Origin of the sequence: Photobacterium satsumensis (assembly GCF_050336935.1) — a bacterium.
In the GTDB taxonomy this organism is placed as follows: domain Bacteria; phylum Pseudomonadota; class Gammaproteobacteria; order Enterobacterales; family Vibrionaceae; genus Photobacterium; species Photobacterium satsumensis.
This window is the reverse complement of sequence record NZ_JAKJSK010000008.1, coordinates 115,343-173,013: the sequence shown is the minus strand read 5'-3', so window position 1 is coordinate 173,013 and position 57,671 is coordinate 115,343. Positions and strand designations below refer to the sequence as shown.

Below are 57,671 nucleotides of genomic sequence, written 5' to 3'. Positions count from 1 at the left end.
GCTTCCGGCCCTTTCACTATCCATAACTTGATACCGGAAGGCTCCATTTCACGGATAGAGACACTCTTGTTTTGCGCTGCAAGAGCATGCTCTGGTGTGTCGAAGTACCAATCGGTTTCAGTGTTATCCAGCACCATAACTTCATGGGTAAGGGCGCTTAGTTCCTGCAAGAATTCAGGTTTGGAGTGTATTCGATACTTGAGTTCAACCTCATATTTACCTTTGAAATGCTCACTACTCATTTCGTATTACCTGCTGCTTGTTGTCCGTCCTGCTCATTTTCATGAATGTGGCGGATCAGTTTAGCTGGGGTGCCACCGTATAGGCTATCTGGCGGTACGTCTGAGTTGATCACCGAGTTGGCTGCAATCACTGAACGGGCACCGATAGTCACACCTTGGTTGATCACTACGTTACCACCGATCCAGACATCATCTTCAATGGTGATAGACTTGCAGGTGGTCGCCCATTTACGGCGTTCAAGGTAGTTGAGTGAGTGGCTGGCACAGTAGAGTTGGGTATTCGGGCCGATAAGCACATTGTTACCAATGGTGATTTTAGCGCCGTCCAGCATGGTGACATTCATGTTGATGAAGGTCTTTTCGCCGATAAAGATGGTTTTACCGAATTCGCAGTGGAAAGGGGAGCGGATGATACTTGAGGCAGGCATGTCGCCCATCAGTTGGCTCAGTAGTTCACTACGCTGGTTGTCATCAATGGTTTGGTTGAGGGCCATCAAGAGATGCGCTGCGTTGTCACGAACCTGATTGATGCTCTGATCACCACCATCAAAGTCTTCGCCTGCCAGCATTTTTTCAAATTCGGTCATTGTCTTTCCAATCTGTTCTTAATTGGGCCTGTTAAGCGGCCATGCATTTATTCTAACAAGAACTATAACGACCTCATGATATGATTAGAAGTGACATTTACGCATTAAACACTTGAATCAAAGGAATATCATGATTGATCTATCGCGCTTACTAAAAAATGATATGAATCTGTTGATTTGCCTTTATGTGTTATTGAAGGAGCGCAGTGTAAGCCGGGCGGCGGACAAGCTTTATTTATCGCAGTCTGCGGTGAGTAAACAACTGACAAAGCTTCGCCAAGTGTTTGATGATCCTTTGTTTGAGCGGGAGTCAAAAGGCTTATTGCCGACGCCAAAAGCGCTGGCTTTAGAGGTTAGGTTGCAAAAGATTTTGCTACAGGTCGATCAACTTAGCGATCCGGATCTTTTTGAGCCGCAAAGTAGTACCCGGTCATTTAATATCGACTTGATTGAAACAGCGTACTCGACCATTTATCCCCGCTTTGTACCAGCAGCGTTAGCCGAAGCCCCGAATATCAGTATTAACAGCCGGGATTGGAATGAAAATAGCATCCAGCGTTTGCAAAAAAGGGAAGTTGACTTTGGCATTGGTATATTCGAATGGGACAACCGGGCGAAAACGCATGTCCAGACCATTCCAGATTCACTCAGTTATGTCGAGTTGGTGCGGGATGCTTCCGCTTGCGTGATGCGTAGAGGACACCCTGCGCTTCAGGAGGAATGGAGTCTGGAGACGTTTCTGAATTACCGCCATATCCAAGTTGTCACCGGAGGGGTGACGAGTTGGCTGCTGCATGAAGTGCTGGATTCAAAGCGTTTGAAGATCAATAACGCGGTGAATATGTCGGACATTGCCAGCGCGGTAAGGTTGTGTGAGAAGAGTGACCTATTAACGACTTACCCTTATGAATGTGTGCGAGAGTTTGTCGATAGCGCCGATATAGTGATCAAGCGCTTACCATTAGATCTGGAGCCCGGTGGCCAGTTTTTGCTGTGGAATAAACAGTTCGACAATGATCCCAGCCACAAATGGCTGAGGGAGCTCATTATCAATCAATTTGCAGTAGACGAATAAAATACAAGGCTATTTCTGATGTAGCCCCATTTTGCACAGTTGCCTGAAGTCTTTGGGACTGACATCGGTATGGCGTTTGAAGAATTTGGTCATATTGGTTGCTTCATTGAAACCAAGTCGGTTGGCAACATCGGAAATAGAATGCTGGCTGAAGGCCAAGAGTCGCTTGGCTTCAACCAGCACCCTCTCATCGACTAACTCTTTGACACTGAGACAGGCATGATCTTTGGCAAGTTTGTCCAATTGCTTGATACTTTTCCCCAGTGCTAATGAAATATCTCCTGCTGTTGGCCTGTCCTGAAAATGTTCATCGATATATTTTTTCAACCGGTAATAGTCGTTGTGGCCGATCCGCTGGGTTGATTGTAGTTGCTGCTGATAGCTTGGCACTACAGCCTTGAGAATGATAGAGCGAATGAGATTACGGATGATCTCATCTTTAAATTCTGAAGTGGATGTAAATTCATCCACCATGGCATTGAACAGTAACCCGATATCATCATCCACATGGTGTACGCAGTTAATGTGGCCCATGGCGGCTAGCAGAAGGTCGAAGTAGGGGTCATTGTTGCCTGCAGATAAAAAGCTGCAATCAAAAGAGAGCACATAGCCATCAACACTGCGTTCTTTGGCAAAAGCATGGATTTGGTTCTTGCCCAATACCAATAACGAGCCGGCGCGAAGCCGATGTTGCTGGTGCTCCACGTAGTGCAAGCCTTGCCCTTCAGTAATATAGATCAACGCACTGAAATTAAGGCGGTGTGGACGAGAGACAGCTTCTAACCCTCTGATGGTATAGAGATCTGAAATCCGATTGATGAAGGGATTGATCAGGTTTACTTCTCGCTTCAAACGTTCAAGAGGGATGCACTTGCTGTTCATATTATTCTCAAAAAAGGAGCTTAAATCCTGATTTAAACTCCTAACACTCCGGTTGGGCTGAGGCCAGTGGTTAAGCCGCCTCAGTATTTTTCTTGCGTTAAATCTTTTGCCATCTGCTGGAAGTCGATTTTTGGCGCTGTGTTTTGCTCAATACTCTTAGGCTGCGACTCAGTTTGGCGTGACACCGTGTGCAGTACAGAGTGTTGGTTCTCTTCACCGCTCAATGCCATTAGGTTGGATGCAATTTGCAGCACGATGACAACCGATGCCAAGCAATAGAAAATGAAGGATATGCGCTGTCTCATCGCCATTCCTCCTGTGCCTTACGGGCAGGTCGTTTACGCTTGGTCATTTGCTTCAACCAGTTCTTATTGAATACGACAAAGTCAGTTAACGTATTGATCGGACACAAGCTTTGACACCAAGGCCGGCGTACGATTAGTGAGGTTAGGAGGATCATCACAGTTAAGATAAACAGGTACATACCGCCAATCATGCCAAAAGCGATGCCGAAGGGTTCATAGACAAAAGCTGCTGGGTTACGGAAATAGGCACCCAAGCATAATGTTACCAGTAGCAAAAAGCGTGGAAACCAGATGAAGAACGTCTGTCGTATCGGTGATGACTTGGCCTTACCCACTTTAGCCAAGCATTGCTGGACAGCGCCGAATGGGCAAAGACTTTGGCAATACACGTTGCGGTTGTAGTAAAGGATGTAGCCAATACTCAGGATCAGCAAAATAAATGGGGTGTAGTTGGCGACACCGCTTATCCAAGTACCGAAAATCAAGCCTCCCATGGTTGACGCTGAGTAGAGCGATGCCGAGTGGAAACCAAACAGCAGGGTGGAGCCAGTCAGCAGGGCAATATTCATTTTGGCCTTGTGTTCGGAGCGGGTGCGATTGACCCATACCGCAGCGGCGAAGAAAAATAAGGCAGCCGCATCAAGCCATTTCAGGTAATGCCAGGCAGGTTTTGTCTCGGTAAAGTGGTAGCCAAAGAGTTGCATCCGCACCGGATCGGCTGCTTGGTTCAAGGCTTGGGTATAGGCTTCCGAGGTCAGAGTGGCGCCGGATACCGCATCAACCGACAGGGCCGTTTTGATGTTTTGGGCTAGCAAGGTTTCAGGTAGCTTCTGCTCGACCACCTTATCGAAATATGACGTTGTTTCTTTAGCGTTCAGCAAGGCGATGGTTTCCACTTCACCTTGGTTGGTAAAGACCGCGCCAATCGTTAATTCGCCACCATAACCCACGCCAGTCCCAAAGCCGATCCATTTCAAAGGTTCTGGTGTGATGCGACTTTGCGACTCTGTATTGGAACTATGCCCTGAGTTGTCAGCTGCAACAATCTGATAGAGCTGAGGAGTTACTTCGATAAGCCTTTCGTCACCGGAGGTGACCGACTCGAAAAATTGGGCTTGGGAGTCATTGGTGCGTTGCCCGCCCAAGTACCAAGCAAATGCTAATACCAATATCGACAAGACGCTGACGAACTTATCGAAGGTGTTGTTGCGACGGGGTTTGGTCTTTCTTTCCATAGCTCTCTAAAGCCACAAGGCAGTCTATTGAGATCACCTCATGGCTTGTTCCTATCATCATAAAATCAAAACGGATTTAGCTCTCGATGCCATGTTTTGGCTTCAAAGCAATGAGCACCCTAAGCAAAACGGCACCAGCGATGATCAGGCCAGTTCCGACAAAGCCAAGGAAGTACCACCCCGCCAATCCTTCATTTTCGCCCAGCAAGGTAAATGCCCCTGCGATGGTGAGGATCAGTGATGCCCACCACGTGCCGACCAAAGCCCATTTCCAGCCGTTCATGCCGAGCTGGTATTGCTTGGCCCACTGGTTGGCACCGGCAAAAACCAACACTTGTAATGCACCGAATGCCATCCAGAACAACGGATCCAATATTGTTGATTGCGGAAACATTAGAAGCCCTCCCAGTTACCGTCATATTCCCAAGTTTTTTCGACATTGAGGTAATCCTCGCTGCGCAGCCATTCCGGTGGCTGGTGGTAACCGGCAAATCGCCCGCCATTCCAGTCGCCGTGATACGCATCTGCCTCTGGGTAGTAGAAGAAGTTATGCTGCATCGCCAACAAGGTTTTGCGAGTCAGGCCGGTAGGATCTCGCGGATCGGTTTCTTTAACCAGGGCGTGGATCCAGTTGTTCTTGCGGGTATAGGGGCATACCGCGATACATACCCGGCACCCCATGGCCGTTTCGGTTGGGCCTTGACGCCACATGGTCCAGCAACTGTCTTGGTTGAAGTCGAACTTGCGAAATCCCCTGACTACCGCATCGGGTTTGTCTGCTTTGCTGATCGAGCCACTTGGGCAAGAATCAGCACAGATTTTGCACTCTTCACAGAAATGCTTCACCTTGGTATCGATAGGCTTGTCTGGCTCTAAGTCCAAATCGGTGATCACGGCAGCAAGGCGGATATTCGGTCCAAGCTCCGGGGTAAGTAAGATGCCATTGCGAGCGGCTTCGCCCATACCGGCTTGAATCGCAAGCGGAGGGACAACAATTTCATAGTCCGACCCCGGCCACTGGGGACGGGCTGCATAACCGAGTTCGCCCAAGAAGGCAGCCATCAAACCTGAGGCATTCTTGGCGCGGAAATAGCCGTCATAGGAGGTTGAATAGCCGATAGACGCGTACATCGGGTCCCAGTTCATTGGGGTGCCAAACACAATAACGTTTTTCCAGTGTTTAGGAATGCTTTCGTCCCAATCGGGCATACCACGCATGGTATTTTTAAACACAAAGCTTGGGTCTAGCTTGGTGATGCCGACAATGCTCATACCAAACTTAAACGCCATCTTCTTGATGAGCTCTGAAGCGTGTTTTGGCGATTTAAATGGCTTAGGCTCGCGCTTTACCCACTGGAAGTCGACCTCGTCGGGATGGCCCTGCGGCTTAGGAGGAAAGTTACTGCTATTGCCTTTTAAGTAAGCTGCGGAATAGGCCCAAGCGAGGGCAAATCGGTCTCGATGTTGCTCTATATTTTGTTCGTGCTTGGCTTTTTCTTCGAATGATTGATACATATCATCCCAGCGTTCAGGGTGACGGGAATAGTATTCCTTGACCCGCTCGTTAGGAATATCACGCCAGTCCCGGGTCGGTACCCAGCCATTGCTCATATCTTTACCCAAAGCACGGGTACGGTGGAACAGGAAATCACTCCATTCAGGACGTATCGGCTCGCTGACCACTTCCATTGTCGGTGGGACATCGACTCGGAAGGGCTCACGGTTGAAATACATGTCTTTGCCCGCTTCGGTGCGTCCCCAGCCGACATTGGCGTCGGGATCGCGTCCGAGTACAAAGCCAGCCCCCGCTGCAGCCCCGACGGTGGCCGTTGCGGCGGCAACACCACCCAGTTTTAAGAAGTCGCGCCGTGATGTATTGGCAACGCCTTGTTCTGTTTTCTCTCTCACGTTTGCTCCCTGTGTATTAGTTTAATTCGACAACGTCGAGGCTCAGTTTCTTGTTGATGGTATCGATGAGCGCTCGGTGGGTAATTTTGTAGTGGCCGGACAGCTTGTTGAGTTCAACCATGATGTGCTGTGCTTCTGCCCATTGCCCGGTGTGGAAATAGCACAGGAAAAGCTGCTCAAGGCCCCAGTCGTCATGCGGCTCAAATGTCAGTAGTTGCTTGAGATCGGGCTCCAAGTCGTCATAGCGTTTGAGTTCGGCTTTGATGCGGGTACGGATACTGAGCACATCAAAGTTATCAGGGTTGATGCTGAGGTATTGATCCAAAGCCTCTAAGGCTTCTTCGAGGCGACCTTGTTGATGGGCACAAATACCCGCCAGCCGTACCAGCTCTATGGATGAAACGTTGTTATCGAAAGCGCGGGTGATCCAGTTATCAGCTTGATCGTTTTCTCCCAGCGCCAAATAGCTGCTGGTGGCAGTAATGTAGGTAGATACCAGTGATTGGTTTTTTGAATAGGCCTGCTCGGCATAGTGAGCAGCCTGTTCGAATTTGCCTTCTTGGTAATACAGCCCGGCAAGGTTTTGATATCCTCCGATAAATGCGGGATCGGTTGCGATGCTCTGCTTGAAGTTCTCTTCGGCAAGCTCACTGTTACCAAGATATAGATGGGTAAAGCCAAGGTGGCAATGCAGTAGCGGGTTGTCGGCATTGAGGGCGATCGATTCTTCAAACATCGATTTTGCCATTTCGTAATCACCTAACTGCTGGTACACCAAGCCACAGCTAGTTTTGAATTCGTCTTCCATTAGCAGGTGTTTGTGCTTATTGATGGTCACCATCGCGAGCTGACACATTTGTGCAGCCATCAGGGTTTCGAATAGGAATTTAAGCTGGGTAGGGCTGAGTGCGAGTCGGGCCACCACATCACTCATGACAAAGGTAAAGGCTTCATGTTCTAACCAGTCGGCATGGCTCTGCTCTTGTGTCTCGTCCAAACGCCAACTTGCATGCTGGCGATGCTGTTTTTTGGGAAACTGTACCTCTAAGAACAACAAGCGTTCATTTAGCGGTGTTAATACATCGGCAGGATCAGGGAACGGTTCAATTTGCCCCTTGATATACTGGTAAAGCTCTATCCACTTACTGCTAATCATTCGAGTGTCCTTGGTGAAAGATCAGCTCAAGTATTGTGGAATCAGGAAATGGTCAAAAGGTATAAAATAACCCGTTTTAGGTAGAAAATACCCCTTTGTTCGCAATTATGATTTTGATCAATAGATTTGGCAGGGATAAAAGGGCTATAAAGCTTAGCCCTTTGTATTTATTGATTTTGTTTCTAAATATTACAAGTTATTGTGTGTTGAAAGCAGCCCGTTATCACTACCAAAACTATTGGGAATATAATTATCGGCACTAGCATCATTTTCCCATTCTGAACCGTTTATCAAATAGCGGAATTGATACAAACCATCTTTGGGCAGGCGTAGCTTTAAGCTGAAAACTTTCTTCTTGTTGAGCTTCATCGGTGTTGCCTGCCATTGGGTGAAGTCACCCGAGATGGCAACTGTTTCCGTTGTTGCTGCTTGGGGCCATTCGAAGGTTACTTCCACTTCATCTTTGGTTTTAAAAAAGCGCTTTTTAATCATTTTCACTCCTTAGGAAAAATCCATTAAAGGAAAGCAAGCAAACTAAGTGCCAATAATCAAAGGGTTAATTGCTTATGAAGTGCTAGGTGAGCGAGGGGTATTCGCTCTTGCTTGCCCTGAAAAGGGACTGCGTTGCACCAAAGCGGTTCAACTAACGTTTTACGGTTGCGCCGCTTTGAAAATTTGGGATGGCGGGTAACTCATCATGATAAGCGCCTTTTGCCGCCATCAGACCAAAGCTATAGGGCGTGACGGAGAGCCCTTCGCGTAAACGTACATCTTGGCTTTCGCGCAGTAAGTTAAATAGCCAATCATCGAGTTTATGGATCACCTCCTGAAACTCTTCATGGGTCAGTTCTGCTTTCAATGTAATGAGGAAAGCATCGTCATCGTTTGTTGGAATATTAATGACTCGCTCCTGCAGGCGGGTTAACACCTGGCGGGTAAAAAATTCTGGGAATTTTGAGCCCTTTTCGAATGCGGTATGGGTTGGGACACAGAGTTTAATACCATTATTTAACCCCAGCGCGATGAGTCCTACCTTCTCTAACCGCCTTAAATAGAGGTGAACCGATGCTTGGTCTAGCTGGTAATTGCTAGCGATTTGCTCGACGCTTTGATGCTCAGTCAGTTTTGTCCAAAACGTAAAGAGGGCAGGGCAATCCCAAAAAGCCTGATCCTGCTCTGTAGTGAATAGTGGAATTTTAAACAAGTTGTTCTCTGCCTCTTCGAGCAACTTAGAGAGCGGCATTTCAATGATGTTGCAGATGGCGATCAGCCTTTGCATTGAAAGGGGCTGCTGATTGTTCAGCAAGCGTTTGATGCTGACTTCTGAAATGTCTAACTGGGCAGAGAGTGCTCTGTAGTTAATGTTCTTGCCTTTGAGTTCCTTTTTTAGCTGCCGGCATACCTCGTGGGATAATTGATCTTCCATTTCTCCTGCATCTCCCTTGCATCGTTTGGGTGTCTGTATCTGTTATCTGCTTTGTTGCGTAGTTTCGTTAGGTGATACCTAATTGGTCATTATACGGCACTTTAGCGTTATAAATTGCAGTGAAGGGTCATTATGAGAACCTTCCAGTGTTATCACAGGAAGTGGAGAAACAGAGTGACTCGGGAAGCACTAACAAGGCGGTATGCCATTCACCAAGCAATGCACTGGATGATCACCGGGATCACTATCCCCGTGCTGGTACTGTTCTTTCAATCGAGAGGGCTTAATTTACAAGATATTGGCTTGGTGATGGCTGTGTGGGTGGGTAGCACTGCGGTATTAGAAGTGCCATTAGGTGGTATCGCGGATAGGTATGGCCGTAAAACCATCTACCTGCTTTCATTAATTATTAACATACTGGGGTGCTGTGTCTTGCTCTATGCTTCAGGCATCGGCCCGTTATTAGTGGCAGCCTGCTTTCTCGGCGCGTCCCGCGCCATCTACTCCGGTACCCTCGATGCTTGGTTCTACGATAGCTTTCAGCTTTGCCCTGCCCATGACCCTGAAAATTCAAGGGGCATGCTGACATTCCATTCGGCGCAAGCCTATGTGTATGTTTCAGTGACGGTGGGATTGGCTGCAGGCTCTGTTTTTGGTGGCTGGTTACCTGATTATATGGTGACTTCGGGGCTAGAGATGGCAAGTGTCTATGATGCCAATATCGTAGTGGTGATTATGGCAAATATCTTGCTGTTTGCGATCACCACTTGGTTGATTATTGAGCCGGGGGTGTTCAACGAGCAAGTCAATCATGAAACTTCTGCTTTGGCGAATACCATGAATATACGCGCATCCGTTGCGTTAATCAGAAAGGCATTTACTCACGATATTGTCAGAAGACTGTTGCAAACTACCCTCGTATACGGCGCTGTGCTAAGCAGTGTCGAGACGTTCTGGCAGCCTTATTTGCTGGGGCTTATGCAAGATTCTTCAGATAATAACGTGGCTGTGAATAACATAACAGTATTCGGTGTCATCGCGGGGTTGTACTTCTTAATGTCTGCATTGTCATCACTGTGTTCTATCCGCTTGCTGGCTTTGATGGGGGGATCTCATAAAACCCTGTTATTTGCCACTCGGCTTTTATCTGGCATAGCCTTGACTGCATTAGCAAATACCAGTGACATTTTGTTTTTCTCCGTACTGTATTTGCTGTTTTTCTTCTTTTTTACCTTAGGCAATAGTTCTCAAAGTGTGCTGTTCAATGACAACACCGAGACGCGACACCGTTCAACCATGCTATCGGTTAGCTCACTGATGGTAACTTGCGGGGCGGTGTGTGCATCATTACTGTTTGGTGTTGTGTCAGAGCGCTATGGTATTTCACTTAGCTGGATGATCTGTGGAGGAGGGCTGGCGGTCTCTTCGGTACTGTTTGTCTTCATCCCTGAACAACGGGAAGTGGTTACTGGGTAGTTATGTCGTCTGCAGGGGCAAAGAAAAGGGGCGCTGTATTTGCAACAGCGCCCCTCTTGATATGCGATTAGCCTTTTTCTTAACTAGGCAATATTGTGGCTCTGGCCACCGGCATCTTTGAACCAGCTATGGAGGTGCGTTTGCAAATCACTCAGCTGATCGGGGCCGATAATTGCCAGACCAAGATCTTGGGCGCGAACCAAATCGTGGTGACGCAATGGACGGAAGCTAACCAGCATGGCGCGGGCCTGTAGGCCACCAAGGAGATCTCGTAGCGACTCCAGTTTGTATAGGGTATCGTCACCGTCGTCACGCATGCCTTTGGTTTTACATTCGATGATATGGAGTTTGTTGTTCACCACTGTCGCGACATCTAGCTCGTTACGGACTTCTCGGTCGCCAATTTGGCGGTAAACTTGAACACCTAGCGAGTGGTCTTGAATGGTAGGAAGATCATTCTGGATAGCGCGAACAGTACTGTGCACTAGGTTCTCCAGCCATTCACCATTGGCAAAACGGCGAGCTTCTTCATGTTTGAAGGTTAGGATGCCGTCATGGTAGGTCGCAAGGCCGGTTTCTTCCAAGTCGTTGAGTAACATGCCCAGCTCTTTGTAGCCTTGCTGTTTCTCGCTCAAGCCCACATCAAGCTTTTGTTCCTTACGGCACGTTGTCGCCAAATAATTGAGGGTCGCAAGGCCAGGACCCAGCTCAAGGGCAGAGCTTGCCCAACGTTGGCCTAATTCCCATAGTTGCTCGTTGAGCTCTTCAGGAACGAGATTTTCAGGTAATTCACAGCGAGCACCAAAAATAGTCAGGTAATCGGCCAACTGGATACGGTCTTCTACTTGCTGTTGCTCACGATCTGCTGGGTATAGCCAGCACATTTCATCACTAAACGGCTCAATCACATAAATTGGCCAGTGGTAGGTGCGGAAAACTTCATAGGCCGATAGTAAGCGGTGACGTAGACCACAGCTGGCATTGAACCAGACATCGGTTTGTGCTGTTTTTAGTTTTTCGGCGAGCTCTATAATATGTGCGCGAATACTGGTGATATTGATGGAGTCAGGGATGATGAAAAATTCGGCCTCAATATTACGAGGAAGAAGAATAGACGCCAGTCGGTCGTATTGTTCTTGCTGTGACTCTGTACCGATAAAAATCATCTTATCGGCTGGGACGCCATGGTCGAGAAGTGGGGTGATCAGCCTTACGGGGTCCTGATCGATAATGCCAACATGTGTAATCATATTTATCCTTACGCGTTATCTGCGACTGCGCCGGCTCATCGATAATGGAATACAAAGGGTGGCCCGTGCTTACTAGTCTGTCAGTGACGCTTTTTAATCATCATACTTAATATATGCGGACAGTGTTCAATAAAATCAAGTCGCACTGTTGCGTATGCCTATATTATTTCTGTTTAATGCTCAGTACTGGGAGCCGTTTGGCTACCAAGCACCTTGACGTTGCTTGGGTATAAACTAATTGAATAAATTCAAAGAAATGTCTGAGCTATGTAAGTGTTTGTCAGGATAAATGAAGTTTTGTTCCATATTAAAGACTAATTTTGGAAGAAAATGATGTAACAAAGGGTTGCTCTGATGAGTTCCCAAGGGACGGGGTTTGCCGGGTTTCTATGTGGTGTCAGCGATTTCAAGTGATTTTCGCTGCATCAAGCCCCTTGAAGTTACCTGGGTATATGATGATTTGCAGAGGAAAAGCATTGAAATTATTGTGTTCTCAGAGACAATAAGTAGATAACTAATAAACAGAATGATTATGACCCAGAAACTAACCATCCTAGACATTGCCAAATTGGCAGGTGTTGGCAAATCAACCGTTTCCCGTGTACTCACCAACGATCCGAAAGTAAAGCCCGCGACAAGGGAAAAGGTCGAGCAGGTGATCCGTGAGTCCGGTTATGTCCCTTCCAAGTCAGCACAAGCGATGCGGGGTGGCAGTGCCAAGGTGGTTGGGATCATTTTGTCTCGTTTAGATTCTCCTTCTGAAAACAAAGCGGTCAGCGGTATCCTCGACGTTATCTACCAAGCCGGGTATGACGCCGTGATTATGGAAAGTCAGTTCAGCGCCGATAAGACCAACGAGCACCTCGCAGTGCTGCAAAAGCGCAATGTGGATGGGGTCATTGTGTTTGGGTTCTCTGGGTGTGATCTTTCCAGTATCGAACACCTCGGCCACAAAGCGGTCGTTATCGCAACGGACACCAATACCATTTCCTCGGTCGATTACGATCATCAAGGCTTAATCGAACTTGCTATGGATAAGTTGGTTTCAAATGGCAAACAAGTCATCAGCTATATTGGGGTTGATGAGTCTGACCGGACAACGGGTTTACTCCGTCTTAATGCCTACCTGGATAGCTGCCGTAAGCTGGGCATTGAGCCTAATTATCAAACAGGGCAGCTAAGTTACGACAGCGCTTACCACATTACCGACCAAGTCTTAAGCGACAGTACCGAGGCGATTGTCTGTGCCAGTGATACCTTGGCAATGGGCGTTGCCAAGCGTTTGCAGGAACTTGGCCGTACCGACATCCAAGTCTCCGGCGTAGGAGCGACGGATTTGCTGTCGTTTTTGTTCCCGAATACGTTCAGTATTGACCCTGGCTATTTTGAGGCCGGTAAAGTGTCAGCGCAGTTACTGATCAAGCAGTTGTCCGGGCAGCAAGAAATCACCCACCTGATCCAGCAAGCTTCTTATTGAGTTGGAATCCAAGGTCGTTGAATAGGCCATCAAGCAGGATCTAAATCACATTTCCGCTACTAACCTATAGGTACAGGTTGTGAACTGATTCACGAAATGGGAATGTTCCCATTTTCATCGGGTGGGGGATCTGAGATTATTCTTACCATCGAATGGGAACATTCCCACGTAATTGAAACTAACAATGACAGACAACCCAACACATTCCTATTTTTATAACGATGGACAATCGGCATGAGTAAGATTAACCAACAGCAGATAGAGCGTTTGGTCGAGTTAATCGGCGGTAAGGACAACATAGCCAGCGTCAGCCACTGCCTGACCCGTTTGCGCTTTGTATTGGCAGACACCGACAAGGCACAAATTAAAGAGATCGAAAAACTGAGCATGGTGAAAGGCTGTTTCACCAATGCCGGTCAGTTTCAGGTGGTGATTGGCACCGAAGTTGATGAGGTCTATAAAGCGTTGAATGACGTTACCGGCCAATCGGGTGCCAGCAAGGAAGAAGCCAAAGTTGCTGCTCGCCAGAACATGAGCCTGTTGGAGCGTGGGATTTCCCATCTTGCTGAAATCTTTGTCCCATTGCTTCCTGCGATTATTACCGGTGGTTTGATCCTCGGTTTCCGTAACGTTATCGGCGACATCAAGATGTTTGATGGCCAGACCCTGACCGAGATCAGCCAGTTCTGGGCAACAGTGCATTCGTTCTTATGGTTGATTGGCGAAGCAATCTTCTTCTTCCTGCCTGTTGGTGTCTGTTGGTCGACCGTGAAGAAACTAGGAGGTACCCCAATTCTGGGTATCGTCTTGGGGGTAACACTGGTTTCCCCGCAGTTGATGAATGCTTACTTGATAGGGCAACAACTGCCTGAAGTGTGGGACTTTGGCCTCTTCACCATTGAGAAGGTCGGCTATCAAGCCCAGGTGATCCCAGCAATGCTGGCCGGTATTGCGTTGGCTTTCATTGAAACCAATCTCAAGAAAATTATCCCCGCTTACCTATACTTGGTGATTGTGCCGTTTGTCTCGATCATTACTGCCGTTATTCTGGCTCACGCCTTTATCGGTCCGTTTGGCCGTATGCTGGGTGACGGTGTGGGTTACGCGGCACAAGCTGCCATGACCGGTGACTTTGCCATTTTCGGTGCAATGATCTTCGGCTTCCTATACGCCCCATTGGTTATTACCGGTATCCATCACACAACTAACGCCGTTGACTTGCAGTTGATGCAGTCGATGGGTGGTACGCCGATCTGGCCTTTGATTGCACTGTCAAACATAGCTCAGGCTTCTGCGGTAGTGGCCATCATTATCATCAGCAAGAAAACCAATGAACGTGAAATTTCAGTGCCGGCAGCGATTTCTGCTTACCTTGGTGTGACGGAACCTGCGATGTACGGCATCAACTTGAAATACAAATTCCCAATGCTTAGCGCCATGATTGGCTCTGCGATTGCAGCAGCAATCTGTGGCAGTGCGGGTGTGATGGCGAACGGTATCGGTGTCGGTGGCCTACCTGGCATTCTATCGATTCAGCCGCAGTACTGGCTGGTGTATTTCATCGCGATGGTCGTTGCAGTTGTGGTACCGATGGCATTGACCTTGTTCATGTACAAGCGTGCCGAAGCGAAAGGTGAGCTGAGTGAAGCAACAGCCTAGCTGATGGCCAGAATTATGGCCTAGGAATAGGAAAACCCCCTGAGTGATTTTGTAGCTGGTCGGAACGATTTCTAGGGCCAGCTACCTTTTTCTGATTTTTTAAGTGTGCAGGTTATTATGTTGAAAGAGCAACTTGAATGGTGGCGTACTGCTACGATTTACCAGATTTATCCAAAGAGCTTCTGTGATAGTGGCAGCAAGGGAACCGGTGATATTCAAGGGATCATTGCTAAGCTCGACTACCTCCAAACCTTGGGGGTCGATGCGATTTGGCTAACGCCGGTATATAGCTCGCCAATGATTGATAACGGCTACGATATTTCTGACTACTACAATATTAACCCTGATTTCGGCACCATGGCCGACTTTGATCAGCTATTGGCTGAAGCGCATCAACGCAGTATCAAAATTGTCATGGATATTGTGGTTAACCACACTTCAACTGAACATGCTTGGTTCCAGTCAGCGCTCGGTGATATGAACAGCCCGTACCGTGACTACTACATCTGGAAAGATCCGGTCGATGGCGCTGAGCCAACTAACTGGCAGTCGAAGTTTGGCGGTAATGCCTGGGCGCTCGATGAAGCCACAGGCCAATATTACCTGCACTTGTTTGCCAAAGAGCAGGCCGATCTAAACTGGGAAAACCCGAAGGTCAGGGAAGAGGTGAAAGATGTCATTAGCTTCTGGGCCGAGAAGGGCGTCGACGGTTTCCGTCTTGATGTCATTAACTTGATTTCCAAACAACAGGATTTCCCAAACGACGGTATCGGTGATGGCCGCTGTTTTTATACCGATGGTCCCCGTGTGCATGAGTACTTGCAGGAAATCAGCACTGCGGTATTCCAGAAATATGGCTCGGTAACCGTTGGCGAAATGTCTTCGACAACTCTTGAGCACTGCCAGCAATATTCATCACTGGATGGCAAAGAACTCTCTATGGTGTTCAACTTCCATCACTTGAAAGTCGATTACCCTAATGGCGAGAAGTGGACCCAGGCACCGTTTGATTTCCATCAGCTTAAAGCGATTTTTAACCACTGGCAGTTAGGCTTGAATGGCAAGGGGTGGGGGGCATTGTTCTGGTGTAACCATGACCAACCCCGCGTAGTGAGCCGATTGGGCGATGACAAGCAATACCGTGTCGAATCTGCCAAGATGTTGGGGGCATCAGTGCACATGATGCAGGGAACGCCGTATATCTTCCAAGGTGAAGAAATTGGCATGACCAACCCGGCATACACCTCGATCAAGCAGTATCGTGATGTAGAAAGTACCAACATGTACGACATCATGGTAGGCCAACAAGGGGTGAGTCATGATGAGATGATAGCTATCTTGGCGCAGAAATCCCGTGATAACGCCCGTACACCGATGCAGTGGGACGAGAGCGAATTTGCCGGTTTCTCCAAAGCGACACCTTGGTTACAGGTGGCGGATAACTATACGCACATCAATGCAAAAGCCGCGGTGGAAGACGAAAATTCAGTATTCCACTTTTACCGTCAGCTTATTCAATTACGTAAGGAAGTCGCTGTGATTACCGACGGTGATTACACTGATTTAATGCCTGAGCACGATCGTATATTCTGCTACAAGCGAGAATCAGACAGTCAGATCTTACTGTGTGTGAATAACTACTATGGTGAGAACGTGGATTGTCAGTTACCACCTGAGTTGGATGTGGCTAGTGGTGTGTGTTTGTTGTCGAACTATGCCGACTCCATGAAGGTACTTCAGGAAAATAACGTCACATTGAAGCCTTATGAGACACGGATTATTGTCATTGCCAAGTAAGCCGAGATTGACCGGTTACTGCTAGGTTCAATGATAAGAACGTCATGATTAAAATGGTTAATACTAAAAAAGCGCCGGACGGCGCTTTTTTAGTATTTGAAAAGCCCCCATCATGACGCCATCGCCAGATAACCTTGAGTCGGAGCCGTATTGGCTGTCACGGAGTCTTTAAGCTGACAGTATGTTTCAATTCGGGCATTGGCTCTTTCTACTTGACCTGGCAATGGTCGCGCTGAAGCATAGGGGCGAGTTCCCCAATAGAACTGATAGAAGGTCTCGAAGCAGCGAGCGACACGGTTGGGGGTAGATTCTTTTAGGCAACCATCAATGAGCTTCCAGGCTGGGCCTTGAGGGGGAAAATTTGGCTTAACTTTGGTGAGGTATGCCACTATCCACCGGCCACGATCTAGCGGTTTGTTCATACAAACGCCAATCGCAGTATGGGATAAGACAGTCATTAAATCATCCGTATTGGTATTGTATTCTTGGTGGGTTTCTAAAATAAATTTCAAAGGAGTCATAGTTAGTCCACTTCTTAATATTCTCTTTTTAGAGAAGATAATATTATTAGATAGGTTTTTATTTTACTGAACGTTGTATTTGTATTTTTGTTATTTTTTCTTTCGCTTATGTTCGATACTGAGTGCCACCTTAGCGGCAATAATCAGAAAGACAGCAAAGATTAATATATTGTGAAGGACAGCAATGAAGTCATGAGTATTCATACGACAGCATTCGCCATCATATACACTTGCGAAAATTCATTAACATTAATTTCAGATGGCATTTTCTCGGTGTCTTTCTTTAGAAGAGCAATTTTGAAATCTTTGATATCGGGAAAATGTGTTTTCAACGACATTCTGGTTAAGTCGCTAGCCCGGAGTGGGTGACTGGACGAATAGTGATAATGACCATCAGCGATATCTACCTGAAAGATGTATGTGCACGAGTCGCGTACAGCCCGAACATATACTTTGACTGTGTCAGGAAAGTAGTAAGCATAAACAGTTAACTCCGTATGGGATCCTGACTGCTCTAACACTTGGATGTCTCTTATTTCTACCGAGCCCTTTGTCGCAATGTTATTAGAGACTAATAGTTCTTCTACAGCACTCAAACGCGACTTCGAAAAATCGGTTCGTAGTTCGTAATGCTTGGAATTGATGGAGGTAGTGTAGAGCACAGAATCATCTGCCTCGAATATCTTTATGACTGTAGATTCCATTTTCATTCTCAATGTTGGTGAGTGAGCGCATTACTCAAGCCAATTAAGAGGAAGAAGCCGTAGACTTAAGCACGGCTTCTTCGCTGGCATGATGTTGAATGAGCGTGTGATATGCTGGGTATCAAACAGCGCGTGCGAATAGAGGCAGCTTTGTCCCTTCTTTAGTGAGAGCGAGTTGCCAAACACTTAAATTACGGCTGCGGAACGCGCCGGCACATGAAAGGAGGTAGTAACGCCACATCCGATAGAAGGTTTCGCCATAGTTATGCGAAATTTGGCCCCAATTCTCTTCAAAGTTACGGCACCAAGCCATGAGTGTTTTATCGTAATCTGGGCCAATATTGTGCAAATCTTCAATATTGAACGTGTTCTCCATCGCCGTCCCTAGCTGGGAAATAGACGGGATCACGCCGTTAGGGAAGATGTACTTGTTAATCCAAGGGTCGGTTTCTGACTGAGATTTTGGACTACCGATGGTATGGAGTAAAAACATACCGTCGTCTTTTAGGAAACGATTGGCGCAGGTAAAGTAGTCTTTGTAATTCTCTGGCCCGACATGCTCTATCATCCCGATAGAGACCACACGATCGTAGGAAATGGCAGGAACATACTGTCGATAATCCTGAAGGATAAAGCTAACAGGCAGGTTTTTTCGGCGGGCTGTTTCCATACCTAATGCGGTTTGTTCTTTAGACAGTGTCAAACCGTGGCATATCACGCCATAATGCTCGGCGGCATAGTTCATGAAACTGCCCCAGCCACAGCCAATGTCCAGGATGTGCATACCTGGCTTTAAATCCAGTTTGCGGCATATCAAATCGAGTTTTGCTGTTTGGGCACTATTTAAATCAAAAGACTCTTTCCAGTAACCACAGGTGTAGGTCATTCGATCATCTAACATAACCTTGAATAAGTCATTACCAAGGTCATAATGAAAAGGGACATCTTTATTACAACGTTCCACACTTTGTCGATTAAAGAAATTAACGACTTTTTGTCTACCAAGGTGAGCGCCCAGTAATAGCTTCGCTTTGACACCTAGCTTCTCTTCTAGATTGTGTTGTGTGATACGGTTGACTAACTCGTCTATCCTGTCGCAGTCCCATAAGCCTTCCATGTAAGTTTCACCCAACCCCAATGAACCATCGATGAGGATCCTGTCGAGAGCAGCCTCATCATGTAATCTAATATCCCAATCACGTGTACCGTTTATTTTAATATCGGCTGGGCTTAATAGTTCATTGAAAAGTTTTAAATATGACATAACTTACCTGCTGAGTTTTACATAACAGTTTGAGATTGAAAAGTATCATGATATTGATATCCATGATGTTCATTTTTTCCTAACATACTATTTAGTAGAACTAACACAGGGATTATGTAAATTATTATTCACGATAATATTGAAGAAAAACAGCCGAATGGAATAGCTAGCCTTTTCGAGGTTATTGTATATGTGTGTATGTAAAAATATTACATTGTAATTCCGATGATATTATATTGGCTAGTGTATATAGTAATGTCCGCATCCATTGATTGAACTATTTATAAATCTTAAAGATAACGGAATTGTCTTTGTATTCATCAGCTGACCTGGAAATAGGAATAATAGTCAGCATGTATATACGGTAAAACAATGACTGATACCACTACGATTAAATTGGCACTAAAGGCCAGGTATGACATTCAAAAAGCAAATTCGTCAGTATTAAAACTCCTTCCATTTATTGAACTTGAGCACAGTACGGTTGCTTTTCTGCCCAGTGATGTAGATGAGCTGAAACTTGCTCTTAGCAATATTCAGCGTTTTACGTATTACGTCGAAGCCGTTGCTGCCGAGGGGAAGAGGTTATCGAAAAAAGAAGCCTGATTATCTAGGAAAGTAAGGCGGGTAGGATAAGCAAAAGGGCATCTTGATAGATGCCCTTTTTAATGAGTGCTTAAAAACGTAATTTAAACGCCAGGAACCTGAGAAGCCAACAGCCAGATTGCCAAAACAAAGAAGATCAGGCCCATGAATTTGTGCTGGTTGGTACGGAACTTCTCATTTTTTAGCAGTGGCTGGCCTAGGCTACCGATCATGGTGACCAAGAACAGGTTGAACAGTAATCCGAGTACGTTCAGAAGTAGGCCAAGTACCAGCATTTGTTCACCCGAAGTCGCTGTGATTTGGGTGGATACAAACTGCGGCAGGAACAGAACAAAGAAAATCAGTGCCTTTGGGTTGAGTAGGTTACTGATCACCGCTCGGCGATACAGGGTTTTGGCTACGCTAGTGCTTTGTTCAACCGTTGGCGCGTCAGAAGGGTTGGTACGCATACAGTCCCAGCCCATTTTCAACAGGTAAGCACCACCTAGGAGCCGAAGTACTTGTAAGGCAATAGGGTTCATGGCAATCAATGCCGAGACGCCCATGGCGGCTAGCAGAGTAAGGATCAGTCCTGAAGTTGCATTGCCCAAGCTGGCAAATACCCCTACTTTTTTACCGTAGCTCAGGCTGGAGCTGGCGATTAGCAGCATGTCTGGGCCTGGAATCAATAGCAGGGCGATAACAGCAGTCAGATAAACAGGTAAAACGGATAGATCAATCATGGTACGTCGGCATTGGATTTACAAGGTGCTGGATTCTAGTCCTTTTTGTGGTCGATTTAAACGCATTGATTGTATTTTTTAGTTTGTTCATTTGATATGTGGGTATTTTGTATGCTGTTTGTTCTGAAGGTTAGCTTCTTCCCGTGCATATTGATTCAACTTTTGACCGTAGAGTCGGTACTCGGTCAAAAGTTCTTTAGGAGGTATGTCTTGGAATGAATAGATGCGAATGCAGAATAAATACAGTGTTTCAAAAGCTATCTAAATGTTATCAAATGTTTCCGTGTGGCTTTTTTCAATGGCGGGAATTTGAAAATAGATGCCATTAGTTTTATATGTGGGGTTATCTCTTTTTATTGCTATAGAGATGATGGTGATGGCGTTGCTGTTTTCTGCATCTAAATGTGTAAAGAAAGTGATGGGGTTACTCTGGAATCCAGCCTATGAAAATAATTATCATTTCTTTGTTGGTATTAAATTGTTGTTTTTATAGTTTATTTTGATTTGTGTGATGTTTGTTCATAATGTCTTACAAACTTTAATATGGTGCCTAAATGGCATTGATAAAGATCATATTGTGTTACTTCTAAATGGTTAATAGTGCCTGCAAACTAAAAAGAGGCATTATTAATGACGATAACCAATAAAATTCAGTCCTACCTGTTAAGTAGGCGGAAGTTTATGCAGCAGTCGGCCGCTGTTACTGGCGCTGCTGCTGCGGCGAGCTCAATGACCCTGCCATTTAAGGCCCATGCAGTAGATGTTAAGGCTGAGGGTGAAGAAACCATTAAATACAGTGCCTGCTTGGTAAACTGTGGTAGTCGTTGTCCATTCAAAGTCCATGTGCGTGATGGCGTGGCAGTGAAAATTTCTCCTGAAGACGGCGTGGATGAGGCGATTTTTGGCCAGCACCAAATCCGCCCTTGCTTGCGTGGCCGTTCTGCCCGCTTCCGCACTTATAACCCGGATCGCCTGAAATACCCAATGAAGCGGGTTGGTAAGCGTGGTGAAGGTAAATTCAAGCGTATCAGCTGGGACGAAGCAACGACGATGGTTGCATCAGAGCTACGCCGGATTATAGATACCTATGGTAGTGAAGCAATCTATTACCAGTACGGTTCAGGCACAACAGGGGCCAACTTACAGGGCCGAAATACCTGCCGACGTCTATTGAATTTGACGGGAGGGTATTTGAATGCTCATAACACGTACTCTGAAGGCCAGTTAAATACTATTCAGCCCTATGTATTCGGTCAGGCGGGTAATATTTATGGTACTGAGCAGCAAACGCTATTTTCTGAGATCAAGAACTCGGATCTGGTGGTGATGTTCGGTCAAAACTTGGCTGAAACCCGTATGTCGGGTGGCGGTCAGATTGCTGAAATTTACCACGCGCTTGAGCAGAGCAATGCCAAGGTGATTTTGATTGACCCGCGCCGCACCGACAGTGTTACAGCGTTTGCAGGTGAGTGGCTACCGATCCGACCGGGCACTGACGCTGCCCTTGTTGCGGCTATCGGTCATACCCTTATCAAAGAAGAGCTTGTCGATGAGCAAATGCTGAATCGCTATGCGGTGGGATGGGATGAAAATACCTTACCAGCGAGTGCGCCGGCAAATAGTTCATACAAGTCTTATATCTTAGGCTTGGGTGAGGATGAGACTGAGAAAACGCCGGAATGGGCAAGTCAGTTAACCGGTATTCCTGCGGTTCGTATCAAGCAGCTAGCGCGTGAAATTGCTGGCGCGAAAGCGGCTTGGATTTCACAAGGCTGGGGTTTGCAGCGTACTCAGCAGGGCGAGCAAGCATCACGTTCTATTTTGATGCTGCCAATCATGACTGGTCAGTTTGGCCGTCCGGGGACCAACGTTGGTTCATGGGGGGGGAGTGTCCCTTACCCTGTATCAGGCATGTCGACGGGTAACCCGATCAAAGCGTCAATTCCATGTTTCCTATGGACCGATGCTGTGGTTCGAGGCACGGAAATGACCGCTAAAGCGGACTATGTTCGCGGCGCTGACAAGCTGTCTACCAACATCAAGTTCCTGTGGAATTATGCCAGCAATGTATCGGGTAACCAGCATTCGGATCTGAATCGCTTGCACGAGATCCTGACCGATGAATCATTGATTGAGTTCAACTTGGTGTGGGATAACCACATGACGGCTTCTGCCCGCTATGCCGATTTGTTGTTGCCGGATGTTTCGACGTTGGAGTCAGATGACTTGATCAACAACTCCTATCAGTCAGGTGCTTATAACTATATCGTACGCCTGCAGCAGGCAATTGAGCCGATGTGGGAGAACCGCCCGACATACGATGTATTGGCAGATATTGCCGACAAGATGGGCCTCAAAGAAAAGTTCACCGAAGGTCGGACTTACCCGCAGTGGGTTGAGCATGCTTATAACGAAACCCGCAAGAACAATAGTGCTCTGCCACCGTTTGAAGAAACAGATGGCATGGGCATTATCGACCGTCGTGTGGCTGATAGCAGCCAGCATATTGCGCTGAAAGACTTCCGTGATAATCCAGAAGCAAACCCGTTGAAAACCCCATCAGGCAAGATTGAAATCTATTCTGAGGCTCTCGCTCAGCTTGCAGAGGAGCGTCCGGTTCTGGAGGGCGATAAGATCTGTGCCATTCCTGAGTATGTGCCGGCTGTCGAGGGTTTCGAGCAAAGCCTCGATCATAAGTATCCATTGCAGATGACGGGCTTCCATACCAAAGGCCACGTTCACTCAACCTATTCTTCTGTCGCGCAACTGCAAGAAGTGGCACCAGACCTGATCTGGATGAATGATCTGGATGCAATGCAGCGTGGCATCAAGAATGACGACATTGTCGAGATTTTCAATGATCGCGGTCGAGCGCGCATGCAAGCCAAAGTCACGGCTCGCATCATGCCGGGTACTGTCGCTATGCCAGAAGGCGGTTGGGCGAAGACTAACCGTGACGGTGTCGATGTTGGTGGGTGTATCAACCGACTGACGACCCAGCGAGCGACTGCTCTGGCGAAGGGTAACCCGCAGCACACTAACTTAGTTGAAATCAAACGAGTCTAAGGAGAATAAAAAATGAAGCAATACGGTTTTTTCGTAGACTCAGCAAAGTGTACTGGCTGTAAAACCTGTTCGGTAAGCTGCAAGGATGAAAAAGATCAGGATATAGGTCCTAAATTCCGTCGTGTATACGAATATGGCGGCGGTATCTGGAAGAAGGACGGCAATACTTGGACTCAAGATGTGTTCAACTACTACCTGTCTATCTCATGTAACCACTGTGATGAGCCGACATGTGTTGCTGGCTGTCCAACCGGTGCGATGCACAAGCGTAAGGAAGATGGTCTTGTTGTGGTTAACCAAGACGCCTGTGTTGGTTGTCGCTACTGTGAAATGCGCTGTCCTTATGGTGCGCCGCAGTTCGACGCTGAAAAGAAAGTAATGTCTAAGTGTGATGGCTGTTTTGAGCGTGTCGCCGAAGGCAAGAAGCCGGTATGTGTCGATTCATGTCCACAGCGAGCATTGGATTTCGATGAAATTCAGGTGCTGCGTGAGCGTTATGGCCAGCAGAATGCTATCGCACCGCTGCCAAATCCAGAAATGACCAAACCTAACCTAGTTGTTAAGCCGCATGCTGATTCGCGCCCGACCGGGGATTCGACAGGTGCAGTACAGAACCCTGCGGAGGTATAAATCATGCATGAACTACCATTAGTCTTTTTTACGGTGTTCGGTCAGGCGGCTGTCGGTATTTTCCTGTTGTCGCTATTGGCACATACGACGAAGCAGATCGGCGATGCCCAGTTGAAGACGGCAAATATTGTTGCTGCAGCCTTGTTGCTAGTGGGCTCAGCGATCGGTGGCCTGCACATGGGCCAACCGCTGCGTGCATTCAATTTGCTGTTCGGCTTGGGCCGCTCGCCAATGAGCAACGAAATCATCTTGAGTGGGTTGTTCATGGCGTGTGCCGCTGCAACGGTGGCGTTTAGCTTCATGCCGGGCAAAGCGTCGTTGGCGAAACTGGCTAACAAGGCGACGGTTGTGGCTGGCTTGTTGTTTGCTTGGTCTATTCCTCAGGTATACCAATTAACGACTGTAGCAAGTTGGGACACTGCTCATACGTCACTACAAATGTGGCTGACGGTACTGGTCGCGGGTGGTGCGTTTGCCTTGATGCTGGGCGCGCACATGCTGGGTTTTGCGACCTTGGCCGTTGGTGCGCTGGTCTCTCTTGCCGCGAAACCTGACTACATTGGCTTTGTTACCCAAGCAGCGCCAGAGCTAGCTGTTAACCAATATGGATTATGGGGTGCACAAGCTGCTGCATTGTTGGTTGCTGTGCTGATCGGCGGTGCTGCATTCACCCAAAAAGGTGTGGCGAAACCATTGTTGATTGCAGGCGCGGGTGTCATGCTAGTCGGCGAGCTGATTGGTCGTGTTGCCTTCTACAATTTGTGGGCAATACCAATGTAAGCTGATGCCTGTTGTTGCTCAGCGCTGTATTTCAGCGTTGGGTAACGACAGGCTTTTCATTGGCACAATGACATTACGTTCAGGATAAAATAGATGATAACCCTAGTACCTAGAATCTTAGGTTTTCTTTTTTACTACTCTCCTACGCACCCATCTGCTGAAGCTATTCTTCCGGCCCTCTCTGATCTGCCTGGGCATTTTGACCCTCAGTATCAAGAGCAAATCAGTCCGTTAATCAAAGTGCTTAATGACCAGCCAGTAGAGCAACTAGAAAACGAATTTAGCTTGTTATTTGAAGGGCTTGGTGAAATGCCTGCTCCACCATGGGGCTCCGTGTATCTCGACAAAGAGAACATTGTGATGGGGGAGTCTACCGTCGAGTATCGTCGTTTTCTGGCTAATAATGGTATTACCCTCGATACCCAGATGCGTGAGCCGGATGATCAGTTCGGATTGATGCTATTGGCATTTGTTGAGTTGATGGAATCAGAGAAGTTCGATGCTTGTTCAGAGCTCCTTGAACAGCATCTATTGCCATGGGGATTCCGATATCTGGAAACGGTACAGCAGGTCGAGAACATTTCGTGTTTTTATCCCAACCTTGCCAAGGTAGCACAGTGTTATCTGGTTTCTTTGGTTAAAGATCTCGAATTATCGCCAGCCGATAAGCCTTTGTTCAAATAGTCAGGCTCAATGGACAAGGTGAAGCAACCTAAAGCCGGGTGAAAGCTCGGTTTTTTGCTTTTCGCTTTTAGGAAGGATGAACATGTGACCATTATTAGAATCAAACAACATCAACTACCGGCACCCATATCATTATTGGCCAAGGCGTTGCTGAAAAAGGGAAAAGTGCCGCTTCCTCAGCTTTCGGTTGTTATTGGGGACTTCGTGTTTGATAGCCAGAGCGTCAACCGCTATAACGCTATTTGTGGTTTGCCTCATGATGCTTTGCCGTTGCCTTTTTTATTTGTAGCAACCCAGCCTGCTCAGTTGTTGTTGCTTACCCATCCAGATGTGTCGTTGAAGCTAGTGGGAATGATCCAGACCCATGTCAGTTTTCACCAAGAGTTGCCTCTGGAAATCGGTAAGCCGTATGACTTCAACCTTGACGTCGTAGCGTGTAGCCAAACTGATAAGGGGATGGCGTTTGAGCTAGAAGGGCGTTTCACTGTCGATGGGCACTATCAGGCCAGTTATCGCAGCCGTTGTTTAGTACGAGGGCCGAAGAGAGCACCCCAGCCAGTCTCTGGTACGCTCACGAGCGACAAATCTAAGCTGCAAGAAGAGGCTGAAACTAAAGGCATGGAAAATGAAATGCCAGCGTGGATAAATCTCGATACTTGGCAACTGACGCCGAAAATGGCCCGTGAATATGCAGCGGTATCGGGCGATTACAATCCTATCCATCTTCATTGGCTGGCGGCCAAGCCCTTTGGCTTCAAGGCGCCGCTCATCCATGGTATGTACTCGGTCGCGCGAATGTTTGCGGCCATTGACTCCCCTGTTAGTGATGTTGAGTTTACTTTTCGCCGCCCGGCCTTCTTGCCATCACCAGTGCAATTGGAAGCACGGGAAGGTGAATTGAGGTTGTTGAACAAGGAAGGCAAGCCGCTGGTTGAGGCTCAATACCGTTAGGTTACGAACCGCGGTGCGGGTATTCATAAATAGTTACGTTTCAGGTGTATACAGATATTTCACCGCAACGAAATTTCGCTAATATGTTGCCCTATAAACAACCAAATCAATAATAGGAACATAGAATGGATATTCAGCGTATTAACCCGACTAAACGTTGGTCAGATGTGACTGTCTTCAATGGTATTGCCCATTTTGTCGAAGTGGCTGAGCAAGATACCAGTGCCGATATGGCCGGTCAGGTTAACCAGATTTTTGCGCAAGCAGAAGAGATGCTGGCGAGTGTCGGCAGTGATAAGTCTCGACTATTGTCAGTCACAATTTACGTCACTGACTTTGCCAATTTTGATGCGTTGAATACCGCTTGGGAAGCGTGGCTGCCAGAAGGTTGTGCACCTAGCCGCGCTTGCGTCAAAGTCGAATTGGCCGATCCGAGCTTGCTGGTCGAAATGGCGTTTGTTGCGGCGGCGGGTCAGTAATTTATCGATGAGCAGGGGAATGTTTAGCCTTGTTTGAAATAACGCCCCTGCATTTATTTCAGCTTAGAATGTGATCTTCTTGCAATAAATGCATGGGGGATCCATTTAATAACTTATTTATCAGTAACTTAAATTAGACTAATCGGCAGTTTAATCTACCCTCAAAGATATGGTTATCATGTCAGGGGTTGGGAGATGGACTTCTCTAATTTGTCTATTCGCGTTCGTTTGTTATTCAGCAATACCGTCATTTCGTTGATGTTACTTGGTTTGATGGCCGTGGTTTTCAATGCTATCACAACCATGGAAAAAACATCGCACTGGGTAGAACATACCCATGAAGTGATACGGCAGAGTAAAGGCCTGGTCAGTTCAATGGTGGATCAGGAAACGGGGTTAAGGGGCTTTGCCATTGCCGGACAGGATGATTACTTAGAGCCGTACTTCTCCGGAAAAAATGACTTCCTGCAATACCTTTCGTCGGCGAAACAGTTAACCAGTGATAACCCTGCCCAGCAGCAACGTTTTGATGCTGTGGCCGAGCAAGCCATACATTGGCAGGCCTATGCTGACTCTGTGATCGCTTTGCGCGAAGATATCCGGCGTGGTGAGGCTGTTAATGATGCTCAGGAGGAGTTAATTGCCTCAGGTATTGGTAAACAGAAAATGGACGGGATACGTCAAGAGCTAGCGACGATGGCTCTTGGCGATATTGGCAGTGACATTCTCAATGCCATGATCAATATGGAGACAGGTCTTCGTGGCTTTATGCTTAATCGGCAAGAATCATTCTTGGAGCCATACCTGTCAGGCCAATCAGTGATTAATGATTATCGCTCGACAATCGCATCAACCAAGCTTGTTGGAGAAATAGACTCTTGGATACAGAATTACGCAGAAGTGGCTATCGGGCTAGTCAGGGAGGCGAATCAATTTAAGAGTATGTCTGAGTTATATGCCTTGCTGGAAGGCAAGCAAGGTAAAATCTATATGGATGATTTGCGGCAACGGGTCGATGAGATTATTGGTGCTGAACAAGTACTGATGGCATCACGGCAGGAGGCCACTCTTGCGTCGGCGTCGCTGGCAAACAAGATGATAGTGTACGGCGGTATAACGACACTCCTATTGACCTTCCTTTTTTCATTCATAACGTCAAACAGTATTACTAAACCGATGGGTAGCGCGGTAGGTATTGCTAAGCAATTAGCGGCCGGGGATCTCAATGTGCGGTTTGATAAGGCAGGGAAAAATGAAATTGGTGATTTGCTTGAGGCAATGCAAACAATAGCCGATAACCTGAAACAAATGATCGGTAAGGTCGTAGAAACCAGTGAGCAGCTTAGCGAATCGTCTTCACACCTGACCAAAATATTAGATAAAACGGGCAATGGTGCGAAAGAGCAGCTTAACCAGACTGATCAGATTGCTGTAGCGATGAACCAGATGTCGATATCTGTGCAGGAGGTCGCCCACAATGCGATTTCGGCGGCCCATGTTGCCAGCGAGACCGATCAAGAGGCCCAAAAAGGGCTTACGGTTATTGAGACGACGGTGGGCAATATAGATAAGCTGGATAACGAAATTAATCAGACGTCGTCCCAGTTAACAAGCCTGGTTGATGAAACCAATAATATCGGCAAGATCCTCGATGTGATTGGCGGGATCGCTGAACAGACTAACTTACTGGCATTGAATGCCGCAATCGAGGCCGCAAGGGCGGGTGAACAAGGGCGAGGGTTTGCTGTCGTTGCTGATGAAGTCAGGGTGCTTGCCCAAAGAACACAAGAGTCGACCACTGAAATTCAAAGCCTCATTGAGCGCATCCAGGGAGGAACCGAAGAAGTCGTGATAAGTATGTCTCAAAGTACTGAACTGCTTAAATCAACCATTGCTTCTGCTAGTCAGTCTGGAGAGGCGTTTGGCGCAATTACCCAGTCGATATCTAAAATCAATGACATGAATACCCAAAGTGCAAGTGCTTCTGAAGAGCAGAGTGTGACGGCCGAGCAGGTCAACAAAAATATGCTGACCGTGAACACTATCTCCCAGGAAAGTTATGACACCACGATGAGTGCGGTGGAATCATGCCAGGAGCTTGCCCGGTTGTCGGAAAGCCTGCATGAAACAGTGAGGCAGTTCAAAGTGTGATCACTTATGTTGGCATGCGGTTGTTGATGAAAAAAAGAAGCCCATAAGGGCTTCTTTTACGTTTAGCGAAGAAAAAATAGACCAATTTAAGTCGCTTGCTCAGAGTCTGAGTGGGTTGGCGCATTGGTTCTCGCCGCCAGTTTATTGGCTAGCGAATGAAGCTCCGGCAGCATCCGTTGGATCAGGTGTAGCTGCTGTAGCACCATGCGGGCCGATGTAGAATCTTCATCTCGCCATAACGATAAGCGTTGATCTAATTCGCTATCAGAGTCTGGCGCTTGAGCGCAATGGTTACCGGCTAATTGGGCAGCCAAACAATCCAAGTGCTGGTGGATTTGCCTGTGGGCTTGAGACACCAAATGGTGAGTGCTTTCATCTTCCAGCTGGGTACGGTGTGCGCCAAGGGCAGAAATATAGCTCAGCATGGCATGGTTCAAGGTCAGGAAGCGGAAGCTTTCATCGGTTGCCATTCGGTAGCGACCGGGCTCCAGCAGCATGTTACTGATCGCGGTACTGAGTTGTGCATCGGTATTGTGCGCATCGCGGCGGGCAATCCGGTAATTCAGACTGTCTTTCTTGCCGATCCGGTACTGGCCAATGATTTGTGCTAAGTAATCTCGGTTTGTGTTTACTGCCGCCGCCATGACATTGTGCAGCCTTCTGGCTTGCCAATCAGGCAAGATAAAGCTGACTGCCAATACCGCCAGCAAACAACCGAGTAGGGTATCGCCAAGACGAGGTAGGATCACGGCAAAGCCTTCGCCAAGCTGATTGAAACAGAACAATACCAACAAGGTGATAAACATCGTTGCCATACCATAGTTAGCGGTCCGGAAGGCAAAGAACATCACACCGGTAAATACCATCAGTACCAACTGGCCTTCTTGCCCTGGGAACAGGAACAGTAAAGGCATACCGATAAGTAAACCGGCGATGGTGCCGATAACGCGTTGTTTGAGCCGCTGGCGCGTCGCACTGTAGTTAGGCTGGCAGACAAACAGGGTCGTCAGCAAGATCCAATACCCACGCTCTAAATCAAGACCAAGAATAATCCCGTAGCCTGCCGTTAAGGCGATAGCCATCCGTAGAGCATGGCGAAACAGCATCGAGCTAGGGTCGAGCTGGGCTCGGATCCGCTGCCAACGCTCTTTCATACTATGGGCTTCGGTATCCGACAGTTCGTTATCGCGGGCACTGTCCGTCGTCGACACATCCGGGTTGCTAACGTTAGATAACTGGCGCTCAACTGTCGCGAGGTTGTTAAACAGGTATTCCAGCTGGTTGATATACACCCGGCGCTTGGGATCGTTCTGACTTTTGAGGTAGAGCAAGGACTCTTGAAGCTCATCCAAGGCTTTTACGCTATTGATACCGTGGCTGTAAGGTTTTCCCATCGCCAAAGCATGAGATATCTCTCGGCAGGCATTCGCTTGCTGGGTGAGTAGGCGTTGGAACCGGAAGAGCACATCGCTACGCTGGAACTCTGCGGCCAAATCTTGGTAGCGGTAATGGGAGGAACTAGCACGCTCGTGGATATCCTGCACCAAGAAATAAATCTTGAGGAATTTATCACCGGTTTCGTTAGGGTGGCCGCGACGGGCACGGTGTAGCAGTGTTGCTTTGGCTTCGTTGAGCGCACTGACCACTTTGGCGTTCTTGGTCGCCGCTTGCAGGCGAAGCGGTTGCGGCACTAAATCGGCAACAGGGTCAAATAGCTCGCTCTTGCTATCAAGGTAGCAGGCCAGCTCATTAAAGACTTTCGATAGGCTCTGCTGAACCGGTTGGTTTGGCCAAATGATTTGCCAGCTTAGCGACAATAATCCATACCAAGCCGCGCCACCGAGCAGCAACATTGGCTGATACCATAAATTAGGGCTTTGAGCTGCGCCCAGCATGGTATAAACCGCCAATAGCAGCGAAGCAAAAGCGATGCTGGCGTAGCGGGCTCCCATAGACCCCAGCATGATAAAGCCAAACGTTGAGGTAAATAGCCCAATGGCAAACAGGGGTGGATAAGGGAATAAGATTTCGATAGAAAAAGAAGCAATAACGAAGCAAAGCAGGGTCGTTATTAACGCTTTGATCCGTCCTGTCAGGTTATCATCGGTTTCGGCCAAAGCTGAGGCAATGATACCGAGTACCAATGGCGTGACTTCTGACGTTGCTTGTAGGTACCAACAGGGGAGAGCAACCCCAACCAAGGCGATCAGTACACGTATGCTGTAGTTTATTCGGTCGTTCGCCCAGTAACGACGCAAAGTCAATTGTAAGCGGCTATTTGTCATTGTTTTTATGGTCTTCCCAGTGAAGGGCTAAAGATAGCAAACTTCCGTAATCAAGCGGTATAAATCCCTATAAAAAATGCAGTTATCTAAATATTTAGCAGAAAATTTACGCAAAAATTTTTTGGGACGCTAGGGTATATCTATATAACTTGATACTCTAAGTCCAAGTCGTTTTTCCTTTATTAGGCTTAAGAATGTCTAATAATGCGCGCAAAAGCTAGCGTAGTAGAAGAAGTAAGTTGAGTGTTGGTGACAGAATGCGTTTGACAGCAGGGTGGCTGGCCCAATGGCTTGCCCAAGGTGATTATTGCAGTATTGCTCTTGGTGACAATTGTTTGGTGCTGGATAGCCAGACAGAAACAGAAGAAATTTCTTTTGATGAATGGGATGGCGCCATAGAGGTTCATCGTGGCGTGTTATGGGGCAGTTTTGAATTGACCTCTGCTGATCAGGAATATTGTTGGATAATACATGGTCTGCCATGGCAGCAGTGTAAAGCGTTTGCCAACATGTTGCTTGAAGCCTACCGGAACTGGGCGCAAGGCAGGGTAGAAAAGTTGGATAACATGCTACCGGAAATGCTGACTCGTATTGACAGCTACGCCGAAGCAGAAGGTTACCTACGTGAATCCTCTCACCGCCAGTTACACCGTTATCTCGAGAACTCCTTAGCGTCTACCGGGTTGACCCGTGAGTTGGCGGCATCCTTCCGTCCGTTGGCGTTCGAGAAAGTTGAGCCGTGGCTTGAAGGTAATGAAGAGTGGGTGGAAGAGGCTAATAGCCAGTGGTTGGAAAAAGAAACCGAAAAATGGTCGTCGTGGTTCGACAAGTTCGAATCTTCACCATTAAACCCGACTCAGCGTGAAGCGGTGCTGATCAACCAAGATCATAACTTGGTACTTGCTGGCGCGGGTAGCGGTAAAACCAGCGTATTGGTTGCCCGTGCCGCTTATCTGATTGCCAATCAGCAGAGCCAGCCAGAAGAAATCCTGATGTTGGCCTTTGGCCGTAAGGCCGCCGAAGAGATGAGCGAGCGATTGGCTGCTAAAGTCAGCGATCGTATAAAGGTCGCTACCTTCCACAGTTTGGGAACGCAAATCATTAGAGCGGTTGAGAGCGAGATGCCAAGTGTATCGCCAGTAACGCTGGATGAAAAAGCCCGCGCTGAATGGATCTCTCAGGTATTGACCGAGCAATGGGAAACGGCTGCTTCAGCCAAACGATGGCAAAAGCACCTTACCCAATGGCGTATCCCAGGCTTTAAATCCGATAACTCGATGGAAAAGCAGGCCAAGAGTGAGCAACTGGCCGCTTGGGTATGGCGTCATATTGAATTGATTGGACAGCGTGGTGCTAACAAGTCCCAGCTCGTCGATAGTATTGAAAAGCATGAGAATGAATCGGCTCGTGCTCGGATGAAGAGTGAGTTGGCGTTGCTTTGGCCGTGTTATCGTGCCTACGAGCAGCACTTGAAAACCAGCAAGCAGATTGACTTCAACACCATGATCCAGCGGGCGACAGAATACGTCAAAGAAGGCAAGTTCACGCCGCCTTGGAAGTTTGTCATGGTTGATGAATACCAAGATATCTCACCGCACCGATTGGCGTTAATTGAAGCGCTTTGCCAAGCTGGTGACAAAGAGCACCGACCGACCTTGTTTGCCGTCGGTGATGACTGGCAGGCCATTTACCGCTTTGCCGGTGCCGATGTGAACCTGACCACCGGATTTGAACAGCGCTTTGGTGCCAGCCATATTACCGAGCTGGATACCACCTACCGTTTCAATAGTATGATCGGAGAAGTGGCGAATGCCTTTATCCAGCAGAACCCGAATCAGCTGAAAAAAGATCTCACCAGTTTCAAGAAACAAAAGCGCAAAGCCGTGACCTTGCTGTGCCAGGACCTGATTGATCAGGAATTGGCGCAACTGGCAACGCAACAAAAAGGTGACGTGACCACCTTGCTACTGGGACGCAACAACAACCAGCGACCTGAAAAGCTTAAGCAGTGGCAGGAAAAGTGGCCGCATCTTGGCTTAAACTTCATGACCTGCCATGCCAGTAAGGGCCGTGAAGCTGACTTTGTGTTTATCTTGGATGTTAACCGCGGTGTGTTCCCTGCGCCTGACCGTGACACCGGATTGGCAGCTTGTCTGCAGGCCCGTGGCGAAAGCTTCACCGACGCCGAAGAGCGCAGGTTGTTCTACGTTGCAATCACCCGTGCTAAGAAGCATGTATGGGTTTGTGCCGAACCCCAGAAGCCATCGACGTTCGTCAATGAACTGATTGATGATGGTTATCCGGTGATGAACAAGATCAAACGAGTTAAAGCGAAGCAGAAGTAATTTTGCTTTAGCCTTCAGGTACTCATTAATAAGCGAGCCAGCTATTGTTAGCTGGCTCGTTTTTTTTAGTGGATTGTTGATAATTTGCAATGAGAAAGGATAATGGGCGACCGCTCCTTACCGTGAGAAATACCTATAATGCGCCTTGATAAGTTTGTTTGTAAAAGTACCGAGCTAACAAAAGCTGAAGCCGTCAAACGAATCAATACTGGTGAGGTTGGTGTTAATGGCACGGTTGTAACAAATGAAGCCGCACAGGTTCACGAAAACAATACGGTATTGTTGAATGGCGTTCAGTTAAAGGCGCGTGATTTTCGCTATATCCTCATGCATAAGCCTGCGGGTACTATTTGCTCCAATATTGATGAAGTTTACCCATCTTTATTCAATCACTTAAACGTTGAGAATGTTTCTGAGCTTCACATAGCTGGTCGTTTAGATGCAGATACAACAGGTATGGTTTTGATTACCGATGATGGACGTTGGTCGTTTAATATCACTACGCCAACAAAAGAGTGCAGTAAGGTTTATCGTGTCGGTTTGTCTCGAGCGATAGCAGACGATGTAGCGTTAAAGTTCAAAGAAGGAATCCAGTTGCAAGGTGAGCAACAATTGACACGGCCAGCGACCTTAGAAATTCTTAGCGACAAAGAGGTTCTTTTAACGATTACCGAAGGTAAATTTCATCAGGTGAAACGGATGTTTTCTGCTGTTGGTAACCGAGTGGTTTCACTTCACCGGGAAGCTATTGGAGACGTTCGCATTGATACTGAGGTTGGACAATGGCGCTATTTAACCGACAGTGAAGTACAGTCATTTGTTAAGTGATGGAATTGTTTGGGTATAATCAAGCTCGTGTAACCCCGTTGACAATCAGCGTTCCATATATGATGATGATTGCATGAAAACGAATCTTGAGCAGCACAAAGCACGAATTATCATCATTCCATAGGAATGGTGGGATTGCTGATGCGCTTTTAATTCGTTGAACCCACCCAAAGAGGTGGGTTTTCTGTATCTGCCTCATGGTTAAACCTCATTTAAAGGATCTAACATGAAGAAAGTGGCAAAACCGTCTATGTCATTCGAACGGTTTCAGAACTAAATGATTTCGTTACCCGGGCTGTTAAATAGGCAAATATAAAAATTTAGAGGATTAAAGGCGTGGAGAAAATGGACTTGAAAATCACGACGCAATATATTGACACAGAAAGCCATGAACAAAGCGATCAGCTTGAAGCTTTATTTGCGGAGTATATAGCTACTCTGTCAGTCAGTATTGAGCCTCATGTGGTCACTCAGTTATTTCAGCTGCCGTACTTTCATGGTTTTATATGCTTTGTCGATAATGAGCCAGCCGCTTTTGCTGTTTGTTTCGAGTCATATTCCACTTATAAGGCAAAGAAAATCCTCAATATCCATGATTTTATGGTGTCTGCTCACTTTCGAGGTCAAGGTGTCGGTAAGGCTTTACTAAATGGCATTGAACAATATTGTATCGCCAATGAGTATCTCAAGATCACTCTAGAGGTAGATGATGACAATAGCGTCGCAAAAAAACTATACAGCGCATGTGGTTACGAAGATCATCAGGTAATGCTGAAGCGCTTGTTTCATTGGCAAAAGTATCTTTGCTAGTCAGCTGGGGAGATTATGCTTTTTGCCTTAAAGGATGAAGGAACTTATTAAAATGGGGAACGAGTTAGGGCGTGAAATGAACATTTTGATCTTGTTATTGGATTCAGCGCTGGTGCTAATGCTCTTTGGCGACTATCGGGAATTGATATTATAAAAGATAAAACGTTTATCTGTTTTTATCCGACAAGGATATATCAATATCTCTCTATAGAGCTTCAAGCAAAGGTCCAGGTTGTTTTCCCGAAACAAGAGGCGTCTTTTGATGTCTGTCATGTTACACCTTATGACCACGGTTTTATGAATAAGTGTTCTGTAGCGTATTCTCTGGAAGCCGAAATGTTTGGCCTTTCTTTTATTCAAGCTGTGATATGAGATACCGTTCAAGGAGCGTTTATTGTTACTGTCTAGTTTTTAATACTTATTGGTTAATACCGAAGTGGTATTATTGGTAGATTAATGATTTTTTAACCATTGCTTGCTGAGTTAAAATAACGTTTTGTAATTATTAATAATATCCGATATTGTCTCAAAAGTAGGATGGTTGTTTATCCTGCTTTTTTGCATGTTTATACCTCTGTACCTATAAATATTACCGTGTTTAAAAAAGTAGACACATAAAACAGGAATAACACTTCGGTACTATGAATTAGGATACAATTCCAATGAATATTAAATTAGTTGGCGTTTTCACTGCTTTTGCACTAGCAGTAGCTACATCTGGTGCACACGCATATAGTTATAAATCCTATTATAAACATGACTATAAGCCTTATCAGAAGTCCGATTACAAGCCACAAATCAAGTATAAAAAAGCTAAATATAAGTCGAGAAGCTGTAAACCTAGCAAGAAGTACTACGGCTCTAAGAAGAGATACAGCTCTTACAAATGTGACCGCTATTATGGTTACTAGTTAAATACCAATACCCAAGTAACTTGAAGTTACTTGGTATATGAGCGGCAGCCGAAATGGCTGTCGCTAGCTGTAATTTTTTAATGCTATGGATAGATGTTGCCAAAGGTTATGAAGGCTTGATTTCGGAGTTAATCTATTGATGTGTTCTGTCTGCTGGTATCGCCTGTTAATATTGCTCTCCTTTTTTTTGCTTATGGCTTGTAATGATTCACATCAAGAAGCGCAATATTCCCCGCCTGTTGGTTTAACGCAAGTCGACGAGCCTGTCTCTAATTACGAGCACGATCTGTTGGTTATAGCTTCGGGGACCTTGAAACCTGTTGGCGAGGTCGAAGTAGGATCTGAAGTCTCAGGCAGAATTATTGAGCTGTTGGTCGATTTTAATGACGTTGTTAGCAAAGGGCAGACGATAGCGCGTATTGACCCGAAATTTTTTGAAGCACAAATTCGTCAAGCCGAAGCGGCATTACTCAATGCAAAGGCGTTGGTCGCGATGAAGCAGGCGTCTCTACGCCAATCTTTACGCTCTTTGAAGCGTATTAGAGCCCTCAATAAGCGCAAGGCGGTATCCGAGAACAGTCTAGAAGAGGCAGAGACGAATGTCTGGGTGGCCGAGGCCGAACTGGAGCAAGCCCAAGCTGTTGTGATCAGCCACGAAGCAGAGCTGGAAGAGGCGAGAGTGACATTATCTCGCACGGAAATTCTGGCCCCCATTGATGGCATCGTGTTGTCTCGTGAGGTCATGAGTGGGCAAACCGTCGCGGCGAGCCTAGAAGCGCCTAAATTATTTAAAATCGCCCATACCTTAGATGAGATGGAGATTCATGCCAGAATTGACGAAGCTGATATTGGTCAGATCCGCACAGGGCAGGAGGCTGAATTTACCGTACCGGCTTATGGTGAACGACGTTATATTGCCAAGGTCGAACAAATTCGTGTCGCCCCGTTAGTGGTGGATAATGTTGTGACGTATACCGTTGTTTTATCGGTTGAAAACAGTGGTGATTCGTTATTACCCGGTATGACCGCCGTGGTTGAGATCACCACCGATGAGACATCGAGCAAAACCAATGCGAGTTACACTTCACGCATTGGGGAGTCAATGACTTCTGAACCTGATGCGTTAAATGATAACTAGGTTTTTATTGCGATGAGTTACTGGCTGTATCTGACTAATGCATTGCGGATTATTTATCGTCACCGTCTGCGTAGTGCCCTGACAATATTGGGTATCATGATTGGTGTTACCGCGGTGGTTACCGTGATAGGTGTTGGTGCCGGCAGCCAACATCAAGTATTACAGCAGGTCGAAAGCTTAGGTGCCGATTTACTGTTTATCGAACCTGATGTGATGGAAAGTGGTGGCGTGCAAATGCAAGGTCACTCATCGACGCTGACGGTTGATGATATTACGGCGATACGAAATTTGGTCCCCAATGTATTAGTTACCTCTCCATCGGTCTTTGCCGAGGGGCGTGTAATTTACGGGGCACGGAATTGGATCAGTAGAATACAAGGTACGACTCGCGATTATCTATTACTCAGGAAATGGGGAATAGCTCAAGGGCGCATGTTTAGCGAATTTGAAGAAAGCCGGGCAAAAAAAGTAGCGGTGCTTGGAGAAAGTGTCGCAACGGCACTGTTTGATAGTGAGAGCGCCATAGGTAAAACCCTACGAATAGGAAAAACCCCGTTTAAGGTAATTGGTGTATTGCAACGCAAGGGGCAATCTCCTGGGGGAATGGATCAAGATGACAGGGTGCTTATTCCTCTGTCTACGGCCAAGTTACGTATCATTGGCTTGAGTAAAACCCGCCCAGGGACTATTCATTATGCCCACATTCGGATTGATGACCAAGACAAGATCAACGAAAGCATCGGTCACATACAACGGCTCTTACGACGTCAGCATCGTCTTCCTGATAATAAACCCGATGACTTCATCATTAACGACTTAACCGAGCTTCAAGAAAGTATGGCTGATGCCACACGTTCGATGACCTTTTGGTTAGCATGCGTTGCTGCTATATCTCTGGTCGTAGGGGGGATCAGTATTATGAATGTGATGCTGGTAGCGGTGCGTGAACGGACCGAAGAAATAGGACTGCGCCGTGCCTTAGGGGCGACACACAAAGACATCAGAAACCAGTTCATTATTGAAGCAACATGCCTTACCGCGATCGGTGGCCTTTCTGGACTCGCTTTGGGGGCAATATTGGTGTCTGCGGTTGCAACAATACGTGACTTTCCGGTGATTATCACGCTAAGCGCCCTTCTTTTAGCGCTTGGCTCGGCCTGTTTGGTCGGTCTTGTTTCGGGGCTTTATCCCGCTTTAGTTGCCTCTCGGCTTGATCCTATTCGGGCGCTAAAGCGAGAGTAATGTTTGTCGATGCTAATAAGCATGAGGGTTAGTTTATGGGGGTAATCGCATCGTCACTGGTACAGTTGGACACTGTTAGCCGAGTTTACGCGATGGGCCAAACGGATGTCATTGCGCTACGCGCTATTTCTCTCTCCATAAGCGCTGGGGAATACCTTGCGATAACCGGTACGTCCGGCTCTGGCAAGTCCACTTTATTGCAAATCATTGGCTGCTTGGATACACCGACCACAGGGAGGTATGTACTTAATGGCAGTCGTGTTGACGAGCTCTCAGACTTTGCACTTTCCCATGTTCGTAACCATCAAATTGGGTTTGTCTTCCAAGCTTTCCATCTGTTGCCGCAATTTAATGTTTGCGAGAATATCGAGCTGCCCCTTCTCTACCGTGAACTATCGAGCCAGCAGCGAGAAAAAAAAGTCAAAGAGGCGTTGGGCAAAGTTGGTTTGAACAAGCGTGGCCTTCATAAGCCCCATGAACTTTCAGGTGGCGAGCGGCAAAGGGTCGCGATTGCCAGAGCGCTGGTTGGTTCGCCATCGCTCCTGTTGGCTGATGAACCTACGGGTAACCTGGATCATAAGACCGGTGAAGAGATCATGCATATTATTGAAAGGCTGAATGCAGAGGGCGTGACAGTTGTTATGGTGACGCATGATCTCGAAAAAGCGCAGCGTGCTCGTCGCCGAATAGAAATGCAAGATGGTCAGATCCTTTGACATTAATGATGATCATCGTACCGAGTCTGCTCAATCGTAAGGTTCTTTCTCATGAAAGTAGCCTTGCGTAAATGCATGACTTTTCAGTCTGGTCGCTTGCCTTGATGATCTTTGCCATAGATACTGGCTGTCGATGTAAGGAGCTTGCTTAGGAGATGATTGGTTGGCAAAAAAGTATTATGTAGTGTGGAAAGGGCGACAAACGGGCATTTTTACGTCTTGGGCTGAGTGTAAAGCGCAAGTTGATAAATTTGCCGGGGCAAAATATAAGTCGTTTCCAACACAAGAAGAAGCAGAAAGCGCCTTTGGCAATCAGCGAGCAGGCGGGAAGGTAGCGGCGAAGCCAAGTAGCGCTAAAGCGGTTACTAAGGTTGCTTCCAAGGTAAATAAGCCTAAGAAAGCACCGCTTACCCAAGCTCAAATTGACGATATGCCATTTGAGATAAAAATCTTTACCGATGGTGCCAGTGATCCTAACCCCGGTGAAGCCGGCGCTGGGATTGCCGTGTACGAAAATAATACATTAGCCGAGTTGTGGTACGGCATTTATCAGTCGTTTGGTACCAATAATACCGCCGAGCTGAATGGTCTTAACCAGGCATTCTTACTTGCAAAAGAGAAGATGGCGAAAGGGCATACCGTGGCGATTTATTGTGATTCTACCTACGCGATACAGTGTATTACGACCTGGGCTAAAGGTTGGGAATCCAAAGGATGGGTGAAGTCTGGTGGTGAAATTAAAAACCTCGACCTGATTAAACCTATGTATGTGCTATACCAAGAAATAGAGAAGAAACTGACGATACATCATGTGAACGGCCACGTGGGTATTGAGGGGAATGAATTGGCTGATCGGATGTCGATTGTTGCTATTGATACTCGAGAAGAAGGCTTGAGTTTGTATCGCGAGACCTCTGATATCTCAAAAATCCTTGCATTGCGAGCAGGGTAAAGCGTTAACCTAGTCAAACAAAAGCCAGCGTGAGACACGCTGGCTTTTCTGTTTGAGAAACTGAATTAACCTTCAGCTCTCTTCACTCGAATTTTGCTTTTAGCTAAGCTGCTAAGGTTTAGGGAAGCGATGGCTGCTTTTGCTTCATCGTCATTTGGCATCTCAACAAATGCGAACCCTTTCGACTGGCCGGTTTCTTGGTCTAAAACAAGCGTACATTCCGCTACAGCGCCATGAGTTGCAAACAGGGCGCGAATTTCATGCTCTGCTGTGGTACGAGCTAGGTTACGAACTAAAAGTTTCATATTTATCCGTCTGGACTATAAGTTACGTGCGGATTGTCGCAGGTTCGCCTGCGCAAACCAAGATAAATAATCATCCCCCCCTTTTTAGAGCTGCGTCCACTTTGCTCAAAGGGGAGATGAATGTGCAGGTTTGTTAGCTGGATACAGCTAAATTAGACATTTGCACTGTGTTACTCCGGATAACATAGCGTAGTCGAAGCAGCATGAGTAGTGCCGCAACGGTCAGGCCGGTGACAATCCCGACCCAAAAACCGGTTTCACCCATGGCAGGTACGATTTTATCTGTCAGGCCCATCACCATCCCCAAAGGCAGTGCTAATCCCCAGTATGCGGTAATCGCCAAGATCATCGGTATCTTGGTATCTTTGTAGCCGCGTAGGGCACCGTTTGCTGAGGTTTGTAGTGCATCACTCATCTGGTAGACCGCGGTGTAAACAAGCAATGTCGCGGCGGTAGCACTGATCACAGGATCGGCTGTGTAAAGGCGGATGATCCATTCAGGGAACAGCAGGAAAAATGCCACAGAAATTAGTGACAGCATGCCTGCGACAATAATGCCGAACAGGCTTCTTTCCTTCGCGCCTTGGTAGTTCTTTGCACCCAGTGCATGGCCAACACGGATGGTAATGCCGAAAGACAGGCTCATCGGGATCATATAGGTCATGCTGGAAATGTTCAGGGCGATTTGCGCTGCTGCCACATTCTCGGCACCAATACGGCCGATAAGTAGGGCAATAACCGCGAAAATACTGCCACATACGGCGATATTCATACCAATTGGCACACCGAGTCTTAGTAGGTGCAGGCAATCCTTTAATCGTGGTTTGATATCGGCAAAGTGAATGATTTTCTTATAATGGTGATGCCCTTTGATGTACGAATACAGCAACCCGGACATAATCCAATAGACAATACTGGTTGCCCAGCCACAGCCGACTGCGCCAAGGGCAGGGAAGCCAAACTTACCGTAAATCAGCACATAGTTGATTGGGATGTTCAGCAGCAGCCCGATAACGGAAACCAGCATTGGGGCGCGGGTATTGTTCATGCCCTCACAAAAGCCGTTCAGAGTGTAGAACAGGGCGATGCCCGGTACACCGAAGGCCAGAGCCAGTACATAATCACCGGCAATAGGAATGATTTCGGGGGCGACGCCGATACCGCCGAGAATATTGCCCCCTTGCGACAGGTAGATGATCACTAGGCTGCTGACCAAAGCCGCAACCCAAATCATTTGGATAAATTCGATACGTACCTTGTCGATATCATTTGCACCGCGATGAAAAGCAACCATCGGGGTTAGTGCCATGATAATGCCGCGAAGCAATAAGGAAACCGGTAGCCAGAGGCTGGTACCCAAAGCGATAGCGGCGAGATCGGCAGCACTGACTTGTCCAGCCATGGTGGTGTCGACAAAGCCCATCGCTTGAGTCGCGAGCTGGGTCATAATAATAGGGATCGACAGGTGTAATAGCGAGCCGGATTCACGGGTAAAGCGAGAAAAAAGCGTAGTGCTTTTTTGAGTATTTTTTTGCATGAGGTATAGATAACACCTATAGAAATGCACCAATGGAAGCAGGATGGCAGGTGTGCATTTTTAGGGTGCGCCCTTCAGGGCGGGGGGAATATATCCAGCCTTTGCATAAAGTGCAAGGCTGGATATGTAAGTGGGTTTAGATTAAGCCGTTTGAACCTGCGGACTTACCTTGAAGCCGCGGATGATATTGCTCAGGGTGATCAGGGCAAACACCACGATCACAATCGACAAATGCCACGGCTGGCTAAGGCCCAATGTCACCAGGCTCATACTGACAATTGATGAGGCGATCATCTGGCCGCCACCTGACATGGCAGCAGCAGCGCCAGCTTGTTTCTTATAGGGCTGCATCACCATTGCTTGTGAACATGGCAGGGCAATGCCGTTACCTAATATCATTAGAAACTGACCCAGCATTAGGTAGAGCGGTTCAACGGGGCAAAAGAACAACCATAGCGCGGCACCAGCATGTAAAACCGGCGTAAAAAACAGCATCTTTTGTGTGCCGATTTTCGGCCGGACGCGGTTGGTCAGGGTGGTCCCCACCAACATACCCAGAGCAGGGATCAATGCCCACATTGCGTATTCATCGGATGTCATGCCGATTTGATTTTGCATAATGAAAGGCATTACCGACACGGTGGTGATCATCAGGCTGAAGTTGAGCCAGCCAATACTGGCAAAGCTCATGAAATAGCGCGAGGTAAGCAGTTGCCAATATTGCTGGGCCATTTTCTTTGGGGACGGCACTTTCGAGGTCTGCTTCATGGTTTCCTTGAAGCGGAAGGCAATCACCAGCCAGACAAGGCTGACATAGCCAAGCAGGGAAGTAAAAACCATGGTCCAACCGAAATGGAAGTTAATAAAGCCGCCAATTACCGGTGCCATCAAAGGGGTCAGTGAAGCGGCCATGGCGATATATGACATGGCCAAGGGGAGCTCTGCACCACTGAAACGGTCACGGGTAGAGGCCCGCGCAAGAACGGCGCAGCACCCGGTCCCCAAACCTTGTAGAAAACGTCCCAATACCATCCCGGTGAATGAATGGCTTAGCGAGATGATCATCAACAATCCACATAGGGCAATCAACAGCCCTGTCATTAGAACCTTTTTGCGCCCCAGTGCATCTGAGATAGGTCCATAGAGAAATTGTGATGGACCAAAGCCGAGTAGGTAGACACTGACGAGAAGCTGCGCTTGGTCGAGCGAAATATCAAAGTCTTTGGCAATCCAAGGCAGGGAAGGAAACACCAGTCCCATACTCAATTGTCCGACACTGATGATCAGGCAAACTAGCCCCAAGGCTTTCCAGAAATTACGGTCTTTCATTACAGGTTGTTATCCTTGTGGCGAGGATTTTTGTGCCGGGTACGCAATGTGCCTTCATCATCGAACTGGCTTAATTTGCACTTCACGCGTTTGACTGTGGAAATACTGACTTCACAGCTGTCTGCAACATGCTGGAGCTTGTGGCCTTCGAGTAACAAGGCGGCTATCTGTTGGTGTTTATCGTGATCTACCGGGCGGCCACGGAATTTCTGCTGCCACAAGTCAGGATCTTGTTTCATGGCTTTTCGGCTATGTTCGGCCGCAAGTAGTCGGCGGCGGGTTTGCACGGTACCGTAGCCGTGGAGCAGCGAAAGTAGTACCCGACTTGCTTCTGAGTTAGGCGAAAACGTGAGTGGTTCGGACAGTGTTTTCAGCGTTACGCCCTTGTCGAGCAGCGCCGATACTGTTGCTTGAACCTGATTGAAGTCATGCCCAAATGCCGTCAGCCACCATACCCAAACAAGATCGCCAGAGTTGAGGTTCTCGAACATTTGGCGAAAGCCCTGGCGATCCATTGGATCGACATCTCCGCGCCCTCGATCTTGTACCTGCTCCGCTTTTGGTTCGACTGCAAGCAAGGCATCAAGCTGCTGTTGGTGATCGGTATTTCTTGGGGAATAGCGTGAATAGATGTATTTCGCCATAAGCAGAAAATAGCTCACTTGATGTAATGGTTCATAAATATACCTCGAGTGGTTCATTTAAACAATGAACAGAACCTGTCATGGCTCTATCCACTGTGATATACGGGTTATTGAAATAAGGTCAATTTAGCTAATCTGCATCACCAGCTTACCGCTATGTTGCTGCTCTTTAAGGTGTTTGAGTGCTTCAGGGAGCTGTTCGAATGAATAGACGTGATCCACCATCGGATCCAGTTTGCCTTCACTCACCAGATTGGCGAGTTGATTACCGATATCGGCGAGGTGTTGTATGTGCTCGATGTGGCCGTGGGAGTAAGTGCCATGCAGGGCGACTTCATGCAAGCTAAGGGCTTTGGTTGTCGCGAGCAGGGGCACTTGGTTGAACTGATCGGCAATCATTACAATATGGCCGTTGTAGCGAACCAAGGCGCTCATGGTACTGCCGGATTTGGCCGATACGCAATCAATAACTCCGTGTACCAGCTTGTCCTCGGTATATTCGATGAGCCGCATGGCGATATTTTCAGTATGTGGGTCAATGACTTCATCTACGCCATAGGAAAGAAGCCGCAGGTGATGATGGCCATCGGCAATGGCATAGACGGTTGCACCCAGCAATTTTGCCAGTTGGGCCGCAAACCCACCCACGCCACCTCCGGCACCGGTAATGGCAATGCTTTGTCCAGTTTCTAGCCGGAGCTTGTCATGAACCGCAATCCAGGCTGAGTAGCCTGCACAGGGAAGGGCGGCTGCTTGAGTAAAGCTGACATTGTCGGGCAAGCGGCTGACCGCATAGGCTTTGGCTTTGGCGTATTGGGCGAAGCCGCCGCCATCGCGAGGGTCAATAAACGCCATGACCCGATCGCCTGGCTGGAAATGGTGGACGTCTTTTCCGACTTCGGTGATGGTGCCTGCTATATCCAACCCGATAATTTGTGGATAGTTCCAGGTAGCATAGCCCCAATGGGCAAGTTTATAGTCGATAGGGTTCAGGCCGACAGCTTCTATCTGGATACAGACATCTTCGGCTGACGGGATGGGTTTGATTGCCGTTGTCAGTACCAATTGATCGATACCTTCCGGCTGGTTTAATTTCCATGCTTTCATTGGCCACCACTGTAATTTTTATTGTATTTCTTATCCATTATTTAACAATAAACCAAATTTTTTATTTTTGGCCGCCAAGTCAGAGTTTATGGGCGAGGACAGAGTGCCGGTTATACCAAATTCAGTAATATTCTGGCCCATCAGAGAAAATTAACAGGTAACAGATCCCAGAGTTTAAAAAGATGAAGCCAATAAAAAACGCCTCTTAGCTAAGAGGCGTCTGAAGAATAGGTAATACGTCGAGGTTAGACTTAGCCTAGGCGCTCGTTTAGGTACGCTTCGTAATCAGGGATTTCAATTTCAACTTTTTCCGCCAGTCTTGGTGATGAGATCATAAAGTTGGCACTGGCGCGGTTGGTGGCAACCGGAATGTTCCATACGGCTGAAATGCGAAGCAGTGCTTTTACATCGGGATCATGCGGTACTGCATTGAGCGGATCCCAGAAGAAAATCATCATATCAATCTTGCCTTCGGAAATCAGTGCACCAAGCTGTTGATCACCACCCATTGGGCCGCTTAGCAAACAGTTGACTTCAAGACCCGATTCACGCGCAATCATATGGCCGGTTGTACCTGTGGCATACAAGATATGATTTGTTAATTTATCTTTGTGCTCATTGACCCAGCGAAGCAGGTGGGTTTTACAGTTGTCATGAGCGACAAGCGCGATGTGTTTTGATTCTTCCATTGTTCGGGTTGTTACGTGCATCTACTACTCCACAGAGACAAAATTGATAACAGCTATCGGGCATAGTGTATTGCGAGGGTGTGACAGCTGTGTGGTGTTATCTTTCAGCCATATGTAATGGATTGCACTTAATGAGGAAAAAATTGTGCAACTCAATTAGAGGCATCAAGTATAAGTACCAGAGCTCGCATAGGAAGTACAAATAAATCTTTTCAAATCATTGGTTAGGTAACAGAATTCTACTATATGGGACCAGCGATTGCTGGCCCCTGGATAGAATTGCATCAAACTGGATATGGCCGAAATTGGTATTACGGTGCTTCTACATGGAAGACCGGACGAAACTCTGCGGGTGAAAGGGACTCGGCGATCACTGTACTATTTAGGTTATCCGGTGTCAGCAGGGCGAGGATCGGGGCAAGATCTTTTTTCAGTGGTTTGCCTTCAAGATACCTTACCGCTTGGTCGACCGACAGCATCGCCTGCTGGGCCATTTTGTCGCTTGGGGCGAAGAGGATCTTGCCACGAAGCAGACCACGGTATACCCCATGACTGAGGTAGGTCGATAGGATCTTGGTTTCTTTACTTAAGTGTTTGGCCCTCAACTCACTGATCGCGACTTCTGCCGAGACTGCGCCACCGACGATGTAGTCGAAATGCTGTTCGTCTGCCAGCAGTTGCTGGATCAGGTTGCGCTGCAGCTCCTTGCTATGATCAGCCCACAACGTCGTGACAATATTGATATCACTGCCTTCAGTGGCATCATAAAAGCCCTGGACAACGGGTTTGGTTCCCCCGCGTTTTTGTGGACCCGGCAGTAGAGCAACATTGACCATACCACTGCCATTGGGATGGCGCTTAGCTAAAAATTCACCGGTACGGTAACCCATTTGATACCAATCAACCCCCACACGGGCAATGACTTTGTCATCGCTGTTTTGGTTGCTGGTATCGAGGTAGTTGATGGTGGCAAAAACCGGAATGTCGTCAGTTAACTGGGTCAGCATATTTTCATAGGCTAGGCTATCAACAGTGCCCAAAATGATGGCGTCTGCATGCCATTCTCGACAGTCGGCAAGCTGACTTTGTTGTTTATCGAGGTTCGGGTAGCCCCCGGCTTCGAGCACTTTAAGTTCAACACCCAGCCTTTTGGCATGTTCAACCATGCCGTAATTGACGGATAACCAATAGGAGTCTTTCAGGTGCGGGTAAACGGCACAGAGTTTCCATGGCTTGCTAGCACTCTCTAGCGGTTGGTATTGGATCTGTGTTGCTTGTTTGTTGGCCTCAAAAGGCGGGGTATAGGCGATAACCTTCGCCGCTTGGGCGGTTTGGTTGATACCGGCAATTGCCAGCAATGTTATCGCTATTGTCTTTATCATGTTGTAACCGTCGGGAAATAGGGCTGTTTGGGTATATTTAGCTGGTATAATAGCATTTTTACTGTTTCCTGTTAGGTGTGCCTGCCTGTTCCCCATGTTGTCATGGTTGATTGAGCAGCAGACCTCCTTTCTCTGCCACGGTTTATCTTTATGACCCTTACTCCCAGTAGCATTGGCCAGAAACTGCTGATAGCTTTTTCCATGATGGCTGGCTTGATGATCATTGCAGTGGTGATTGGCGTTGCCGGTTTTTCCCTCGTTGCCAAAACCGAGCGGACGGTGATCAATACTGCTGTTCCTGCTTTGGTTGAAGCCCGCCAGCTTTCCGATCTCAGTACCCGTATTATCTTCAACGCCCAGGTATTGGCGAAGTCGAAAGATGAAAAAGAGCGGGAGCAGCAGGGGAAGTCGCTGACGCTTCATATTCGTGCGCTTAATAACAGCCTGCAATCCCTTAATCAATATGCATTCGAGCCAGAGCTGATGACGCAGCTAGAAACGGATGTTAAAAACATCGTTAACAATTTGGCCATGCTGGGTGTGCTGGTTGGCAGAAAGCTTGAGCTAACAGAGCAAGTGCGAGCACTTAATGACACCATGACGGTGGCGACGAAACAAATTGATGAGCTGTCCCAGTCACAAGTATCCAATGCCAATACTATTGCGGTCGCTAATGTTTCTCGTATCTATGACTTGGTCGAAAGGGACAACAAGGAAGCGGTGTTCAATGCTCTCGATAGCTTGGTTGAAGTGGATATGGATCTCAGTGAGCGTCTTTTTGAGCTGCGTTTCCTCTCACTGCAGGTTATCAATATGCTTGATGATAGCGAGCAAGTAAGCACGGTTAGGGACCTCAACAAATTAAGACAGCGTTTTGAATATGCTGTTGGCGTGATTGAACAGCGAGTGCAATCGGTCGAAGACCCAAGCCGCTCTGAACAACTGCTAGAACAAGTGAAAGCACTCAGTAATGATGGCGGCTTCTTCTCGGATATGGAAGCGCTGATCCATGCCAACCAGGATGTCGAACGAATGGAGCAGCAAAATTTGGTGCTGTTCCAGCAGCTGAACCAAACCGTAGACGGTATCATTCAGGCGGCGAATGTCGGTACTCAAAAGGCCGTGACCCAAGTTGACGAGACCCTCACCGTCGCTAGAAATAGCTTGATTGCGATTTCGGCTTTGGGGATGGTGGCACTGGTGCTGATCATGTGGCGTTATGTCTATGCTCGGGTGATCCGGCGCATCAATGATTACAGTAAGGCCTTGATGGCACTGGCCCGAGGTGACTTGGAGATTCGTTTGACCACACAGGGTGATGATGAATTGGCACTGATGGGGCGGGCCATTATGGTTGCCCGCGATACGGCTTATGAGCGTCACAGGTTGGCACAAGTTGAGTCGAAAATCCGTTATGAGCTGCAACAGCACAAAAACAGCCTGGAGCAATTAGTGGCGGAGCGTACCAGCCAGTTGGAAAAGGCGAACGAGAAGCTCAACCAAGAGGTGTATAACCATGCCAAAGCTCGGTCTGAAGCCGAGCAGGCCAACCGGGCAAAATCAGCATTTCTGGCAACCATGAGTCACGAGATCCGCACCCCGATGAATGGGGTTCTCGGGACGGCCTCCTTGTTGGCCGATACTGGGTTGAATGACCAGCAGACGGAATATTTGAAGGTGATTAACCGAAGTGGTGAAACTCTTCTCGATATCCTCAATGATGTACTGGATTACTCGAAAATCGAAGCAGGTCACCTAGACATCAGGCCGGCTAATTTCTCGCTCCATACCTTGGTTAAGGATGTTTACAGCCTGTTTGCCGGCCGGGCACAGTGCAAACACATTCGCCTGCTGACAGATATTGATGACAATGTTGCAGAGTACTGGGTGGGAGATGCAACCCGTATTCGCCAAGTTTTGGCGAACCTAGTGGGTAATGCCATCAAGTTTACCGATGATGGGCAAGTGACCGTGTTGGTGTCAGCATCGGCCCATGACCCATCACGGCTGCATATTGAAGTGGAAGATACGGGGATGGGGATTCCGCATCATGAACAGCAAGTGATGTTTGATGCCTTCCAGCAGTCCAGCGAAGGTCGGCAAGCTGTCGGTGGTACGGGATTAGGACTGGCCATTAGCAAGCGTATCGTTGAAGCCATGGGCGGTGAAATTAGTCTTATTTCATCGCCCGGCGAGGGGAGCTGTTTCTGGTTTACTTTAACGCTTGAACCCGGGGTGCAGGATGAAAACTTAAGCGTTGGTATGGGATCGAACTTACCTGCGGCGAAGGTGCTGCTGGTGGAAGATAACCCGGTCAACAGCTTGGTTGCCGAAGGCTTCTTGCGCCGCTTGGGCCACCAAACGTTGATTGCAGAAGATGGCCACCAGGCAAGAGAGCTCTATGCTGAGCATGACTTTGATATTGTCTTATTGGATATCAACCTGCCGGATACCGATGGTGTCACCTTGCTGGGCGAACTCCAGCAGCTGAAATCGACGAGTGATACCGAAGTAGCGGGAAATAAAACACCATTTGTCGCTTTTTCTGCCCATGTCTTCAATGAAGAAGTTGAACAATATTTGGCGGCGGGTTTTGCCGGCTTCTTGCCAAAACCCTTGGTTGAACACCAGCTAGTGGATGTATTGAATAATATTCTTGGCGGTGCAGAGAGAGTGGGCGGCGTCATTATAGAGAATGATCAGAACCAAAAGGTAACAACAAGTATGGATGAGCAAATGCCAGTACTCGACGAGTCAGTCTTGGGGAGCGATCTTCAGGTGCTGGGTCAGGCAATGGTCGAGAAAATGATATCCCTGTTTGCTGAGTCGTCAAATGAGACGATGGCGAAACTGCTTCCTGCGATGGAGAGCGGCGATCTCACTTCTGTATCCAGTTTGTCTCATAACCTTAAAGGGGCTGCAGGCACCATGGGGCTGCGCCAACTTCATCAGATTTGCATGGTGATCGAGACGTCGGCAAAAGAAGGAAATATTGATCAAGGGGCGGCCAATGAATTGAAAACAGTGCATCAGCAATCGCTTATCGCATTGGCACAGTCGTTTTCAGCCGGGAAATAAACGGCATTGAAAAAGGCTGCGAAGTCGCAGCCTTTTTATTATTTGTCGTTATAAAATGCAGATTTCGGCGCATTTGGGATCTCACCGGTTTCGGTCGGGTTGCTAGGATCCCCGCTCCATTCAAACCAGCCACCATCATAGACACTGATGTCTTTCCATCCCATCACATGGGCGTAGAAAAAGACTTCTGACGCCCGCCAGCCTGTTCCGCAATAGAATGAGACGGTCTGCGATGCGTTGATCCCCCAATCCTTCCAGAACTGGGTCATAATATCTGGGCTCATCATGGTATCGTCCGGGTTGCGGAAATCTTCCAGGTGATAAGCATCCGAACCGCCGTGACCCCACTTTGAGCCTTTGATCCGGCCTTTGGGTTCGATGTAGCGATAGCCGCTGGTTTCACCGGTGTATTCCGCCCAGCTTCGGATACTGACCAAAGACTGGTGCTGAGGATCAGACAGAATGTCTCTGGCTTGCGGGACATCAATCATGTACTGCGGGTTGGCCGGAATCGTTCGGCCGAATTCTACCGGTTTGGCGCGGTTGCGAAGCGGTTGGGTCGATAGTCCTGCATTGACCCAAGACTGCCAGCCGCCATTGAGCAGGCGGACATCATCGACACCGGCGTACATCAACAAACTTGCGACGCGGGCGGCGGCGGTATTGTCGCGGCCATATAGGATCACGGTTGTATCGTGGGCAACACCTAACGTTTTGATGGCCTCTTCCAGTTTCTGATCATCAACACGGTTCCACCAAGGTTCAGACTCTATGGTGTTGGTATTGAGGTAAAGAGCAGAGGGGATATGGGCTGCTAGGTATTTCGTTGGCGGTCCCCATGCAACTTCGACGATTTTAAAGCCTTTAGCAGGTGGGTGAATCACCTCTTTGCCATTAATCAGTTGGTGGAGCCACTGCGCAGGTACTAGCTGTTGGTAGTTTTCTAGCGCAGTCAGTTGCCCTGAATAGTCGGTAATGGATTGGTCAATTAACTTAACGTTAGTGTTGCCTAAGATTTCAAGCTGAGAGTGTAAAATGTCTGCTTTCTCAGGCTGGCAGTAGAGGTATGTTGGCTTAGTAAGGTCAATGCCACGGTTTTCTAATTCTGCACGGACAACTTGAGGGCGAAGCGTTGATAGCCAGTCGGCATCGAAATTGATAGCGCCGGGAAAGTGGCCGCCGCGTGTTTGGTTGGCTTCAGGCCAGCCGTTATAGTGATTACTCGACCGACAGTCGATGATTTGGACGTCTTGGTTATTATCGGCGGCTAACTGGTCAAAAGTTGCCGCCATAAGTTGGGGACTGATAATTGTGGCGGTGGAAAGTAGTGTCCACTTCATGAATTTCATATGAAATACCCAGCATAAACAACAAAGCCAGCATTATATAATGCTGGCTAGGTATTTTATTGATATAAGTAACGTTTCAGCCGCTTAGCTGGCTGGTGTCGCCGTATTTCTCGAGCGGCTCACATTATTACCATTAGGCTTACGGCTACGTTGACCCGGCTTTTGGCCGCGTGGCTTTGCATCACTGCTACGAGTATTTTTGCCATTGCCATTGCCATTGCCATTGCCATTGCCATTGCCATTGCCATTGCCGCTGTCCTGACGTTTGCGTTGCTGGCCATTAGCATTGCGAGGCTTTTTATCGCCTTGCGCTGAACGATTAGCACCACCATTGCCGCCTCGGCGTGGGCCAGATGAACGTTTTGGCTGGTTACCCTTCTCAGCGTTGTTTTCCGCTGACTCTTTAGGCGCCTTAGCTTTCTTGGGTTTTTTCGCTTTTAGCGGTTTGATCGCTAGCGAATTAGGCAGTGCAGCTGTTGGTTTAAAGCCCACCACATCTTTACGCTCTAGGTGTTTTTGAATCAATTGCTCAATGGCATTTAGCTCTTTGACTTCTTCTGAACAGACTAGAGAAACAGCATGACCATTAGCACCGGCACGGCCTGTACGACCAATACGGTGAACATAATCTTCTGCAATATTCGGCAGGTCAAAATTCACAACTTGCGGTAACTGATCGATATCAATACCACGCGCGGCTATATCGGTTGCAACCAAGATGCGAACTTCACCGGTTTTGAAATGTGCCAATGCTTTGGTACGTGCCCCTTGGCTCTTGTTACCGTGAATAGCAGCTGCTGTGATATCACGCTCTTCAAGGTATTTTGCCAATCGGTTAGCGCCATGCTTGGTACGAGTGAAGACAAGCGCCTGTTGCCACTTTTTCTCTTGGATGAGTTTGGTCAGCAGCGCTGGTTTTTTCTTTTTATCCGTTGGATAAATCCATTGCTCTACCGTTGTTGCCGTACTGTTGCGCGGGGTCACCGAAATCTCAACCGGGTTGTTGGTCAGATCACGAGCCAATTCACGAATTTCTTCAGAGAAGGTGGCAGAGAACAGCAAGTTCTGGCGTTTAGCTGGTAGTTTCGCCAGAATTTTTTTGATGTCGCGGATAAAGCCCATATCCAGCATGCGGTCGGCTTCGTCCAGTACCAGAACTTCAAGCTGGTTGAACTTAACGGCATTCTGACCCATAAGATCCAGCAAGCGGCCAGGGGTCGCAACCAGTACGTCAGCACCTTGACGCATGCGCATCATCTGAGGGTTAATTTTTACACCACCGAAAACAACAGCAGAGCTAAGCGGCAGGCGCTTTGAGTAAGTTGCGACATTTTCGCCCACCTGAGCGGCAAGCTCGCGGGTTGGGGTCAGTACCAGTGCGCGGACTTGGTTTGCGCGTACTACTGGGCCTTTAGACAGAAGCTCGAGAATTGGCAGGGTAAAGCCTGCAGTTTTACCTGTTCCTGTCTGTGCAGCTGCCATGACGTCACGGCCTTCCAATACCGCAGGGATAGCCTGAGCTTGGATCGGAGACGGGGTTTCATAGCCTTGGTTGGCAACAGCTTCAAGGATTGGGGTACAAAGGCCCAAAGAGGCAAAACTCATAGATAATTCTCATTCGGAAGAAAAATTTGATCTGCCTCACACAGGCAGCAAGCCGGCTAGCTTACAGCAGGATCGAGAAAAGTCCTAATTCTATGCGTTTGATGCCTGCACTAATAATTTCAATGTATTGGTTTCTCAATGCCGTATCGTCATGTTGCCATTACAGTTTGTGTGCTGTCAGCTATCAGTGGGGGCAATGAGAAGCTCAAACCGTTCGTTGCCACGCAGCGAATCAAAGTCTTTTTCTTCTGCGGCTAATTCACGCAACGAAGCACTGTCAGTTACGGCTTTCTCCAAATCATCAATGGCTAATTCTTCGGATCCTAGGCAGGCATAAGCACAGGCGCGCTGGTAGAGAGCGTGGGCATTGTGGGGATCGAGTTCCAGTACCCGGTTACACAGGCTAAGCCCCCAGTGGAACTCTCGAATTTCGATAATGGCATCGGCCTTGTAGATAAGTGCTTCCAGGTCACCGGGGCGGATTTTCAAGATCTCGTCATAGACTTCGATCTTCTGCTCTGGAGTCTGCAGCCCTTGCGAGCGTAGCCACAAATTATGGATCTCATTGATGATCTCAATCTCTTTGTTGTTTTGGGCAATAATGCGGGTTTTTCGTTTGAGATCTTGTTCGAGGCGCTGGAATTTTTGTTCGTATTGCTGGGCGATAGACTGAAGCTGTTGGTCTGCGGCCTTCTTGGTGTTGTCACGAAGTTCACGCAGTGACTGCCAGCCGACGAAAGCAAACAGCGAAGCAGCACCGGCAATGAGGTAGAAGAAATAGGTGACGGTGACGTTGGCATAGTTCATCGACTTGTCGGCGACGGCCAGCTCTCGGTCGGTGATTTCAATGACCATACGGCGCTCGAGATCTTGCTGATCTTTGCGTAATGACTTGAGCTCATCAAGGATATACCTTTCCATCAGGGGACGTTCCAGAATATTATCTGCTGCTGGCTGTGCCTCGGCATGGGTAAAGGCCGGCAATGCGAAGGCGACGAATAAGAGCAGAGAACGTAAGAACATAGGGACTTCCTTGAGCTAAATATACTTTAAGGAATAGTAGTCTAAAGGAATGGTATTTTGATGGGAAATGGATGTTAACAAAGAAGAATAGCGCTGACGGCCTGAGTATGTTGATTGCTTACTAACAACGAGGCACAGGAAGAAATTGGTTGGCGGCCAAAACCTTGGTTACCATCAGCGCTGGAGAGACGTCGAATCCGGATTAGCTTGGCAGTTAAATCACTCTTCCAAACCACCTTCTTTTTGCACAGAGGCCAGCAAGGCTTTGCGTTTTAGCTCTTTATCGGCTTCATTCTGGCAATGCACTTTGTTGGCTTCTTCGAAGCTGGTTTCTGCGTTGTGTGTGAAAACATAATCTTTATTAAAAGTCAGCATGACGTTTTACCCTCAAGTCATCATGTTGTTTACGGATCACATCCTGTCTTTATTTGGTTAAAAAACCATCATCCCTGACTAATTATTTTAAGGAGGAGGATAAAGGCGTAGTTCACATTTTCCTCGCTCTTGTAGGCGTAGAACGACCAAAAGGCCGTTAATCTATACCGAGTAGTTTCAGCGCCTTTCTGGCTGAGTCAAAGGCAAATTTTGCTGGATCAATCTCATTGCGCTTGATCCAGTGAACGGCTGCAACATCATCATTTGCTTGCATTTTTGGTTTGCTCTCAAGCGTAATGTGAAAGATAACATCACAGGTTTTGTATTCGATTTTCCGGTAAACATAGGTATTGGGTGCCGAGCCGATATAACGAATATCAGTAGGCTGAAAGCCAAGTTCCTCTTGCAGCTCACGGCATAGTGCCTGTTCCAAGGATTCGTCATAATCAACAAAGCCACCGGGAAAATCGAGCATGCCTTTACCGGGCTCACGTGCACGTTCAGCGACCAAGATCTCATCGTCAAAACAGATCACGGCCATTACCGCTGATGCTGTATTGTGAAAATAGGTAAACTGGCAGTGTTTGCAGCGAAATGTCTTGTCGTCGATGCGATCTAACGAGGCATGCCCGCAGGATGGACAGTACATGTGGCTTCCTTTGTTGAAGAGGCTGGCTGTTGAAATGAGTCGCGAGAATAACGTAGCAACCGCGTGAATGCCAAGCGGGAATGAGTTAAAATTCATTAAGTGCTATACCCAAGTCATTCTCGCTGAACAAAGCACCTTGAAGTTACTTGGGTATATAGCGCCAATTAAATTATTGAAGTCACCACTGGTTGAAAAAATGTCTGAAGAACACGAAGAATACGAAGTTGAAGCCCTTGGGGTTGAGGTGAATGCCCAACCGATTGAGCTTTATAAGGTGTTGAAAATTGCCAATGCAGTAAGTGGTGGCGGTGAAGCAAAATTTGCTATTTCCGAAGGCTATGTAGCCGTTAACGGTGAGTTGGAGCAGCGTAAGCGCCGCAAGGTATACGACGGTGATGTGATTGAATTCAACAACGAGTTCTATCTGGTACTTTGCGATCAGCCTGTGACCGAGGTCGTAGAAAGACCGAAGAAGGAAGCAGAGCCCAAGCCTGTCCCTCGCTCGAAACCAAGCTCAAATGCCGCAAAAGGCAAAGGGCAGGGTACCAAAGCACAAGGTGCAGGTTCGAAAGGGGCTGGTCCTCAAGGAAAAGGTTCCCAAAGTCCTCGCTCTAAAGGTAATAGCGCCAATAAAGGCCGTGCAGGTAATGCGGCCAAAGGTTCTAAAGCAAAAGGGCCTGCAGATAAAGCAACGGGGCGTAAGCCAATCAGTTTTTAAATTAACTTGCTTTAAGCTTGCTATATAAACGAAGAAGGCCGCATATTGCGGCCTTATTATGTTTAAGAAGCGCGGTGGTTACTGAGTCCGAATTTCTTGATTTTACGGTATAAGGTCGCAATACCGATCCCTAGCTCATCTGCCACCATCTTGCGGTTGCCCAGTCGGGATATCGCCTCTTCGATACGTATCTTTTCCATCTCTTCCAAACTCATTGAGCAATCGTCACTCAATACTTCCTGTGGGATGGCGCACTCAGGTGTTTGCTCAAAGTAAGGAGGAAGCAAATCGACGTCGATTTGGTCACCTTCAGGGACAACATTGACGAGATATTCCACTAAATTGCTTAGTTCACGCACGTTACCCGGCCAGTGGTAGACATTGAGACGACACATGGCCTCGGCACTGATCCCTGGATATGTCACACCGATTTTTTGGGTGTGGTGTTCGAGGAAGTAATTTATCAGCAGTGCAATATCCCCTTCACGTTCTTTCAGCGGCGGTAGGTGAATTGGGATCACGTTAAGTCGATAGTAGAGATCCTCACGGAATTTGTTGGTAGCGATCATTTCACTGAAATTGCGATTGGTAGCCGAAATAATACGAATATCCACCGGAACGGCTTTATTCGAACCAATAGGCATCACTTCCCGCTCTTCCAACACGCGTAATAGCTTGGCCTGCAAGGTCATCGACATGTCGCCAATCTCATCCAGGAACAAGGTGCCTTTGTTGGCGGCTTGGATCAAGCCGGTTTTGCCTTTGGTGGAAGCGCCGGTAAAGGCCCCTTTGACATAACCGAACAGTTCGCTTTCCAATAGCTGGTCGGGGATAGCAGCACAGTTGATAGCAATGAAAGGGGAGCGACCACGATCACTTAAATTATGTACCGCATTGGCAATGACTTCCTTACCGGTACCGCTTTCACCGTTGATCAACACACTTGATGGGCTGTTGGCGATACGGGTGATCAGTTTTTTCAGCTGACGCATCTTGGTACATTCCCCAATCACCGTCGCGAACTGGGGTTCATGGTCTGGGATCATCAATGCGCTATTAGGTTGGTGATACGCCATAAGGAAAAGCTGATGGCCGTGGGCATTGTAAAATTGCCCGACTAATAATTCCTGCCGACCATCCAGTGAAATAATATGTTGCTGGTGGCCTTTCATTTCATTGTTGTGAAGGGACAACGGTTGAATATTTATTTCAATGCTGCGCAAGGCATCCAGCGTTATATTTAAGTTATTGAGCGCCGGCTGGTTGCCGTATTTTACCCGGTTGGTTTCATCAAGAACTAATACGCCCTGGTCCATGTTTTCAATAAGATTAGTAAACACCTCATCGAGACCTTCACTATTACTGTTTTTCTCAACAACTTTAGATACCACAATTTGGGCAATATGTTTGATGTAGTCGGAGAAAAGCTGCACATTATCTTTGATCCGCTCGCGAGATTCTTCGGTAAATGCCACCAAGCTGATCACGCCCAAACAACGATCTTCAATCATGATTGGCACACCCAAAAAGGCCATTTCACGGCACCCATTCTTGTTAGTGCACCCTTCGCATAGGGGATCAGTTCGTGATTTTACGACAACCTTTTCTTCATGTGTTT

The 57,671-nt window shown here is 47.5% G+C and carries 51 protein-coding genes (2 of these 51 running past the window's edge); 23 read left to right on the top strand and 28 right to left on the bottom strand.

Annotated elements, in window-relative coordinates; translation table 11 throughout:
- Both cyaB and L4D79_RS16965 read right to left on the bottom strand, forming a co-directional pair.
- Positions 1 to 242 carry the 5' end (the start) of a class IV adenylate cyclase gene (cyaB, locus tag L4D79_RS16970; protein ID WP_428652758.1) on the bottom strand. The gene continues 313 nt to the left of window position 1, outside the view, so only the first 242 of its 555 coding nucleotides appear in the window; it begins with the start codon at positions 240 to 242; its stop codon lies off the left edge, out of view.
- On the bottom strand, positions 239 to 829 hold the full coding sequence (locus L4D79_RS16965; RefSeq protein ID WP_428652757.1) for a sugar O-acetyltransferase: 591 nt from the start codon (positions 827 to 829) through the stop codon (positions 239 to 241). Before L4D79_RS16965 ends, cyaB begins: the two co-directional genes overlap by 4 nt.
- Before the next feature lie 130 nt (positions 830 to 959).
- Here L4D79_RS16965 and L4D79_RS16960 point away from each other — a divergent pair, with 130 nt between their 5' ends.
- Positions 960 to 1,904: a LysR substrate-binding domain-containing protein gene (locus tag L4D79_RS16960; protein ID WP_428652756.1), complete on the top strand. Its 945-nt coding sequence runs from the start codon at positions 960 to 962 to the stop codon at positions 1,902 to 1,904.
- Positions 1,905 to 1,913: 9 nt separating this feature from the next.
- Here L4D79_RS16960 and L4D79_RS16955 read toward each other — a convergent pair whose 3' ends face one another.
- The 8 genes from L4D79_RS16955 to L4D79_RS16920 form a co-directional block, all read right to left on the bottom strand.
- Positions 1,914 to 2,786 carry a helix-turn-helix transcriptional regulator gene (locus L4D79_RS16955; RefSeq protein WP_428652755.1) on the bottom strand — a complete coding sequence of 291 codons (873 nt, stop codon included), beginning with the start codon at positions 2,784 to 2,786 and terminating at the stop codon, positions 1,914 to 1,916.
- Positions 2,787 to 2,866: 80 nt separating this feature from the next.
- A complete protein-coding gene (locus tag L4D79_RS16950; protein WP_428652754.1) occupies positions 2,867 to 3,091 on the bottom strand; it encodes a hypothetical protein in 225 nt (74 codons plus the stop codon).
- Positions 3,088 to 4,326 (bottom strand): FMN-binding protein, encoded by a 1,239-nt coding sequence (locus L4D79_RS16945; protein WP_428652753.1) that lies wholly within the window; start codon positions 4,324 to 4,326, stop codon positions 3,088 to 3,090. Before L4D79_RS16945 ends, L4D79_RS16950 begins: the two co-directional genes overlap by 4 nt.
- A gap of 76 nt (positions 4,327 to 4,402) precedes the next feature.
- A complete protein-coding gene (locus L4D79_RS16940; RefSeq protein WP_428652752.1) occupies positions 4,403 to 4,720 on the bottom strand; it encodes a hypothetical protein in 318 nt (105 codons plus the stop codon).
- Positions 4,720 to 6,234: a reductive dehalogenase gene (locus tag L4D79_RS16935; RefSeq protein ID WP_428652751.1), complete on the bottom strand. Its 1,515-nt coding sequence runs from the start codon at positions 6,232 to 6,234 to the stop codon at positions 4,720 to 4,722. The genes L4D79_RS16940 and L4D79_RS16935 overlap by 1 nt, the downstream gene beginning before the upstream one ends.
- A gap of 16 nt (positions 6,235 to 6,250) precedes the next feature.
- Positions 6,251 to 7,390: a tetratricopeptide repeat protein gene (locus tag L4D79_RS16930; RefSeq protein ID WP_428652750.1), complete on the bottom strand. Its 1,140-nt coding sequence runs from the start codon at positions 7,388 to 7,390 to the stop codon at positions 6,251 to 6,253.
- Positions 7,391 to 7,579: 189 nt separating this feature from the next.
- Positions 7,580 to 7,882 (bottom strand): isoamylase early set domain-containing protein, encoded by a 303-nt coding sequence (locus L4D79_RS16925; protein ID WP_428652749.1) that lies wholly within the window; start codon positions 7,880 to 7,882, stop codon positions 7,580 to 7,582.
- 151 nt (positions 7,883 to 8,033) lie between these two features.
- A complete protein-coding gene (locus L4D79_RS16920; protein WP_428652748.1) occupies positions 8,034 to 8,816 on the bottom strand; it encodes a helix-turn-helix domain-containing protein in 783 nt (260 codons plus the stop codon).
- A gap of 174 nt (positions 8,817 to 8,990) precedes the next feature.
- Here L4D79_RS16920 and L4D79_RS16915 point away from each other — a divergent pair, with 174 nt between their 5' ends.
- A complete protein-coding gene (locus tag L4D79_RS16915) occupies positions 8,991 to 10,292 on the top strand; it encodes an MFS transporter (protein ID WP_428652747.1) in 1,302 nt (433 codons plus the stop codon).
- Between the two features lie 83 nt (positions 10,293 to 10,375).
- On the opposite strand, the gene L4D79_RS16910 is transcribed toward L4D79_RS16915, so the two are convergent.
- The gene (locus tag L4D79_RS16910; RefSeq protein WP_428652746.1) at positions 10,376 to 11,542 is read right to left on the bottom strand and encodes a Card1-like endonuclease domain-containing protein; all 1,167 of its coding nucleotides are present in this window, start codon (positions 11,540 to 11,542) and stop codon (positions 10,376 to 10,378) included.
- A 532-nt stretch (positions 11,543 to 12,074) separates the two neighbouring features.
- Here L4D79_RS16910 and treR point away from each other — a divergent pair.
- The 3 genes from treR to treC all read left to right on the top strand — a co-directional run bounded on the left by treR (position 12,075) and on the right by treC (position 16,475).
- The gene (gene treR, locus L4D79_RS16905; protein ID WP_428652745.1) at positions 12,075 to 13,019 is read left to right on the top strand and encodes a trehalose operon repressor TreR; all 945 of its coding nucleotides are present in this window, start codon (positions 12,075 to 12,077) and stop codon (positions 13,017 to 13,019) included.
- A 234-nt stretch (positions 13,020 to 13,253) separates the two neighbouring features.
- Complete coding sequence (gene treB, locus L4D79_RS16900) at positions 13,254 to 14,678, top strand: PTS trehalose transporter subunit IIBC (RefSeq protein WP_428652744.1); 1,425 nt, start codon at positions 13,254 to 13,256, stop codon at positions 14,676 to 14,678.
- A 117-nt stretch (positions 14,679 to 14,795) separates the two neighbouring features.
- Positions 14,796 to 16,475 carry an alpha,alpha-phosphotrehalase gene (treC, locus tag L4D79_RS16895; protein WP_428652743.1) on the top strand — a complete coding sequence of 560 codons (1,680 nt, stop codon included), beginning with the start codon at positions 14,796 to 14,798 and terminating at the stop codon, positions 16,473 to 16,475.
- 110 nt (positions 16,476 to 16,585) lie between these two features.
- Here treC and L4D79_RS16890 read toward each other — a convergent pair whose 3' ends face one another.
- Together L4D79_RS16890 and cfa are read right to left on the bottom strand one after the other, a co-directional pair.
- Positions 16,586 to 16,996, bottom strand: a complete 411-nt coding sequence (locus L4D79_RS16890) for a hypothetical protein (protein WP_428652742.1) — start codon at positions 16,994 to 16,996, stop codon at positions 16,586 to 16,588.
- Positions 16,997 to 17,821: 825 nt separating this feature from the next.
- A complete protein-coding gene (gene cfa / locus L4D79_RS16885) occupies positions 17,822 to 18,964 on the bottom strand; it encodes a cyclopropane fatty acyl phospholipid synthase (protein ID WP_428652741.1) in 1,143 nt (380 codons plus the stop codon).
- Between the two features lie 372 nt (positions 18,965 to 19,336).
- Between cfa and L4D79_RS16880 the strand changes: the two genes are divergently transcribed.
- Positions 19,337 to 19,570 (top strand): hypothetical protein, encoded by a 234-nt coding sequence (locus tag L4D79_RS16880; RefSeq protein ID WP_428652740.1) that lies wholly within the window; start codon positions 19,337 to 19,339, stop codon positions 19,568 to 19,570.
- Between the two features lie 83 nt (positions 19,571 to 19,653).
- Here L4D79_RS16880 and L4D79_RS16875 read toward each other — a convergent pair whose 3' ends face one another.
- Complete coding sequence (locus tag L4D79_RS16875) at positions 19,654 to 20,292, bottom strand: LysE family translocator (protein WP_428652739.1); 639 nt, start codon at positions 20,290 to 20,292, stop codon at positions 19,654 to 19,656.
- 319 nt (positions 20,293 to 20,611) lie between these two features.
- Between L4D79_RS16875 and L4D79_RS16870 the strand changes: the two genes are divergently transcribed.
- The 8 genes from L4D79_RS16870 (at position 20,612) to L4D79_RS16835 (ending at position 29,033) form a co-directional block, all read left to right on the top strand.
- Positions 20,612 to 20,785, top strand: coding sequence for a hypothetical protein (locus tag L4D79_RS16870; protein WP_428652738.1), 174 nt, complete (start codon positions 20,612 to 20,614; stop codon positions 20,783 to 20,785).
- Between the two features lie 143 nt (positions 20,786 to 20,928).
- Positions 20,929 to 23,358 (top strand): DMSO/selenate family reductase complex A subunit, encoded by a 2,430-nt coding sequence (locus L4D79_RS16865; protein ID WP_428653065.1) that lies wholly within the window; start codon positions 20,929 to 20,931, stop codon positions 23,356 to 23,358.
- Positions 23,359 to 23,370: 12 nt separating this feature from the next.
- Positions 23,371 to 23,988: a DMSO/selenate family reductase complex B subunit gene (locus L4D79_RS16860; RefSeq protein ID WP_428652737.1), complete on the top strand. Its 618-nt coding sequence runs from the start codon at positions 23,371 to 23,373 to the stop codon at positions 23,986 to 23,988.
- A gap of 3 nt (positions 23,989 to 23,991) precedes the next feature.
- Positions 23,992 to 24,768 (top strand): dimethyl sulfoxide reductase anchor subunit family protein, encoded by a 777-nt coding sequence (locus L4D79_RS16855; protein WP_428652736.1) that lies wholly within the window; start codon positions 23,992 to 23,994, stop codon positions 24,766 to 24,768.
- A 93-nt stretch (positions 24,769 to 24,861) separates the two neighbouring features.
- The gene (locus tag L4D79_RS16850; RefSeq protein WP_428652735.1) at positions 24,862 to 25,452 is read left to right on the top strand and encodes a molecular chaperone TorD family protein; all 591 of its coding nucleotides are present in this window, start codon (positions 24,862 to 24,864) and stop codon (positions 25,450 to 25,452) included.
- 84 nt (positions 25,453 to 25,536) lie between these two features.
- The gene (locus L4D79_RS16845) at positions 25,537 to 26,403 is read left to right on the top strand and encodes a MaoC family dehydratase (RefSeq protein WP_428652734.1); all 867 of its coding nucleotides are present in this window, start codon (positions 25,537 to 25,539) and stop codon (positions 26,401 to 26,403) included.
- A gap of 125 nt (positions 26,404 to 26,528) precedes the next feature.
- On the top strand, positions 26,529 to 26,882 hold the full coding sequence (locus L4D79_RS16840; protein WP_428652733.1) for a RidA family protein: 354 nt from the start codon (positions 26,529 to 26,531) through the stop codon (positions 26,880 to 26,882).
- A gap of 195 nt (positions 26,883 to 27,077) precedes the next feature.
- The gene (locus L4D79_RS16835) at positions 27,078 to 29,033 is read left to right on the top strand and encodes a CHASE3 domain-containing protein (RefSeq protein ID WP_428652732.1); all 1,956 of its coding nucleotides are present in this window, start codon (positions 27,078 to 27,080) and stop codon (positions 29,031 to 29,033) included.
- 86 nt (positions 29,034 to 29,119) lie between these two features.
- On the opposite strand, the gene yccS is transcribed toward L4D79_RS16835, so the two are convergent.
- Positions 29,120 to 31,318: a YccS family putative transporter gene (gene yccS / locus L4D79_RS16830; protein WP_428652731.1), complete on the bottom strand. Its 2,199-nt coding sequence runs from the start codon at positions 31,316 to 31,318 to the stop codon at positions 29,120 to 29,122.
- 257 nt (positions 31,319 to 31,575) lie between these two features.
- On the opposite strand from yccS, the gene helD reads away from it, so the two are divergent.
- The 7 genes from helD (at position 31,576) to L4D79_RS16795 (ending at position 40,263) form a co-directional block, all read left to right on the top strand.
- Positions 31,576 to 33,663 (top strand): DNA helicase IV, encoded by a 2,088-nt coding sequence (helD, locus tag L4D79_RS16825; protein WP_428652730.1) that lies wholly within the window; start codon positions 31,576 to 31,578, stop codon positions 33,661 to 33,663.
- Between the two features lie 138 nt (positions 33,664 to 33,801).
- Positions 33,802 to 34,491: a pseudouridine synthase gene (locus L4D79_RS16820; protein ID WP_428652729.1), complete on the top strand. Its 690-nt coding sequence runs from the start codon at positions 33,802 to 33,804 to the stop codon at positions 34,489 to 34,491.
- A 345-nt stretch (positions 34,492 to 34,836) separates the two neighbouring features.
- The gene (locus L4D79_RS16815; protein ID WP_428652728.1) at positions 34,837 to 35,301 is read left to right on the top strand and encodes a GNAT family N-acetyltransferase; all 465 of its coding nucleotides are present in this window, start codon (positions 34,837 to 34,839) and stop codon (positions 35,299 to 35,301) included.
- Positions 35,302 to 36,408: 1,107 nt separating this feature from the next.
- Positions 36,409 to 37,353: an efflux RND transporter periplasmic adaptor subunit gene (locus L4D79_RS16810; protein WP_428652727.1), complete on the top strand. Its 945-nt coding sequence runs from the start codon at positions 36,409 to 36,411 to the stop codon at positions 37,351 to 37,353.
- Positions 37,354 to 37,365: 12 nt separating this feature from the next.
- Positions 37,366 to 38,595, top strand: coding sequence for an ABC transporter permease (locus L4D79_RS16805; RefSeq protein WP_428652726.1), 1,230 nt, complete (start codon positions 37,366 to 37,368; stop codon positions 38,593 to 38,595).
- A gap of 35 nt (positions 38,596 to 38,630) precedes the next feature.
- On the top strand, positions 38,631 to 39,311 hold the full coding sequence (locus L4D79_RS16800; protein ID WP_428652725.1) for an ABC transporter ATP-binding protein: 681 nt from the start codon (positions 38,631 to 38,633) through the stop codon (positions 39,309 to 39,311).
- A gap of 163 nt (positions 39,312 to 39,474) precedes the next feature.
- Positions 39,475 to 40,263, top strand: coding sequence for a ribonuclease H1 domain-containing protein (locus L4D79_RS16795; RefSeq protein WP_428652724.1), 789 nt, complete (start codon positions 39,475 to 39,477; stop codon positions 40,261 to 40,263).
- A gap of 65 nt (positions 40,264 to 40,328) precedes the next feature.
- On the opposite strand, the gene L4D79_RS16790 is transcribed toward L4D79_RS16795, so the two are convergent.
- The 7 genes from L4D79_RS16790 to torT form a co-directional block, all read right to left on the bottom strand.
- Positions 40,329 to 40,568, bottom strand: coding sequence for an RNA recognition motif domain-containing protein (locus L4D79_RS16790; protein WP_428652723.1), 240 nt, complete (start codon positions 40,566 to 40,568; stop codon positions 40,329 to 40,331).
- Positions 40,569 to 40,701: 133 nt separating this feature from the next.
- A complete protein-coding gene (locus tag L4D79_RS16785; protein WP_428652722.1) occupies positions 40,702 to 42,105 on the bottom strand; it encodes an MATE family efflux transporter in 1,404 nt (467 codons plus the stop codon).
- A gap of 141 nt (positions 42,106 to 42,246) precedes the next feature.
- The gene (locus tag L4D79_RS16780) at positions 42,247 to 43,434 is read right to left on the bottom strand and encodes a multidrug effflux MFS transporter (protein WP_428652721.1); all 1,188 of its coding nucleotides are present in this window, start codon (positions 43,432 to 43,434) and stop codon (positions 42,247 to 42,249) included.
- The gene (locus L4D79_RS16775; RefSeq protein WP_428652720.1) at positions 43,434 to 44,078 is read right to left on the bottom strand and encodes a recombinase family protein; all 645 of its coding nucleotides are present in this window, start codon (positions 44,076 to 44,078) and stop codon (positions 43,434 to 43,436) included. The genes L4D79_RS16780 and L4D79_RS16775 overlap by 1 nt, the downstream gene beginning before the upstream one ends.
- Positions 44,079 to 44,204: 126 nt before the next feature.
- Positions 44,205 to 45,185 (bottom strand): zinc-binding dehydrogenase, encoded by a 981-nt coding sequence (locus L4D79_RS16770; protein ID WP_428652719.1) that lies wholly within the window; start codon positions 45,183 to 45,185, stop codon positions 44,205 to 44,207.
- Positions 45,186 to 45,436: 251 nt separating this feature from the next.
- Positions 45,437 to 45,895: a methylglyoxal synthase gene (locus L4D79_RS16765; protein WP_428652718.1), complete on the bottom strand. Its 459-nt coding sequence runs from the start codon at positions 45,893 to 45,895 to the stop codon at positions 45,437 to 45,439.
- Positions 45,896 to 46,185: 290 nt separating this feature from the next.
- Entirely contained in the window at positions 46,186 to 47,256 is a 1,071-nt protein-coding gene (torT, locus tag L4D79_RS16760) for a TMAO reductase system periplasmic protein TorT (protein WP_428652717.1), read from the bottom strand.
- 150 nt (positions 47,257 to 47,406) lie between these two features.
- On the opposite strand from torT, the gene torS reads away from it, so the two are divergent.
- Entirely contained in the window at positions 47,407 to 50,334 is a 2,928-nt protein-coding gene (torS, locus tag L4D79_RS16755; protein WP_428652716.1) for a TMAO reductase system sensor histidine kinase/response regulator TorS, read from the top strand.
- A 38-nt stretch (positions 50,335 to 50,372) separates the two neighbouring features.
- Here torS and L4D79_RS16750 read toward each other — a convergent pair whose 3' ends face one another.
- The 5 genes from L4D79_RS16750 to L4D79_RS16730 form a co-directional block, all read right to left on the bottom strand.
- Positions 50,373 to 51,683: a rhodanese-like domain-containing protein gene (locus L4D79_RS16750; RefSeq protein WP_428652715.1), complete on the bottom strand. Its 1,311-nt coding sequence runs from the start codon at positions 51,681 to 51,683 to the stop codon at positions 50,373 to 50,375.
- Between the two features lie 84 nt (positions 51,684 to 51,767).
- On the bottom strand, positions 51,768 to 53,288 hold the full coding sequence (locus L4D79_RS16745) for a DEAD/DEAH box helicase (RefSeq protein WP_428652714.1): 1,521 nt from the start codon (positions 53,286 to 53,288) through the stop codon (positions 51,768 to 51,770).
- Between the two features lie 177 nt (positions 53,289 to 53,465).
- Positions 53,466 to 54,311, bottom strand: a complete 846-nt coding sequence (locus L4D79_RS16740) for a TPR end-of-group domain-containing protein (protein WP_428652713.1) — start codon at positions 54,309 to 54,311, stop codon at positions 53,466 to 53,468.
- Between the two features lie 219 nt (positions 54,312 to 54,530).
- Positions 54,531 to 54,686, bottom strand: a complete 156-nt coding sequence (locus L4D79_RS16735) for a hypothetical protein (protein WP_428652712.1) — start codon at positions 54,684 to 54,686, stop codon at positions 54,531 to 54,533.
- A 157-nt stretch (positions 54,687 to 54,843) separates the two neighbouring features.
- The gene (locus L4D79_RS16730; RefSeq protein ID WP_428652711.1) at positions 54,844 to 55,335 is read right to left on the bottom strand and encodes an NUDIX hydrolase; all 492 of its coding nucleotides are present in this window, start codon (positions 55,333 to 55,335) and stop codon (positions 54,844 to 54,846) included.
- A 196-nt stretch (positions 55,336 to 55,531) separates the two neighbouring features.
- Here L4D79_RS16730 and L4D79_RS16725 point away from each other — a divergent pair, with 196 nt between their 5' ends.
- Positions 55,532 to 56,053, top strand: coding sequence for an RNA-binding S4 domain-containing protein (locus L4D79_RS16725; protein ID WP_428652710.1), 522 nt, complete (start codon positions 55,532 to 55,534; stop codon positions 56,051 to 56,053).
- Between the two features lie 62 nt (positions 56,054 to 56,115).
- Here the strand turns inward: L4D79_RS16725 and L4D79_RS16720 are convergent, their stop codons facing one another.
- Positions 56,116 to 57,671, bottom strand: partial view of a sigma 54-interacting transcriptional regulator gene (locus L4D79_RS16720; protein WP_428652709.1) — the 3' portion only. The gene runs 202 nt beyond the window's last position; 1,556 of the gene's 1,758 nt are visible here — the last part of the coding sequence; its start codon lies beyond the right edge, outside the window — the gene reads right to left on this strand; it ends in the stop codon at positions 56,116 to 56,118.

Coding starts and splice junctions, on each gene's coding strand:
- L4D79_RS16875 (WP_428652739.1), bottom strand. CDS start 20,292: ATGATTGATCTATCCGTTTTACCTGTTTATCTGACTGCTGTTATCGCC.
- L4D79_RS16815 (WP_428652728.1), top strand. CDS start 34,837: ATGGACTTGAAAATCACGACGCAATATATTGACACAGAAAGCCATGAA.
- L4D79_RS16855 (WP_428652736.1), top strand. CDS start 23,992: ATGCATGAACTACCATTAGTCTTTTTTACGGTGTTCGGTCAGGCGGCT.
- L4D79_RS16965 (WP_428652757.1), bottom strand. CDS start 829: ATGACCGAATTTGAAAAAATGCTGGCAGGCGAAGACTTTGATGGTGGT.
- cfa (WP_428652741.1), bottom strand. CDS start 18,964: ATGTCATATTTAAAACTTTTCAATGAACTATTAAGCCCAGCCGATATT.
- L4D79_RS16930 (WP_428652750.1), bottom strand. CDS start 7,390: ATGATTAGCAGTAAGTGGATAGAGCTTTACCAGTATATCAAGGGGCAA.
- L4D79_RS16920 (WP_428652748.1), bottom strand. CDS start 8,816: ATGGAAGATCAATTATCCCACGAGGTATGCCGGCAGCTAAAAAAGGAA.
- L4D79_RS16775 (WP_428652720.1), bottom strand. CDS start 44,078: ATGGCGAAATACATCTATTCACGCTATTCCCCAAGAAATACCGATCAC.
- L4D79_RS16765 (WP_428652718.1), bottom strand. CDS start 45,895: ATGCACGTAACAACCCGAACAATGGAAGAATCAAAACACATCGCGCTT.
- L4D79_RS16725 (WP_428652710.1), top strand. CDS start 55,532: ATGTCTGAAGAACACGAAGAATACGAAGTTGAAGCCCTTGGGGTTGAG.
- treB (WP_428652744.1), top strand. CDS start 13,254: ATGAGTAAGATTAACCAACAGCAGATAGAGCGTTTGGTCGAGTTAATC.
- L4D79_RS16770 (WP_428652719.1), bottom strand. CDS start 45,185: ATGAAAGCATGGAAATTAAACCAGCCGGAAGGTATCGATCAATTGGTA.
- L4D79_RS16880 (WP_428652740.1), top strand. CDS start 19,337: ATGACTGATACCACTACGATTAAATTGGCACTAAAGGCCAGGTATGAC.
- L4D79_RS16850 (WP_428652735.1), top strand. CDS start 24,862: ATGATAACCCTAGTACCTAGAATCTTAGGTTTTCTTTTTTACTACTCT.
- L4D79_RS16890 (WP_428652742.1), bottom strand. CDS start 16,996: ATGACTCCTTTGAAATTTATTTTAGAAACCCACCAAGAATACAATACC.
- L4D79_RS16955 (WP_428652755.1), bottom strand. CDS start 2,786: ATGAACAGCAAGTGCATCCCTCTTGAACGTTTGAAGCGAGAAGTAAAC.
- yccS (WP_428652731.1), bottom strand. CDS start 31,318: ATGACAAATAGCCGCTTACAATTGACTTTGCGTCGTTACTGGGCGAAC.
- L4D79_RS16820 (WP_428652729.1), top strand. CDS start 33,802: ATGCGCCTTGATAAGTTTGTTTGTAAAAGTACCGAGCTAACAAAAGCT.
- L4D79_RS16780 (WP_428652721.1), bottom strand. CDS start 43,434: ATGAAAGACCGTAATTTCTGGAAAGCCTTGGGGCTAGTTTGCCTGATC.
- L4D79_RS16785 (WP_428652722.1), bottom strand. CDS start 42,105: ATGCAAAAAAATACTCAAAAAAGCACTACGCTTTTTTCTCGCTTTACC.
- L4D79_RS16960 (WP_428652756.1), top strand. CDS start 960: ATGATTGATCTATCGCGCTTACTAAAAAATGATATGAATCTGTTGATT.
- L4D79_RS16800 (WP_428652725.1), top strand. CDS start 38,631: ATGGGGGTAATCGCATCGTCACTGGTACAGTTGGACACTGTTAGCCGA.
- L4D79_RS16870 (WP_428652738.1), top strand. CDS start 20,612: ATGCCATTAGTTTTATATGTGGGGTTATCTCTTTTTATTGCTATAGAG.
- L4D79_RS16805 (WP_428652726.1), top strand. CDS start 37,366: ATGAGTTACTGGCTGTATCTGACTAATGCATTGCGGATTATTTATCGT.
- L4D79_RS16925 (WP_428652749.1), bottom strand. CDS start 7,882: ATGATTAAAAAGCGCTTTTTTAAAACCAAAGATGAAGTGGAAGTAACC.
- L4D79_RS16950 (WP_428652754.1), bottom strand. CDS start 3,091: ATGAGACAGCGCATATCCTTCATTTTCTATTGCTTGGCATCGGTTGTC.
- L4D79_RS16835 (WP_428652732.1), top strand. CDS start 27,078: ATGGACTTCTCTAATTTGTCTATTCGCGTTCGTTTGTTATTCAGCAAT.
- L4D79_RS16860 (WP_428652737.1), top strand. CDS start 23,371: ATGAAGCAATACGGTTTTTTCGTAGACTCAGCAAAGTGTACTGGCTGT.
- L4D79_RS16910 (WP_428652746.1), bottom strand. CDS start 11,542: ATGATTACACATGTTGGCATTATCGATCAGGACCCCGTAAGGCTGATC.
- L4D79_RS16945 (WP_428652753.1), bottom strand. CDS start 4,326: ATGGAAAGAAAGACCAAACCCCGTCGCAACAACACCTTCGATAAGTTC.
- torT (WP_428652717.1), bottom strand. CDS start 47,256: ATGATAAAGACAATAGCGATAACATTGCTGGCAATTGCCGGTATCAAC.
- L4D79_RS16740 (WP_428652713.1), bottom strand. CDS start 54,311: ATGTTCTTACGTTCTCTGCTCTTATTCGTCGCCTTCGCATTGCCGGCC.
- helD (WP_428652730.1), top strand. CDS start 31,576: ATGCGTTTGACAGCAGGGTGGCTGGCCCAATGGCTTGCCCAAGGTGAT.
- treR (WP_428652745.1), top strand. CDS start 12,075: ATGACCCAGAAACTAACCATCCTAGACATTGCCAAATTGGCAGGTGTT.
- treC (WP_428652743.1), top strand. CDS start 14,796: ATGTTGAAAGAGCAACTTGAATGGTGGCGTACTGCTACGATTTACCAG.
- L4D79_RS16750 (WP_428652715.1), bottom strand. CDS start 51,683: ATGAAATTCATGAAGTGGACACTACTTTCCACCGCCACAATTATCAGT.
- torS (WP_428652716.1), top strand. CDS start 47,407: ATGACCCTTACTCCCAGTAGCATTGGCCAGAAACTGCTGATAGCTTTT.
- L4D79_RS16730 (WP_428652711.1), bottom strand. CDS start 55,335: ATGTACTGTCCATCCTGCGGGCATGCCTCGTTAGATCGCATCGACGAC.
- L4D79_RS16940 (WP_428652752.1), bottom strand. CDS start 4,720: ATGTTTCCGCAATCAACAATATTGGATCCGTTGTTCTGGATGGCATTC.
- L4D79_RS16810 (WP_428652727.1), top strand. CDS start 36,409: ATGGCTTGTAATGATTCACATCAAGAAGCGCAATATTCCCCGCCTGTT.
- L4D79_RS16735 (WP_428652712.1), bottom strand. CDS start 54,686: ATGCTGACTTTTAATAAAGATTATGTTTTCACACACAACGCAGAAACC.
- L4D79_RS16840 (WP_428652733.1), top strand. CDS start 26,529: ATGGATATTCAGCGTATTAACCCGACTAAACGTTGGTCAGATGTGACT.
- L4D79_RS16745 (WP_428652714.1), bottom strand. CDS start 53,288: ATGAGTTTTGCCTCTTTGGGCCTTTGTACCCCAATCCTTGAAGCTGTT.
- L4D79_RS16790 (WP_428652723.1), bottom strand. CDS start 40,568: ATGAAACTTTTAGTTCGTAACCTAGCTCGTACCACAGCAGAGCATGAA.